This is a genomic window from Ensifer sp. 2TAB8, from assembly GCF_052115125.1.
Classification (GTDB): domain Bacteria; phylum Pseudomonadota; class Alphaproteobacteria; order Rhizobiales; family Rhizobiaceae; genus Ensifer.
Genome location: NZ_JBFRGB010000016.1, coordinates 1 through 57671, shown reverse-complemented (window position 1 = coordinate 57671; position 57671 = coordinate 1). Strand labels below are relative to the sequence as shown.

The 57671-nt window shown below is 62.1% G+C and carries 34 protein-coding genes and 1 pseudogene (1 of these 35 running past the window's edge); 19 read left to right on the top strand and 16 right to left on the bottom strand.

Going from position 1 to position 57671, the window contains the following annotated elements:
• From AB4Z53_RS23670 to AB4Z53_RS23620, 11 genes are all read left to right on the top strand, one after another.
• Positions 1–254: the end of an amidase gene (locus AB4Z53_RS23670; protein ID WP_441597933.1), read on the top strand. It extends 1111 nt beyond the left edge of the window; only the last 254 of its 1365 coding nucleotides appear in the window; its start codon lies beyond the left edge, outside the window; its stop codon occupies positions 252–254.
• A 295-nt stretch (positions 255–549) separates the two neighbouring features.
• Positions 550–1521, top strand: coding sequence for a helix-turn-helix domain-containing protein (locus AB4Z53_RS23665; protein ID WP_441597932.1), 972 nt, complete (start codon positions 550–552; stop codon positions 1519–1521).
• 201 nt (positions 1522–1722) lie between these two features.
• A complete protein-coding gene (locus AB4Z53_RS23660; RefSeq protein WP_441597931.1) occupies positions 1723–3762 on the top strand; it encodes a hydantoinase/oxoprolinase family protein in 2040 nt (679 codons plus the stop codon).
• Positions 3755–5710: a hydantoinase B/oxoprolinase family protein gene (locus tag AB4Z53_RS23655; RefSeq protein WP_441597930.1), complete on the top strand. Its 1956-nt coding sequence runs from the start codon at positions 3755–3757 to the stop codon at positions 5708–5710. The genes AB4Z53_RS23660 and AB4Z53_RS23655 overlap by 8 nt, the downstream gene beginning before the upstream one ends.
• Positions 5711–5764: 54 nt before the next feature.
• The gene (locus AB4Z53_RS23650; RefSeq protein ID WP_441597929.1) at positions 5765–6208 is read left to right on the top strand and encodes a GNAT family N-acetyltransferase; all 444 of its coding nucleotides are present in this window, start codon (positions 5765–5767) and stop codon (positions 6206–6208) included.
• Positions 6209–6229: 21 nt separating this feature from the next.
• Positions 6230–7576, top strand: a complete 1347-nt coding sequence (locus AB4Z53_RS23645; protein WP_441597928.1) for an aspartate aminotransferase family protein — start codon at positions 6230–6232, stop codon at positions 7574–7576.
• A gap of 724 nt (positions 7577–8300) precedes the next feature.
• A complete protein-coding gene (locus AB4Z53_RS23640; protein WP_441597927.1) occupies positions 8301–9293 on the top strand; it encodes an ABC transporter permease in 993 nt (330 codons plus the stop codon).
• Positions 9294–9370: 77 nt separating this feature from the next.
• Positions 9371–10372, top strand: coding sequence for a substrate-binding domain-containing protein (locus AB4Z53_RS23635; RefSeq protein ID WP_441597926.1), 1002 nt, complete (start codon positions 9371–9373; stop codon positions 10370–10372).
• An 87-nt stretch (positions 10373–10459) separates the two neighbouring features.
• Positions 10460–12034 (top strand): sugar ABC transporter ATP-binding protein, encoded by a 1575-nt coding sequence (locus AB4Z53_RS23630; RefSeq protein ID WP_441597925.1) that lies wholly within the window; start codon positions 10460–10462, stop codon positions 12032–12034.
• Positions 12031–13068: an ABC transporter permease gene (locus AB4Z53_RS23625; RefSeq protein ID WP_441597924.1), complete on the top strand. Its 1038-nt coding sequence runs from the start codon at positions 12031–12033 to the stop codon at positions 13066–13068. Before AB4Z53_RS23630 ends, AB4Z53_RS23625 begins: the two co-directional genes overlap by 4 nt.
• A gap of 81 nt (positions 13069–13149) precedes the next feature.
• Positions 13150–14097, top strand: a complete 948-nt coding sequence (locus AB4Z53_RS23620; RefSeq protein WP_441597923.1) for a carbohydrate kinase family protein — start codon at positions 13150–13152, stop codon at positions 14095–14097.
• A gap of 33 nt (positions 14098–14130) precedes the next feature.
• Here AB4Z53_RS23620 and AB4Z53_RS23615 read toward each other — a convergent pair whose 3' ends face one another.
• Entirely contained in the window at positions 14131–15120 is a 990-nt protein-coding gene (locus tag AB4Z53_RS23615; protein ID WP_223729149.1) for a sugar-binding transcriptional regulator, read from the bottom strand.
• Between the two features lie 379 nt (positions 15121–15499).
• On the opposite strand from AB4Z53_RS23615, the gene AB4Z53_RS23610 reads away from it, so the two are divergent.
• Complete coding sequence (locus AB4Z53_RS23610; RefSeq protein ID WP_441597922.1) at positions 15500–17548, top strand: bifunctional aldolase/short-chain dehydrogenase; 2049 nt, start codon at positions 15500–15502, stop codon at positions 17546–17548.
• An 80-nt stretch (positions 17549–17628) separates the two neighbouring features.
• Here AB4Z53_RS23610 and AB4Z53_RS23605 read toward each other — a convergent pair whose 3' ends face one another.
• The 7 genes and pseudogenes from AB4Z53_RS23605 to AB4Z53_RS23575 all read right to left on the bottom strand — a co-directional run.
• Positions 17629–18972, bottom strand: coding sequence for an ABC transporter ATP-binding protein (locus AB4Z53_RS23605; RefSeq protein ID WP_441597921.1), 1344 nt, complete (start codon positions 18970–18972; stop codon positions 17629–17631).
• Positions 18973–18986: 14 nt separating this feature from the next.
• Complete coding sequence (locus AB4Z53_RS23600) at positions 18987–20723, bottom strand: ABC transporter permease (protein WP_441597920.1); 1737 nt, start codon at positions 20721–20723, stop codon at positions 18987–18989.
• A 422-nt stretch (positions 20724–21145) separates the two neighbouring features.
• Positions 21146–22471 (bottom strand): HlyD family type I secretion periplasmic adaptor subunit, encoded by a 1326-nt coding sequence (locus AB4Z53_RS23595; RefSeq protein ID WP_441597919.1) that lies wholly within the window; start codon positions 22469–22471, stop codon positions 21146–21148.
• 64 nt (positions 22472–22535) lie between these two features.
• Positions 22536–25469 carry a calcium-binding protein gene (locus tag AB4Z53_RS23590; RefSeq protein ID WP_441597918.1) on the bottom strand — a complete coding sequence of 978 codons (2934 nt, stop codon included), beginning with the start codon at positions 25467–25469 and terminating at the stop codon, positions 22536–22538.
• Positions 25470–25508: 39 nt separating this feature from the next.
• The gene (locus tag AB4Z53_RS23585; protein ID WP_441597917.1) at positions 25509–27260 is read right to left on the bottom strand and encodes a type I secretion system permease/ATPase; all 1752 of its coding nucleotides are present in this window, start codon (positions 27258–27260) and stop codon (positions 25509–25511) included.
• Positions 27261–27348: 88 nt separating this feature from the next.
• Entirely contained in the window at positions 27349–28008 is a 660-nt protein-coding gene (locus AB4Z53_RS23580) for a M10 family metallopeptidase C-terminal domain-containing protein (RefSeq protein ID WP_441598023.1), read from the bottom strand.
• A gap of 127 nt (positions 28009–28135) precedes the next feature.
• Positions 28136–36946: pseudogene (locus tag AB4Z53_RS23575) on the bottom strand (peroxidase family protein); the annotation flags it as partial.
• A 320-nt stretch (positions 36947–37266) separates the two neighbouring features.
• Here AB4Z53_RS23575 and AB4Z53_RS23570 point away from each other — a divergent pair.
• Complete coding sequence (locus AB4Z53_RS23570) at positions 37267–38769, top strand: sensor histidine kinase (RefSeq protein WP_441597916.1); 1503 nt, start codon at positions 37267–37269, stop codon at positions 38767–38769.
• Positions 38770–38821: 52 nt separating this feature from the next.
• On the opposite strand, the gene AB4Z53_RS23565 is transcribed toward AB4Z53_RS23570, so the two are convergent.
• Positions 38822–39502, bottom strand: coding sequence for a response regulator transcription factor (locus AB4Z53_RS23565; RefSeq protein ID WP_113541245.1), 681 nt, complete (start codon positions 39500–39502; stop codon positions 38822–38824).
• Between the two features lie 332 nt (positions 39503–39834).
• Between AB4Z53_RS23565 and AB4Z53_RS23560 the strand changes: the two genes are divergently transcribed.
• Entirely contained in the window at positions 39835–40329 is a 495-nt protein-coding gene (locus tag AB4Z53_RS23560) for a hypothetical protein (protein ID WP_113541246.1), read from the top strand.
• 76 nt (positions 40330–40405) lie between these two features.
• On the opposite strand, the gene AB4Z53_RS23555 is transcribed toward AB4Z53_RS23560, so the two are convergent.
• Positions 40406–41263, bottom strand: a complete 858-nt coding sequence (locus AB4Z53_RS23555) for a phosphotransferase family protein (protein ID WP_441598022.1) — start codon at positions 41261–41263, stop codon at positions 40406–40408.
• 379 nt (positions 41264–41642) lie between these two features.
• Between AB4Z53_RS23555 and AB4Z53_RS23550 the strand changes: the two genes are divergently transcribed.
• Both AB4Z53_RS23550 and AB4Z53_RS23545 read left to right on the top strand, forming a co-directional pair.
• Positions 41643–41846, top strand: a complete 204-nt coding sequence (locus tag AB4Z53_RS23550; protein WP_113541248.1) for a cold-shock protein — start codon at positions 41643–41645, stop codon at positions 41844–41846.
• A gap of 87 nt (positions 41847–41933) precedes the next feature.
• Positions 41934–43139: an MFS transporter gene (locus AB4Z53_RS23545; RefSeq protein WP_441597915.1), complete on the top strand. Its 1206-nt coding sequence runs from the start codon at positions 41934–41936 to the stop codon at positions 43137–43139.
• Between the two features lie 259 nt (positions 43140–43398).
• On the opposite strand, the gene dtd is transcribed toward AB4Z53_RS23545, so the two are convergent.
• Entirely contained in the window at positions 43399–43842 is a 444-nt protein-coding gene (gene dtd / locus AB4Z53_RS23540) for a D-aminoacyl-tRNA deacylase (RefSeq protein ID WP_113541250.1), read from the bottom strand.
• An 888-nt stretch (positions 43843–44730) separates the two neighbouring features.
• Here dtd and AB4Z53_RS23535 point away from each other — a divergent pair.
• Positions 44731–46290 carry an ABC transporter substrate-binding protein gene (locus AB4Z53_RS23535; RefSeq protein WP_441597914.1) on the top strand — a complete coding sequence of 520 codons (1560 nt, stop codon included), beginning with the start codon at positions 44731–44733 and terminating at the stop codon, positions 46288–46290.
• Positions 46291–46580: 290 nt separating this feature from the next.
• Here AB4Z53_RS23535 and AB4Z53_RS23530 read toward each other — a convergent pair whose 3' ends face one another.
• A complete protein-coding gene (locus AB4Z53_RS23530) occupies positions 46581–47897 on the bottom strand; it encodes an epoxide hydrolase family protein (RefSeq protein WP_441597913.1) in 1317 nt (438 codons plus the stop codon).
• A gap of 132 nt (positions 47898–48029) precedes the next feature.
• Positions 48030–48470 carry a VOC family protein gene (locus tag AB4Z53_RS23525; protein ID WP_441597912.1) on the bottom strand — a complete coding sequence of 147 codons (441 nt, stop codon included), beginning with the start codon at positions 48468–48470 and terminating at the stop codon, positions 48030–48032.
• A gap of 289 nt (positions 48471–48759) precedes the next feature.
• Here AB4Z53_RS23525 and AB4Z53_RS23520 point away from each other — a divergent pair, with 289 nt between their 5' ends.
• Positions 48760–49710, top strand: a complete 951-nt coding sequence (locus AB4Z53_RS23520) for an alpha/beta fold hydrolase (RefSeq protein ID WP_441597911.1) — start codon at positions 48760–48762, stop codon at positions 49708–49710.
• Here the strand turns inward: AB4Z53_RS23520 and AB4Z53_RS23515 are convergent.
• The gene (locus AB4Z53_RS23515) at positions 49707–50615 is read right to left on the bottom strand and encodes a LysR substrate-binding domain-containing protein (RefSeq protein ID WP_113541257.1); all 909 of its coding nucleotides are present in this window, start codon (positions 50613–50615) and stop codon (positions 49707–49709) included. The two genes, AB4Z53_RS23520 and AB4Z53_RS23515, sit on opposite strands and share 4 nt — an antisense overlap.
• An 81-nt stretch (positions 50616–50696) precedes the next feature.
• Positions 50697–51614 carry a LysR family transcriptional regulator gene (locus AB4Z53_RS23510; RefSeq protein ID WP_441597910.1) on the bottom strand — a complete coding sequence of 306 codons (918 nt, stop codon included), beginning with the start codon at positions 51612–51614 and terminating at the stop codon, positions 50697–50699.
• A 143-nt stretch (positions 51615–51757) separates the two neighbouring features.
• On the opposite strand from AB4Z53_RS23510, the gene AB4Z53_RS23505 reads away from it, so the two are divergent.
• On the top strand, positions 51758–52729 hold the full coding sequence (locus AB4Z53_RS23505) for an EamA/RhaT family transporter (RefSeq protein ID WP_441598021.1): 972 nt from the start codon (positions 51758–51760) through the stop codon (positions 52727–52729).
• Positions 52730–52853: 124 nt separating this feature from the next.
• Here the strand turns inward: AB4Z53_RS23505 and AB4Z53_RS23500 are convergent, their stop codons facing one another.
• Positions 52854–57656, bottom strand: coding sequence for a putative Ig domain-containing protein (locus AB4Z53_RS23500; RefSeq protein ID WP_441597909.1), 4803 nt, complete (start codon positions 57654–57656; stop codon positions 52854–52856).
• Positions 57657–57671: the final 15 nt, after the last annotated feature.

The following is a 57671-nucleotide window of genomic DNA, read 5'->3' as shown; positions in this document are numbered from 1 at the left end:
ATCCGACGGTTGCGCACGTTGCGCCCCCAACGGCGCCGCTCGAAGCGGATGACGCCTTGTTTGTCGAGACCAACGCCAGGACGCTGCGCAACACATTGATCGGCAATTTCCTCGATTGGTGTGGCGTGTCGCTGCCCTGTGGCACCGGCGAAGCGGGTATGCCGGTTGGCCTTCTGCTCTCGGCTCTGCCGCACCACGATACGCATCTTCTATCCGTGGCGCTGGCTGCGGAAGAGGTGGTGTGTGCGGGCTGATACCGGTGGACTGGCGGGCTTTTGCACTACGCCCACCGACAAGAGCGAGCGCACTTTGCGACTAGCCGGGCCACCGAAGCCGTAGTTAACTGACCCTACAGCGCAACGCGCCTTATGAGATGGGCAAAGGTCGCTGTAGCATTTTGCAGGAGATCCTCGCGAAAGCCTCACGCGCAAGACACGAAAGATGTCGCGAAACGAAGGCCGGTGGGATCGGAGAACGACCGAGATCGGCAGCGCTTGGCACAAAGGGAACAGCCGCGCGACGGGCCGTTGGACTTGATGGGAGCTTCGCATGGACGTGAGTTATTCCACGGCAGGCACCGCTGCGTTCGAACGCAAGCGTTATTGGGACGAGGCCGTGTCGAGCACCTATTTCCCGCTCGACCTGCGTTTCCAGAACGCGCAGGAGTTCTCCGGCGAGCTTAACGTCTGGGATCTCGGTGCCGTCTCGCTGTCGCGGCTGGAATCTGATGGTCTGCTTTATCGCCGACAAAAACGGCATCTTCTGCACGAGCGTGAGGAGAGCTACCTGATCACGGTGCCGGAGAAGGCGGAGATCAGTTTCGAGCAGAGCGGCAAGGCCGTGACCTGCAAACCCGGCGCCTTCCTGGTCGAGCGCAGCCATCTGCCCTATGAATTCAGCTATAGTGCGAAGAACACCCTTTGGGTGCTGAAAGTGCCGATCGTCGCGCTGCGCCCCCGCGTGGGCCTGCCTGAGCGCATTGCCTCGCTGAGCTTCGATTCCACCCGCGGCACCGGTGCCCTCTTCGTCGACATGATCCGCCTGATTGCGCCGCGGCTCGTCGAAATGGACGCATCGGCTCGCGACATGACCGGCAAGCACCTCGTCGACATCCTGGCGATGTCGCTGACATCGGACGAGCGCATGCTGATGTCCGATGCGACATCGGTTCAGCTCGGCCACCTTCACCGTGTCGAAGGCTTCGTGCGGGCCAATCTCGCCAGGGCTGATCTTGGACCACAGACCATTGCCGAGGCGTGCGGTATCTCGGTGCGCTATCTGCACCAGCTCATGAAGCAGCAGGGGACCTCCGTCTGCCATTGGATCCGGCTGCAGCGGCTGTTGCGTTGCGACGAAATGCTTCGGGATCCCGCCTGCCGCAAGCTGGTTTCAGAGATTGCCTATGCATTGGGCTTCGGCGACCACGCCCAACTCAGCCGCCATTACAAGGCGCATTTCGGTCTCAGCCCGACCGAGGCACGCGAGCGATACCTGATGGCGCGCACCGTCGCGACAGGGTGATCAGGACAGCAAATCCAGCCAAAGTGCGCCGCGGTCTCGCGCCTGGAATTGCGTGAAAACAAAGAGATAGAGCGTTTCCAAGAACTTCTTCCTGAACGGAAACGCTCGCAACGACCACCAACACTGCAGCGCTTGCCGCGGCCGCTTTCGGCCGACGGCGAAGCCTTGCCCGATTTCTACTTTCGAGACAGGAGACGGAACTTGCAGAACCTTCGTGTAGCGGTCGATGTCGGCGGCACCTTCACCGACATTTGCATCATGGACGAGACGACGGGTCTCATCCGGGTAGAGAAGACTTCATCCTCGGTCGATCCCATCGATGGCATCATGTCGGGTGTGGAAAAGGCTGGCATTGATCTCAAGAAGGTGGCGCTGTTTTCGCACGGCACCACCGTTGCCACGAACGCCCTGATCACGCGGCGGCTGCCGCGCACGGCCATGGTCTCGACGAGAGGCTTCCGCGACGTCATCGAGATCCGGCGCGCCAACAAGGAAGACCTCTGGGATACCTACAAGGATGTCGTTCCACCCTATGTGCCCAGGCGCGACAGGCTCGTTGTTTCGGAGCGCGTCGATGCGCAGGGGGAGGTCGTGACGCCGCTCGACGAGGAGGAAGCCCGCGAGGTCGCCCGTATCCTCAAGCGCCGCAACGTCGCCGCCGTCGCGGTCTGCTTCATGAACGCCTTCATGAATGGCGAGAACGAGCGGCGGATGAAGGAGATCCTGATCGAGGTGATGCCCGGCGTGCCGGTCTCGACCTCGTCGGAAGTGCTGCCGGAGATCTTCGAGCACGAGCGCTTTTCGACCACCGTGGCCAATGCGGCACTGAGCCCGGTGGTCGTCGACTATACCTCCAGGCTCGGCAAGCGCCTTGCCGCGGACGGCTACCAGCGCGACCTCCTGCTGCTCCATACCGGCGGTGGCGTGATGACGCCGAAGAGTGTGGAGGACTTCGCCGCCCGGCTCGCCGGATCCGGTATCGCTGCCGGCGCGATTGCCAGCAAATACATCGCCGAACTCTGCGGCTTCAAGAACTCGATCGGTCTCGACATGGGTGGCACGTCGACCGATGTGTCGCTTGCCTATGATGGCCAGTCGCGGGTGACGAAAGACTGGTTCATCGAATTCGGCTACCCGATCCGCTTCTCTTCGATCGAGGTGCTGACGATTGGTGCTGGCGGCGGATCGCTTGCCTGGACGGATGAGGCGGGTTCGTTGCGCAACGGCCCCCAATCGGCCGGCGCAAACCCGGGTCCGGCTTGTTATGGCAAGGGCAACAAACAGCCGACCAACACCGATGCCAATGTCGTCCTCGGTCGCCTGGGCACCAGTCTGGCCGGGGGCAAGATCACGCTTGATGCGGGGCTGGCAGAGGTTGCTGTCAAGGAGGGCGTGGCCGAGCCCTTCGGTCTCGGTGTGCACGAAGCCGCGGACGCGATCATCCGTGTCGCCAATGCCAACATGTCCGATGCCGTGCGGCTAATCTCCATCAGCCGCGGCTATGACCCGCGCGACTTTGCGCTCGTCGCCTTCGGTGGCGCAGGCGCGCTTCACGGGGCGGCGATTGCGCGCGAGCTCTCGATCCCCGCCGTTATCGTGCCGCCCAATCCCGGTGTGACCTCGGCGCTCGGCTGCCTGCTCGTCGACATGCAGCACGACTTCTCGGAGAGCTACCTGAAGGCGGCGGCCGATGCCGATCCTGCGGCGATCGAGGCAGCCTTTCTCCGCCTCGAAAAGGAGGCGCTCGATCGGCTTGCCCATGAGGGCGTCGCTGAAAAGGATGTCGTGCTCCAGCGCAGCATCGACATGATGTATCTCGGCCAATGGCGGTCGCTCGCGGTTTCCGCCTCTTCGGGCATGACGGAGATAGCGACGCTCGTCGAAGCCTTCCATCGCGAACACGAACGCGAATACAACTTCCGCCGCGACGAAACGCCGGTCAGCCTCTTCCGCATCAATCTGAAGGCGATCGGCTTGGTGCCGAAGGCGACGCTCGCACGCCACGAGCCGACGGGCATCGTGCCCGAGCCGAAGACGCGGCGCATGGTCTGGTTCGATGGCGAACGTGGCCTGGATACACCGGTCTACGAGCGCGAAACCCTGCCGGCCGGGCTTGTTCTCGCCGGGCCCGCCATCGTCGAACAGCTCGATTCCACGGTCGTCATTCCACCGGACACACGCGCCGAAGTCGACCAGTTCCACAACATCATCATCCGTATCGAAGGTGAGAAGAATGTCTGAACTGCAGAGCCTTGACCCCGTAACCTTCGAGGTGCTGAAGAATTCCTTCATCACCAGCGTCGACCAGATGGCAGAGCAGATATTGAGGACCTGCTATTCCTTCGTCATCTACAACCGCGATTTCTCCAGCGCGCTGCACGATGCCGAGGGCAATTCGGCTGCACAGGGAAACCAGGACATCGCGGTGCATGTCGGCACGCTACATTTCACCTGCAAGGACGTCATCCGCGCCTTCGACGGCGACATGCATCCGGGCGACGTCTATGCCATCAATGATCCTTACGCCGGCGGCACGCATTTCAACGACGTGCGTCTGATCCGTCCGATTTTCGTCGACGGCCGTATCATCGCCTTCAGCCAGTCTAACGGCCACTGGTCGGACCTCGGTGGCAGCGTGCCGGGCTCCTTCGACGTGGCAGCGAAGGAAATGTTCAAGGAAGGCATGCGCATCACGCCTATCCGCCTCTTTGATCGCGGCCGGTTCTGCAAGGACGTCGCCAACCTCATCGCTTCGAACACGCGCGATCCGGCCTCGATCATCGGCGACATTCACGCCCAGGCGCAGGCGACGCAGGTCTGCGAACGCGAAATCCTTCGTCTGGTCGGCAAATACGGTGAAGGCACCGTGAAGCAGGGCCTCGGTGCCGTGCAGGACTATGTCGAACGCGCCATGCGCCAGCGCATCGCAGCGCTGCCCGACGGGACCTGGGAAACGCAGGACTTCATCGACCGCGATCCGGCCGGCAGCGAGGGCATGATCCCGATCAAGGTCAAGCTGACGATCAAGGGCGACCGGGCGATCTACGATTTCACCGGCAGCCACCCGACGATCGGGTCCATCTACAATTCGGCCTTCGGCGCCACCTTCTCGGCGGTCGCTGCGGGCATGAAGACGTTCTTCCCGGACCTTCCGCTCAACAGCGGCTTTTATCGCGTCTTTGAGATCATCGCCCCGGAAGGTTCTATCGTCGATGCGAAATGGCCGGTGGCGGTCACCGGCTTCCTGATGCCCTTCGAGAAGATCATGAACGCGATCTACGAGATCTGGTCGAAGATCATTCCGGAGCGGGCCATCGCCTGCGCCTTCAACCTCGAATATCTCCTGACCGGTGGGCGCGATGCCCGGGCGAAAGAAAAGCCGATCTTCATGTTTTATGACTGGCTGCCCGGTGGTTGGGGCGGGCGCAACGGCAAGGACGGCTGCAATGTCACCACCGCCTGCTTCGGCACGGGACTGATGGCCCAGCCGGTGGAAGGACAGGAAAGGGCGAACCCGATCCTGACGACCGAGTTCGAGGTGCTCAAGGATTCTGCCGGACCAGGCAAATGGCGGGGCGGAGCCGGGGTGCTGAAGACTTCGCGCATGCTCGAGGCGGAGAGCACGGTGATCTCCTATATCTGCGACCGCGAGAGGGCGATCGTCTGGGGTATCGAGGGCGGCCTGCCGTCGATACCGCACGGGCTGACGCTGACGCGCGCGGCGAGCGGAAAAAAGGAGTGGCTCGGCGCGACCTTCTCGGATGTGGCGATCGAACCAGGCGATGTCTTCTCCCGTCCGACCGCCGGCGGCGGTGGTTTCGGTGATCCGCTGGAACGCGATCCGAAGCGCGTGCTGGAGGATGTCATCGACAACTATGTCTCGGTCGAACGCGCAGCCAAGGACTACGGCGTCGTCATTCAGCCGATCGATCCGGAAATCTGCACCTATGAGATCGACAAGGATGCGACCGTTGCCTTGCGTCGGCAGATCCGCGCCGAACGCAACGATTGGCTGGCGGCTGATCCGGAGGATGTCTCCAGGCGGTTCAAGGCCGGCGACATCGATGCATTGGACGCCGTGCGTCGCTACGCGGTCATCCTCGACTGGGACAGCGGCGATCTGCTGCCGGTCTCCACCGATCAGTTCCGGGAGATGTATCGCAAGCGTTCGGCGGCTGCCTGGCAATAGTGTCGAAAATGGCTGGCGGGTGGGCGGTTCGCCCACCCAGGGTCGGGGGTAACAATGGGTGATATCACGATCGTCGCCGCAGCTGAGGGCGACAGGTCCGCGTGGAACGAGCTCCACGCGGGGTTTGCCAGCTACTATGGCGTCGAGCAGACCGACGAAATGCGTGATCGGGTCTGGGGCTGGATCTGCGACGGCCGGCTTGAATGCCGGCTTGCGCTCGATGGCACTGGCCGCCCGGTCGGCCTGACACATTTTCGCGAATACATCCGGCCGTTATTCGCCGCGCGCGGCGGCTTTCTCGACGATCTCTTCGTTGTACCCGAGGCCCGTGGTAGCGGTGCAGCCCCTGCACTGATCCGCGCCGTCGCCGAGATCGGGCGGGACCGCGGCTGGAACGTCGTCCGCTGGATCACACGCGACAACAATTATCGTGCACGAACGCTTTATGATCGTGTCGCGTCACGCACCGATTGGATTACCTATGATATCACGCTTTGAAATTGCAGCAGGGAGACGCCAATGACCGCACAGCCAAATTCCACCGAAGCGCGGGACATGGCGTATCACCTCCATTCCTACACCAATCCCCGACGCCTGGAACGCGAAGGGCCGATGGTGATCGAGCGGGGGGAGGGCATCCATGTCTTCGACAACAGCGGCAAGCGCTACATCGAGGGCATGGCAGGGCTCTGGAGCGTCGCCGTCGGCTTCGGCGAGAAACGCCTGGTCGAGGCTGCGCGCAAGCAGCTGAGCCAATTGCCCTACTACCACACCTTCTCGCAGAAGTCGCACGGGCCCGTTGCCGATCTGGCGGAGAAGCTGGTATCGCTGGCGCCCGTACCGATGTCTAAGGTCTATTTCGCCAATTCCGGGTCGGAGGCGAACGACACGGCGATCAAGCTCGTGTGGTACCGTTCGAACGCGCTCGGCAGACCTGAGAAGAAGAAGATCATCTCACGAATCAAGGGCTATCACGGCGTGACGGCGCTGAGCGCCAGTCTGACGGGTCTGCCAAACAATCATCGTTCCTTCGATTTACCGTTCCCGAATATCCTGCACACTACCTGCCCGGACTATCGAACGGGAGCGGAACCGGGCCAGGACGAGCTTGCCTTCTCGCGCTGCTGCGCCGAGGAGCTGGAGGCGATGATTCTTGAGGAGGGACCGGAAACGATCGCCGCCTTCATCGGCGAACCAGTGATGGGCGCCGGCGGCGTCATCGTACCGCCGGAAGGCTATTGGGCCGCCATCCAGGAAGTGCTCGACCGCCACGACATTCTGCTCATCGCCGACGAAGTGATCTGCGGGTTCGGCCGGACCGGCAACATGTTCGGCTCGGAAACCTATGGGCTGCGCCCCGATATCATGACGGTCTCCAAGCAGCTCTCCTCGTCTTACCAGCCGATCTCGGCGCTGATGATCAACGAGCGCGTCTTTGAGCCGATCGCTTGCGAGGCAGACCGGATCGGCGTGCTCGGCCACGGTTACACGGCAAGCGGCCATCCCGTCGCCGCCGCCGTTTCGCTGGAGAACCTGGCGATCATCGAGGAGCGCGATCTCGTCGGAAACGTGCGCCGGCTGGCACCACATTTTCTCGAGCGCCTCAACGCACTGGAGCGGCATCCCCTTGCCGTCGAAGCACGCGGTGTCGGGCTGATCGGGGCCCTGGAACTGGAGGCCGCCGACGGCGCGCCGACGGGAACGATGGGCGCCAGGGCGGCGGCCCTGTTGCAGAAGAACGGCCTGATTTCACGCAACATCGGCGACGCGATTGCCTTCTGCCCGCCGATGATCATCACCAGGACGGAGGTCGACGAGATGTTCGATATCGTCGAGCGGAGCCTCAAGGAACTGGCGGGATCTTAGGGCGCAATCAAAGCCGCGTCCGTCACCGGGCGGGCGCGGCAGTTCATTCGGTTCTCACGCCGTTCTCGCCTGGCAAAGGACATGAGGAGGTCGGCCTAAGCCATTGTACATGGTTCCTTTTCTGGATTGATTTTGACATCCTTCCACTCACGTGAACCTGTCGTCGTGACGCGCCGGTGCTTCTTCGCTCTTATGGAGATTGCGAACGCACTGTACCGGAGAGGCGGCACGTAGCCGTGTGCGCCCCAGATCGGGTGCGCCGGCGCTGCTGCCGGATTGGCGCTCAGAACGAGCTGCCCGCATCCCCTTTTCGCAGATCATCCCATGCGGCGTGAATAAGCGACGTTCCGACTTGGCGCCGACGAGTCTCAGCTGTCAGGGCGACATTCAATTCGCTTGAAATTCGCGTCTTTAGGCTTCGTTGATGCTGCTTGGTATGCCGGCCCCGGAACGTCTCGTGGAGCCGACTGTGTAACGGTTCGACACCGTAGCCAAGCCATAAGGCCAGACGGTCCAGAAGAAGCTGTTTCCCGCCATTCTCCCCCAAGTCTCACGCTGCGATCGGGGAACGTGAAGAAGGCTGTTGACAAAACACACCTATCGCTGGCAAATGTCAAATGTGCGTAACGAACGCCACTTAAGCCGGTTGCTTCAGGGGAGACAGGAGCAAAAATCGCCGGCCTAGGGAGCGGTTTCAAGCTGCGCAGACACCAGGGTGGGAGGAATGATCTTGGCTTTTCAGGTGGATCGACAGCTGGGCTTTCTGGCGACCGTCAACGTCGCCGCCGTCGTGGCCGGCGCGGTGCTCGTCGGCGCCAGCTTCGTCGAGCTCTATAACTTCCAGTCGATGGCCTCGCAGGTTCCCGAGCTCGGCTTCCTCGCCCTCGGGGTGATGCTCGCCATGATGTCCGGCAATGGTGGCATTGACCTCTCCGGCATCGCTCTGGCGAACCTTTCCGGTGTTGCAGCCTACTTCTTCCTGCGTGATGCGATCTCCGCCGACGATGCGCCGCTCCTCTTCACGTGGAGCTTCATCGGCGCGGCACTTGCGATCGGCCTTGTCGGCGGCATGCTGAACGGCTTGCTGATCGCCCGGCTCGGATTGACGCCGATCATTGCGACGCTCGGCACCCAGTTGCTCTTCACGGGGCTTGCCGTCGTCCTCACAAATGGTTCGGCGCTCAGCCTCGGCTATGTCGAGCCGCTCGATGATTTCGGCAATGCCTCGATCCTCAGTATTCCGCAATGCTTTGCGCTCTTCCTTGTCGTCGCGCTCGGCATTGGGGTGGTGCTGCGCTTCACGCCCTTCGGACAGCGCCTGCTTCTGCTCGGCAACAATGCCAAGGCGGCACGCTACGCCGGCATTCGCGAAAAGCGGATTCTGTTCGTGACCTACACGGTGTGCGGCCTGCTGGCGTCGGTGGCCGGGATCGTGATCGCCGCACGCACGTCGAGCATGAAATGGGATTACGGCAGTTCGTACGTCCTCATCGCGATCCTCATTGCGGTCATGGCGGGCGTTCGCCCGGAGGGCGGCTACGGACGGGTCATCTGCGTAGTGCTCTCGGCAACTTCGCTGCAGATGCTATCGAGCCTCTTCAACTTCATGAACATCTCCAATTTCTTTCGGGATCTCGCCTGGGGTGTTCTCCTGCTCATCTTCATCGCGATCTCAGGCTTCGATTTCAAAGCCTGGCTGAGATTCGCCCGCACCTAACCCTCTTCCTCATCAACGCCGGCGCGGGCCTTCGCACGCCAGCGGCTCTTTTCCCCGAAGGCACAATGGGAGGAACTATGTCTGATTTTCGTAAGCTTGCCGCCTGCACCGTGGCGCTCAGCACCATCTGGGGTGCGGCGATCGCTTCGGCCGATGAAAAGCCGTCCATCGTCACGGTCGTCAAGGTCACCGGCGAGAACTGGTTCACGCGCATGAACGAAGGCGTGACGGCCTATGGCAACGACAACGATACGGTCGCCACCAGCCAGATTGGCCCCGGCAAGGCCGACGCTGCCCAGCAGGCACGTCTGATCGAGGATCTGGTCGCCAAGAAGGTCAGCGCCATCGCCGTCGTGCCGATGGACGCGGCGTCGCTCGAAGGCGTGCTGAAGCGTGCCGCCCAACGCGGCATCAAGGTCGTGACCCACGAAGCCGATAGCATGAAGAACACCCTCGTCGACATCGAAGCATTCGAAAACAAGGCTTTCGGAGCGCGGTTCAACGAGAAGATCGCCGAATGCATGGGCAAGTCCGGGAAGTGGACGTCTTTCGTCGGCTCGCTCGGCAGCCTGACGCACGTCCAGTGGGCTGACGGCGGCGCCGAGAACGCCAAGAAGTACCCGGAAATGGAACTCGTCTCGGAGAAGAACGAGTCCTTCAATGACGCCAATCGCGCCTACGAGAAGGCGCGCGAAATTCTGCGCAAGTACCCCGACATCAAGGGCTTCCAGGGCGGGTCGGCGATCGACGTCATCGGCATCGGGCGCGCGGTCGAAGAGGCCGGCCTCCAGGACAAGACCTGCGTGTTCGGCATCGGCTTGCCGAAGGACACCGCTTCCTATCTCGAATCCGGCGCCGTTGATGGCATCAGCTTCTGGGACCCGAAGGACGCCGGCTACGTCATGAACAAGGTGGCGGACATGGTCATCAAGGGTGAGGAGATCAAGGACGGCATGGACCTTGGCGTTCCCGGCTACGAAAAGGTGGCGGTCAAGAAGGGTGCTGGCGATGGCATCATCGTCGTCGGCGAAGCCTGGGTCGAYGTCGACAAGTCGAACTACGGCAAATATCCGTTCTGATCGGCTCAACCGGTCAATCCCATCGCGCCGGCTCCGGCGCGATGGACTCCTTTAGAGCGTCGATCCATGCAGCATCAGGACAAATCCATGCAGCCTCAGCCCAGTGCTAGCGAACCGCACCCGCGGCAGCAGTCCTTGCCTCCGTTTCTGGAGGTGCGCAACGTCGAGAAGCACTTCGGCGGGGTACGCGCGCTCAAGGGCGTGAGCTTCTCAATTGAAGCCGGCAACATCTATCACCTGATGGGCGAAAACGGCTGTGGGAAAAGCACGCTTATCAAGATCATTTCCGGGGCTCAGGCTGCGGACGCCGGCGACCTGTTGATCGACGGTGAGACGGTTGCCGATCTGACGCCCGTGGCGGCTCTGGCTGCTGGTATCGAGACGGTCTACCAGGACTTTTCGCTGCTCCCGAACCTTTCAGTTGCTGAGAATATCGGCCTGACACAGCAATTGGTGGCTTCCTCGGGCAAGCTCGCGCGCCGGCTCGACATACCGAAGATGCGCGCGACCGCCGAGCGCGCGCTTGCGGCTGTGGGATTGCCGACAAACCGCACCTTCCTTTCGACGCGAACGGACGAATTGCCAATGGCAACGCGTCAACTAATCGCGATCGCCCGCGCCATCGCATCCGACGCCCGTCTCGTCATCATGGACGAGCCGACCACGGCCCTCACCAAACACGAGGTCGACAACCTCATCGCCGTCGTCGACCGCCTGCGCTCCAAGGGCGTCGCGGTCTTGTTCGTCACCCACAAGCTCGATGAATGCAAATCGCTCGGTGGGCGCGCGATCATCATGCGCGACGGCCAGAAAGTTGCCGAATGTGATGTCGACACCCACTCGAAGGCAGATCTCGCGTTCTGGATGACCGGCAAGGTGCTTGACGACGCGCGCCAGCGCGCCGCGGTCACGCTCGGTGAAAAGCTGCTCGACATCGAAGGCTTGGCGCGATCCGGCTACTTCGAGGACGTGTCGTTTTCGCTGCGAAAGGGCGAGATCGTCGGTATTACCGGCCTGCTCGATTCCGGGCGCAACGAATTGGCCCTTGCGCTCGCTGGCGTGTCGTCAGCGGAAAGCGGCGGCGTCCGCCTGGAGGGCAAAGAGATCCGCCTTCTGAGACCCGCCGACGCCATCGCCTCGGGCATTGGTTACGTACCGGAGGACCGGCTCTCGGAAGGCTTGTTCCTGTCGCAATCGATCCGGGACAATATCGTGGTGCCGGTGCTCGACCGGCTCCGAAACGCCTTCGGGATCCTCGATGGTCAACGCAGCCGCAGGCTTGCCGAGCAAACGGTCGGCGATCTTCAGGTCGCTTCGGCTGGTGTCGACAAGCCGGTCCAGTCGCTTTCCGGCGGCAATCAGCAGCGTGTGCTTATCGGCCGCTGGCTGACGATCAATCCGAAACTTCTCATCCTTCACGGCCCGACCGTCGGCGTCGACGTCGGCTCCAAGGACACGATCTACCGCATCATTCAGCGACTTGCAGGCGAGGGCATGGGCGTCATCATCATCAGCGACGACCTGCCCGAACTTTTGCAGAACTGCGACCGCATCATGGTCATGCGCAAGGGCCGCGTCGTCAAAACCTTCACCGCCGAAGGCTTGGCGGAAGATGTCCTCTATCGCGCGCTCACCGACGATACAATCAAGAGGCTGCAATGACCGAAACCACCTTTTCCGCAGCTGAACCCCGATCGGGCAGTGCAGGGGCCATTGCCGGCGCCTGGACTTGGCTCGTGCGGCATCCGCCGGTGTTTACGTTGGTCCTCATCGTGGCAGTCGCGCTCACGGTTGGTGCGATCAATACGGACTTCTGGCAGACCTCGAATCTCTTCGACATCTTGCGTGCTTCGGTAGTTCGCGGTCTTTTCGCCCTCGGCGTGCTCGTCGTCCTTGCCTCGGGTGGCATCGATGTCTCGTTCACGGCGGTTGCCGCCTTCGTCATGTATGCCGTCACGATGCTGGTCGTGAACGTCGTGCCGGACATGCCGATCCTGGCGATCCTTGCGCTCGGCGCTGTCGGCGGCGCATGCTTTGGCGCACTGAACGGCGTCCTGGTTCATACGCTGAAAGCACCGTCGCTGATCGTGACGATCGGCACGCAATATGTGATCCGCAGTTTCCTGCTCACCTTTGTCGGCACAGCGTTGTTCATGAACATTCCGGCGGCAATGGACGCGTTCGGAAAGCTTGCGCTCGTCACGCATCATAGCGACAACGGTTCGACTTCGACCCTTCCGGCCTTCGTGCTCGTGCTGGCAGTGGCGTCCCTCGCCACCTGGTGGATCCTCGAACGAACCCTGATTGGCCGCGCTGTCTACGCCGTTGGCGGCAACGCCAATGTCGCCCAGCGCCTCGGCTACAATCTGCGTACGGTTCACATCTTCGTCTTCGGCTATGCCGGGCTTCTTGCCGGCATTGCCGGGATCATTCACGTCTCCAGCAATCGCCTCGCCAACCCGTTCGACCTCGCTGGCGCCGAGCTCGAGATTATCGCTGCCGTTGTTCTCGGCGGGGCGCGGATCACGGGCGGTTCAGGCAGTGTAGTCGGTACGCTCCTGGGTGTGATCCTGATTACACTCGTCAGCAACGTGCTCATCCTCGTCGGCATTCCGAGCACCTGGCAGTTCGTCATTGTCGGTATCTTCATCATTCTGGCCGGCGCCATCTTCTCGATCCGCGGCAAACAATCATGACGGCCCGGCCTGCGGTCGCCGGTAAGGCGGCTGGGGCCGACGTCGGTTGACTACTATGTTTCAAGAGAAAGGTTTGAGTGCATGGCGCACGATGTATCGGTAATCGGACTTTACATACTCGACATCCTTGGTCGCCCCGTCGACCGCATTCCTGCGGGTGGCAATGTCGAATTCATCGATGAAATCCGCCTGACCGTCGCCGGTACTGCCGGCGGCACCGTTGTGGACCTGGCGAAACTCGGCCTCGCCTGCCTGGCCGTCGGCGCTGTCGGCGACGACGAAAAAGCCGATTTCGTCATTTCGGCGCTTCAACGCTTCGGTGTCGATACGGCGGAAATGCAGCGGCTCCCGGGTGTTCCGACCTCCGCGACGATCCTTAATATTCGCCGCAACGGCGAAAGGCCGGCGCTTCACGTCCGCGGCGCATCGGGCCATTTCGAAATCGCGCCCGACGCGCTCGATCGCGTGACGATGGCGCCGATCGTTCACCTTGGCGGGACGGGCCTGCTCGATCGCCTCGACGGCGAGCCGAGCCGTGTGCTTCTCGAAGAAGCAAAGCGCAAGGGAAAGACCGTCACCTTCGACCTTCTCGGCGCCAGCGAGAAGACACTTTCCCTCATCCGTCCGCTCTTCCCCTACATCGACTATTTCATGCCCTCCGTAGAGGAAGCCATGTTGATTTCCGGGCGCAAGACGGCCGAGGATGCGGCACTGTTCTTCGCCGATCTCGGCGTTCAACACTGCGTCTTCACGCTGGGTGGCGACGGTGTCTACTTCATGGACCCCGCGAGAAAGAGCCTGAAGTTGCCGGCATTCGAGATTGATATCGTCGATACGACCGGCTGCGGCGACGCCTTCAATGCCGGCTTCATCGCCGGCCTGCACCACCGCATGGACACGGAAACCTCGCTCAAGTTCGCTCAGGCATCTGCGGCACTGGTGGCGACGGGTCTCGGGTCCGATGCCGGCATCACCTCCTTCGAGGCGACGCTGGAATTCATGAGAACGGCGCGCGTCAAGGCGAACTGAGGCCGATCCCTGAGGCGCTCCGTTCCGAGCGCCTCAAGCGCCCTCCGCCAGCAGCAGCTCGGCGGTTTCCGTGTCGGTGACGAGGTGCGTGGCATAGCCGCCTTTCATGGTCGCGCGGATAGCGGCGACCTTGTTGGCGCCGCCGGCAACGCAAAGCCGGCTCGGGATACGCACGAGTTCATCGAGCTCGATGCCGACCATGCGATCGTCGAGTTCGCCGTTTACCTGACGGCCCGCTTCATCGATGAAACGGCAGATCAGAACAGCGACAGCGCCGTGTGCCTGATAGGAATCGAAGTCCTCCTGGCTTGCCACATTCGCCGAACGGATCAGCGTGTCAGGCCCGATGTCGCCGACGCCGAAGACCAGGATATTGGTGGAATGGATGAGCTCGAATTGCTTGACGAGCACAGGTTCCGCAAGCAGCCAGCGCTTGAGTTCCGGCGTCGAGAGCAGGGCAGGTGCAAGCAGGTTGACGCACCGCGCATGAATCCGCTGCGACATCAGCGAGGTGCAGAATTCCGGCGAGAATTCGGGATTGGCGATCGAGCTGCCCGACACCTGGACGACCGTAAGACCGCCAAGGGGCTCTGCCAGCGAAATCTGGTCGGCGACGGCAAGCACGGTCCGCCCCCAGGCCACGCCGATCGTGTCGCCTTCCTTCACCATGTCGGCAAGCAGGCGCGCGCCTGCTTCGCCGAGCCTCGTGACCAGCGAGCTCGGCTCGCCGGCTGGAATGACCAGCGCACCTTCAAGCCCGAACGCCTCTTTGAGCTTTCGCGCAATTGCAACACGCCCGCCGATGTCGGTGTTGACGCGGATCGAAACGAGCCCCCGCTCACGCGCTTCTTGCAGGTAGTTGACGATGGTAGCGCGCGACATGCCGAGTATCTTGGCGATGTCGCTCTGGGTCAGTTGATCGACGTAATAGAGCCATGCGGCCCATACGACGCCGTCGTCGAACTCGGGCGGCAGCGATTTGCCTTCGCCGATCATCCAGCTTGCCCGTCCGCTATCCGTCATCCTTCACTCCGCCTGATATCGTTTGCGCCACCTCAAACCGGAAAAACCTCTGACGTCAAACAAATTCGAAAGGTCAATTGACATTTGACACTCTATGTTGTCATTTGTTTGTGTCACGTTGCAACGGACAATCGACATCGGATTCTCGCTTGGGCAGTCCGCCGCGAATGCGGACGTGTGCCTGAGAGGAGGCCGAGGCAAACGCAGGATCGGAACTGGCCTCCAGGCGCGGTCCGTGCCGGTTGCCGCCCCCAATGCTTCCCAAGCGCGCCTTCCCCTGTCAGCCGTGTGCGGTGCGGCAGGAGCGGTCGTGCCACACCCATTTTTGTCCGGAGCCTTAGCAGAGGATGTGCGAGCGCCGGCAGCAGAGGAGCCTTTCATGAAGTCGAGATGGTCCGAGACCGACTATGCCAATGTCGTCGATACCTATGTGCGCAACGGCATCAACCGCGACCTTGCGATCCGCACTTACACGACGCGCCTCCTCGGATCCGATGCCGAGCTGGTGCTGCATGGTGGCGGCAACACCTCGGTGAAGACCACGTACGTCGACCTCGACGGTTCCGAAATTCCGGTTCTTTGCGTCAAGGGAAGCGGTTGGGACATGGGCACGATCGAGCCGGCAGGTCTGCCGGCCGTCCGCCTGCAGCCGCTGCAGGCAATGGTCGGGTTCCCGACGCTCAGCGATGACGACATGGTCATGCTGCAGCGCCGATTGCTGCTTGATCCCGCCGCTCCCAACCCGTCGGTGGAGGCGATCCTGCATGCCAACCTGCCGTTCAAGCACATCGACCACACCCATGCCAACGCGATCGTCTCGTTGACGAACCAGCCGCATGGCGAGGAGATCGTCCGCGAACTCTTCCCCAATTCGATCATCATTCCCTATGTCATGCCGGGCTTCGACCTCGCCAAGGCTTGCGACGAGGCCTACCGCGCCGACCCGACTGCGGATGGCATGATCCTCTTGAAACACGGGATCTTTACCTGGTCTGAAGACCCGCGCGAATCCTACGAGAAGATGATCGCGGCGATCGACAAGGCCGAGCGCCGCATTGCAAAGGGTAATCCGCGGCCCTTCGTTCAAGTCAGGCAACCTTCAGGTCTCGCGACCGCTGCCGAAATCGCCCCCATCCTGCGTGGCGCAATTGCGATCGATACGGGTGTCGAAGGCTCCCCGAAGCGCTTCGTCTTGGAGCATCGTGCAGGCGATGCCGTGCTCGAATTCTGCAATGCCGAGAATGCCGCGGACATGGCGCGGCGGGGCAATGCGACGCCGGAACATGTCATTCACATCAAGCGCTTTGGCCTTGTTCTGCCTGCACCGTTGGCCGCCGACACGGCCGCCTGGGCGGAGAGCGTCCGTGCGGCGGTGGCAGACTATATCGCCGAGTACCGGTCCTACTTTGACCGCAACAATGCCCGCGTCGGCGGCAACAAGACGATGCTGGACCCCATGCCACGCGTTTTCTACGTATCCGGCATCGGTCTCTTTGCCGCCGGGCCGACCAAGAAGGCTGCGCGCGTGGGCGCCGACGTCGCCGAGGCGACGATCAACGTCATCCGCAATGCCGAAGGCATCGAAAGCTTCGAGGCGCTTTCAGAAGAGGATCTGTTCGATATCGAGTATTGGTCGCTCGAGCAGGTCAAACTGACGAAGCAGGTGGAGAAACCGCTCAGCCGGCAAGTTGCGGTGGTGACGGGTGGCGCGGGCGGACTGGGCCTCGCGATCGCCGAGGCGTTGCGTGCCGAAGGGGCTGAGATCGCACTGTTCGATCTCGCCGAAGCAGCGGTGAAGAAGGAAGCTGCCCGTCTTGGCGGACTTGGCCTGGCCTGCGACGTGACCAAACCGGAAGCAGTCGCAGCCGCCCTTGCCGGAGTTGCCGAACACTTCGGTGGCGTCGACATCGTCATTTCCAATGCCGGTGCCGCCTTCCAGGGCGCTATCAGCGAGGTGCCCGACGAGATTTTCCAGAAGGCCTTCGCGCTGAACTTCTGGGGACATCACTACATCGCGCGCACTGCGACAAAGATCATGAAGGCGCAACGCACCGGCGGTGCGCTGGTGTTCAACGTGTCCAAGCAAGCCGTCAACCCGGGGCCCGATTTCGGTCCCTACGGCACCTCGAAAGCTGCACTTATGGCGCTGATGCGGCAATACGCGGTCGAGCATGGCGCTGACGGGATCACGTCGAACGCCGTCAATGCCGATCGCATCCGCACCGGCCTCATGACTGACCAGATGGTGGAGGAGCGCAGCCGCGCCCGTGGCATTTCCCCGGATGCCTATATGCGCGGCAACCTCGTCCATCGCGAGGTTGCCGCCAAGGATGTCGCCGACGCGTTCGTGCATCTCGCCAAGGCGCGCACCAGCACAGGCGCGGTCATCACCGTCGACGGCGGCAATGTCGCGGCCATGATGCGATAGAGTAAACACGGGCGCTGCGAAACGCGGCGCCCGTGCCACTCGGTTGCCAAGTCGCTGTATGGAAACGTCGGGGGCTACCGTCAGCTTGGGTTCTCCAGATTGAATTGCCGCAACTCTTCGTCGTAGCCGAAGAGTTCGGCGTAGCGGCCCCATGAAATGACCGCACGCACCGTGTGTTCGGCGTTTTCCTCCGACATGTAGTCTTCGAGTTCCTCTGAAAAGCGCGTGAACGGTGCGCGGTGGCTCGGGCGCTCGTCGAGCACCCGCCGGATGAGGGCGGCGAGCGGCACATAAGCGAGAAGATGTTCAGCGAACAGGCGCTTGCGGGTATCGACTTCGGCGCCGGCGAAGTTTTGCCCAGCCTCCGTCAGCTTCACGTCTCCCTCTTCCAGCTCGGCAAATCGCATCAGTTGCAGCGTTTCGAGGATCGAAAACAGTTCGCCCGCCTCCATCTGAAGCGTGGACGCGAGATCGGGGAGATCGGCTCTGCCGTCGTATGGCGGCAGGGCGAGCGCTTCCAACAGACCGGCAAGACGGTTGGTCGACAGGCGCGGCAGCGCCATGGCGATACCAACGCCGGCGAAGCCGCTTGCGGCATGTTTCTCCATCTTTTCCTTCGGCGCACGCTGCGTCATCCGGGCATAGATGTCGTCGACCAATTGCCGGAAGGCTGGATCGAGCCGGTTACGCGGGTGGACGAGGTCGACCTTGATCTCGGCAGCGACGCGCCCCGGATTGGAGGAGAAGATCAGGATGCGATCACACATGAGTACGGCCTCCTCGATGTTGTGCGTCACCATCAGGATCGACCTGATCGGTAGCCGCCCCTCGATCCAGAGGTCAATGAGGTCGGTGCGGAGCGTTTCGGCGGTCAGGACATCCAGCGCCGAGAAGGGCTCGTCCATGAGCATGAGGCGTGGATGCACGACGAGCGCCCGGGCAAAGCCGGCGCGTTGGCGCATACCGCCGGACAACTCCTTGGGATAGGCACTTTCGAAGCCGTCGAGGCCGATCAGGTCGATGGCATCGATCGCGCGGCGGCGCCGTTCGGCCGCAGGAACGCCAAGCGCCTCGAGCCCGAGCTCGACATTCTCGAGCACGCTCAGCCAGGGGAAGAGTGCGAAACTCTGGAACACCATTGCGACGCCTTCGCAGGGGCCGGTAACGGGCAGGCCGCGCCACATTACCGTGCCGGTGGTTGGCGCGATCAATCCGGAAACGATACGCAACAGCGTCGACTTTCCGGAGCCTGAACGCCCAAGCAGTCCGACGATTTCACCTTCACCGATCGAGAGCGCGACGTCGTCGAGCGCGACAAGGTCGGGACTGTCGCTCTTGTGATAGATCTGGCGCACGCCTTCCAGTTCGACGAGCTTTTCGCTGGTGAGGTGGGTGCGGGGTTTTGTGATTTCGACCGAAGCCATGTGGGAAACCTCTCTCAGTCGAGACGCAGGTGGCGGCCGGCAAAGGCGTAGAGCGGACGCCAGAGCAGACGGTTGAACAGGATGACGAACAACGACATGACGGCAATGCCGAGCACGATGCGGGGATAGTCGCCCGCCTTGGTCGCTTCGGCGATGTAGGCGCCAAGGCCATGTGCCGTGAGCGTGGTATCACCCCAGCCAACGACCTCGGCGACGATCGACGCGTTCCAGGAACCGCCGCTCGCGGTGATCGCACCGGTCACGTAATAGGGGAAGATCCCCGGCAGGATGACCTTGCGCCACCAGTTCCAGCCATGGATGCGGAAGGTTGCCGCCGCCTCCTTGAGATCGTTCGGAAAGGCGCTCGCTCCGGCAATCACGTTGAAGAGGATGTACCACTGTGCGCCGAGCACCATGAGCGGCGACAGCCAGATGTCCGGGTTCAGCCCCAGGTGGACGATCCCGACGACGGCGAACGGAAAGACGATGTTGGCCGGGAACGCGGCCAGGAACTGTGCAAGTGGCTGGACGCGCTCGGCCACCCGCGGCCTCAGCCCGACCCAGACCCCGATCGGGACCCAGATCAGTGTGGCAAGCGCCATCAGGACGATGACGCGCAGCATGGTCAGAAGTCCGAGCCCCAGCACCAATGCAACATCGCGGAAGGCAAGCTCGGTTCCGATGAAGCGGGCAATCAGCCAGAATGCATAAGCCGAAACGAGTGCGACGAGCGCAAGCCAGACGCGATCCCCGAAAGCCGTCGCCTTGGCCCCGTGGAGTTGGGGCGGCAGGACGGAGGGGATTGCAAGGCGCTGCTGCGGCAGGCGGGCGAAGAGCATTCCGACAGGCGCARGCAGAATTTGAAACAACTGCGTTCTGCGAACCACATCCAACAGCCATGAGCGGGGCGCCGTTCCGCTTGCTGAAAGTTCGACGCGAAACTTGTCGCTCCACGCCACAAGTGGTCTGAACAGGAATTGATCGTAGATGAGGATCACCGCGAGCATGGTCGTCACCGCCCAGCCGACGGCGGCAAGGTCTTGTTGTGCGATGGCGAGCGCGACATAGGAGCCTATGCCCGGCAGGGTGACGGTCGTGTTGCCGACTGAAATTGCTTCCGACGCGACGACGAAGAACCACCCGCCCGACATCGACATCATCGTGTTCCAGACAAGGCCCGGCATCGAAAACGGGACCTCAAGACGCCAGAAGCGCTGCCATGCAGAAAGACGAAAGCTGCGTGCTGCCTCATCGAGGTTGCCCGGGACGGTCTTCAGCGACTGGTAGAAGCTGAAGGTCATGTTCCAGGCCTGGCTGGTGAAGATGGCGAAGATTGCTGCTAGCTCCACACCGAATACGTTCCCGGGGAAAAGGGACATGAACCCTAGAACGGTGAAAGACAGAAATCCCAGCACGGGCACCGACTGGAGGATGTCGAGGAGCGGGATCAGCACCAGCTCGGCACGGCGGCTCTTGGCCGCGAGCGCCCCGTAGACGAAGGTGAAGGCCAGTGAGGCGGTGATCGCCGCCAGCATGCGCATGGTGGTGCGCAAAGCGTATTCCGGCAGCATGGCCGGATCGAGGGAAACGGGCGAGGCCGCAAGGGAAGAGAGCGGCGCGAGCGTCTCGTGTCCACCGCGAATGATGAGAATAAGGCTGCCGAAGAGCAGGCCGAATGCAAACGCATCCCATAGATTGGGTGCATAGCGATACCGGCGAACGGCTTCCATGGCGGGATGATGCATGGTCATTTTGACAGCTCGTCCTATCGAATGAGAACAAGTCCATGCGTGGTGGCGCCGTGTCCTGACGTCACCGTTCTATTCGGTCCTCGCGGTCGGCAAACCGAGGGGGCGGGCTGGTGAATGCGGAAGGTTTGGGACCGCATGGCTCACCTTTCAATCCCGAGCCTGCCTGCTGGGACCGGTGAACCGGACGCGAAAGGTCAGGTCCGCAGGAGCGCGGGCAGGCTGTTTCTAGGTCGACTGCTGGAACCGTTCATCTCGGCAACAATCCTTGCGTGCTTTCTGAACTTCTTGCCGATTGTGCGCCGCACGCAGCCATAGTCAAGTTGTTAAATTGWCGCGAAAAATGGCCGCACGATGCCGCCGGGCAGGCGAAGGGCGAAGGGCGAGGGGTGGGCACCGTTTCAGGTGTCGCCGGCTTTGTCTGTTCATTCTTCTCTGAATGCGCGCATCATCTGGTCTGTGAATGGTTTGCTGATATAGGAGATAGCGGTTCGTTCGTCGGTCTGGACGAAGACTTCGACGGGCATGCCTGGCATGAGCTTGCGGTTGCCGAGCCTTTCGATCGGGTCGGTGATTTCGACGGTTGCGAGGTAGTAGGGTTGTCCGGTTGCCCGGTCGATGGCGGTTGCGGCGGCGACGACGTCGATCCGGCCGTCGAGTTCCGGGGTGGTGCGCTGGTTGAAGGCGGTGAAGCGCATGCGGCTGGCCTGGCCGGGAGCGATGCGGTCGATGTCGGCCGGCGGGATGCGGATCTCGACGGTGAGGTCGTCGTCCTCGGGCACGATCGACATCACGCTGGCGCCGGGGGCGATGATGCCGCCGATGGTGTGGACCTGCAGGTCGTAGACGAGGCCGTCGACGGGGGCGCGCACGTCCATGCGCGACAGCCGGTCGCGGGCGGCGACCTCGCGTTCGCTGAGTTCGGCGATCTTGGCCTCGATGCCGACGATCTGGGTCTGGGTTTCCTTGCGGGTGTTCTGGTCGATCGCCATCAATTTGATGCGCAGCTCGCTGATCTGGCCGACCGCCTCGGCGATGCGGGCGACGAGTTCGCCCTTGGAGCCGTCGATGCGGGCCATCTGGCGCAGGAGATCGCGGTGTTCGGAGACCGGCACCAGGTCGCTCTTCAGCAAGGTCTCGAGCTTGGCGATCTCCTTTTCGACGATCAGCCGTTCCGTGTCGCTCGAGCCGGTCTGGGCCTTGAGGCCGCGGATCTGCTCCTCGAGCTGGGTGATCTGCAGGCGCATCTGCTCTTCCTGGCTGGTGATCATCCGGCGGTTGGCCTCAAACAGCTTGAGCTCGCTGACCTTCAGTACCTCGCTGACATCGAGGCCGTCGAAGGAGACGGCGGCCTCGCCGTCGCGCTCGGCCTTCAGCCGGGCGCGCATGGCGTAGAACTGCTGCAACTGGCCGCGCACGATCGCCAGCTCCACCCGGGTCTGGGTCTCGTCGAGGCGGATGAGGACGTCGCCCTTGCGGACGTGGTCGCCGTTGCGCACCGCAATGTCGGAGACGATGCCGCCGTCGCGGTGCTGGATGAGCTTGACCTGCTGCGAGATGGCGACCTGGCCCTGGGTGATGACGGCGCCGGAAAGCCGGGCATGGGCGGCCCAGCCGCCGACGCCGAACAGCAGCGTGGCGGCAAGGGCGGCGGAGACGACGACGCGCGAGGTGATGCCGAACTGGTTGCCGTCCCTTGCGATCGTGCCGTCGGCCCTGGCGATCGTCTTGTCGTTCTGTCTGGTGGTCATGGCCTTCTCCCGGGTAACGCGTGACAGCTGTGGTTTGATGCGGGTGGTGTCGCCTGGCGATGGATCAGGCGTCTCTCTGCTCTGCGGCGGTCTCGAAGGCCGCGAGGATGAAGTCCTGTTCGGTCAGCGCGTGGCGGCCGGCGATCAGGAATTCGAGGTCCTCGTCGCGCTCGAGATCGATGACGGCGCGCACGACCGTGCGCTCGCTGTCGCTGAAGGTCTCGTGGTAGAAGGTGATGCGGTTGACCGGCGCCGGGCTGCCGTCGTCGACAAACGGCGCAAAGGCAAGGCCGCCGAGGGCTTCGGCGATCTTCGACAGGTCGATGCGGTCGCCGACCTCAAAGTCGCGGATCTCGTCGCGGCCCTCCCCGCCATTGGCAAGGGCGGCAAGGCTGCGGAAGACGAAGATATCGGCGCCGGCACCCCCGGCCAGGAAGTTGACGGCATCGCTGGCGACGATGATGTCGTTGCCCTTGCCGCCGACCGCCGTCTCGACCGATCTCAAGCTGTCGTTGCCGATCTCGGCGCCCGCGGCGATGCCGCGATCGAGATCGATCACCACGGCCTGCGTCGCCGCCGATGCGTCGTAGCCATCGACGCCGGCGCCGCCGTCGATCGTATCGTCGCCGTCGCTGGTGCCGGGCAGAAGGACGACGACGAAGGTGTCGTTGCCGTCTTCGCCCTTCAACTCGTCGTCGCCGGCGCCGCCGACAAGCACGTCATCGCCGTCGCGGCCGCGCAGCCGGTCGTTGCCGTGGCCGCCGAACAGCATGTCGTCGCCGCGGCTGCCGGAGATCCGGTCGCTGCCGCGCCCGCCGACGATGATCTCGAAGTCGTCGATGCGATCCTCGCCGATCTCCTCGCCTGTGGCGATGCCGGCCTCCATGTCGGCGAGAACCGCCTGCACCAGCGCGGACAGGTCGAGCGTGTCGATGCCATCGCCACCGCTATAGCTGTCGTTGCCGTCATGGTCGGCGTCGCCGCTGCCATCAAAGGCGACAACCACGATGGTATCGTTGCCGCCGCCGCCGGAGACGACGTCGTCGCCATTGCCGCCGATCAGCGTGTTGCAGCCGTCGTCGCCGGTGATGATGTCGTTGCCGGAACCGGCGATCACGTTCTCGATGTTGGCAAGGGTGTCGGAACCGATCTCCGCACCGGTGGCGGTGCCCGCCTCGAGATCGATGATCACCGTCTCGCGGGCGCTGCCGGCATCGAGCGTGTCGTTGCCGGTCCCGCCGTCGTAGTGGTCGTCGCCATCGCCGTCGCCGTCATCACCCTGAGACGACGGTGCCTGCACGGCAACAATGATCGTGTCGTCGCCGGCGCCGGCGCTGACCACATCGTCGCCGTTGCCGCCGACGAACGTATTGTCGGCGTCGTTGCCCTTGAGCTGGTCGTCCCCCGCGCCGGCAATCACGCTTTCGATGCTGTCGATGGTATCGGAGCCGATCTCCGCCCCGGTGGCGGTTCCGGCTTCAAGGTCGACGACGATGGTCTCGCGTGCACTGCCGGCATCGAGCGTGTCGTGGCCCTCGCCACCGGAATAGTGGTCATTGCCGTCGCTGCCCGGCGGCAAGGCGCTGCGGGCCTCCTCGGCGCTGAGGCCGGTGACGATGATGTCGTCTCCGGCGCCGGCAAGCACGGTGTCTTGGCCGGAGCCGCCGGTCAGCCGGTCGCTGCCGGCGCCGCCATCGAGCAGGTCGTTGCCGGCATCGCCATCGAGAACGTCGCGGCCTTCCTCGCCGAACAGGCGATCGTCGCCGCCGCCGCCGGAGAGATAGTCGTCGCCGGCCTCGCCAAGCAGGATGTCGTCGCCCTCCTCGCCATAGAGGTGGTCGTCCCCCGTCCCACCGAACAGGATGTCGTTGCCGCGCCCGCCATGGAGACGGTCGTTGCCGGCCTCACCGTAAAGCGTGTCGTTGCCGTCGCCGCCGATGAGCGTATCGTCGCCGCTGCCCCCCAGAATGATGTCGTCGGCTTCGCGGCCATAGACGATGTCGTCACCGCCAAGGGCCGCGATGATGTCCTTTTGCGGCGTGCCGCGCATCACGTCGTCGCCCTCGGTGCCCCGGATCTCGTTTGCCGGCCAGTCCATCAGCGTCATCAGCGCGCCATTGACGGAACGACCGGTGCCATCGAAGACCGAATAGGTGAAGGTGACCTCACCGAGATCGCCGCGTTCCGGCGTGTAGAGCCACATGCCCTCGCCATAGGCGCGCACCGAACCACTGGAGACCGTCAGGTTGGCGATCGACAGCCTGTCGCCGTCCGGATCGACGGTATTGGCGAGCAGGTCGTCCAACAGGATGACGGCCGAGAGGTTCATCAACCCGTTGGCGAGCACATTGCGCCCGGTGACGACAGGCAGCCGGTTGCTGCGGGCACTGCCGTCGTCATCATCGTCGTCGCCCCCGCCGGGACCACCCGGGCCACCGGGGCCGCCCGGACCACCATCGTCGTCGTCGTCATCATCATCATCATCGTTGCCGTCGCTTCTGCCGGACGGCGGGCTGCCGAAGGACGCAAGCCCGGGGAAGTCGAAGCCCTGCAGGCCGTTGTCGTTGGCCGGCCGCGTGCCGGTCTTGAACGGCCGCTCGTCGATGAGATCGGTGTTGGGCGCACCGTCGTCGAAGGCAAGCCGCACCGAGGAGCGCAGGCGGCCGAGCTTTGCCGGCATGACCTCGTCGGGAAACGCCAGGTCGGCCAGCAGCCCCTGGATGTAGGCGGCGGCATCCTCGATCGCCTCGAGCGCACCGGACATGTCGAGCGCTTCGCTCGGCGGCTCGGAACCGACGGGCTCGGGATCCGGGTCGTGGTTTGCCGGTTCGCTTTCGCCGTCCTTGCTGCCGAGCACCGAGCCGAGCGCGCCGAGGAACAGCGCCGACAGCACCAGCCGCCCGCGCTTGCGCTCAGGCTTGTCGGCGATCGCGTACCGGTTCATCGGTGCGATCGCCTGCTGGCTGTCGGGTCGCTTCAGGATGAGCTTCTCGTCCATGACATCCTCCTCGGCTCGGGGCCGAACCTCTCGGGTCTTTCACTCCGCCGCAGCCGACACCCGTTGCGGCGGCTGCCCGCCGGCGTCGGCGCGCCGCGTCTTCTCGACCACCAGTGGCCGGGTCTTTTGCTGCGGCAGGATCTCCTCCTTCGGACCGAAGGCGACCAGCCGGCCGGCCTGCACCAGGCCGATCATGTCGACCGTCTGCAAGGCGCTCGGGCGGTGGGCGACGATGACGACGATGCCGCCGCGCTCGCGCACCTTGAGGATCGCCCGGTTGAGCGCTTCCTCGCCTTCGGCATCCAGGTTGGAGTTGGGCTCGTCGAGCACCACGAGAAAGGGGTCCCCATACAGTGCGCGGGCCAGCGCGATGCGCTGCCTCTGGCCCGCGGACAGGGCGGTTCCATGGGGACCAAGTTCGGTCTGATAGCCGTTCGGCAGATGCACGATCATCTCGTGAATGCCGGCGGCCTTGGCGGCGCGGATGATCGCCCGCGCGTTCGGCGCCTCGGCGAAGCGCGAGATGTTGTCGGACACGGTGCCATCCATCAGCGCCACGTCCTGCGGCAGGTAGCCGACATGCTGGTTGAACAGCACTTCCGGCCACTGGTTGAGATCGGCGCCGTCGATGCGCACCGCCCCGCGTAAGACCGGCCAGATGCCGAGCATGGTGCGGGCGAGCGTCGTCTTGCCGCCGCCCGACGGGCCGATCAGCCCGAGCGCCTGGCCGGCCTTCAGTTCCAGGCTCACCTCGCTCAGAAGCACMGCRCCKGTCGAAGGCGCGACCGTCGTCACCTTGTCGAGGCTGAGGCTTAGCTGCGGCGCCGGCAGGTCGAGATTGCCGCTGCGTTCGTCGAGCACGCCGAGTGTCTCGTTGAGGCGGTGATAGCTGCGGCGGGCGGCAACGACGCCCTTCCACTGCGCGATCGCCAGGTCGACCGGCGCCAGCGCCCGCGCCGTCACGATCGATGAGGCGATGATCGAACCGGCCGACATCTGGCCGCGGATCGCCAGATAGGCGCCGAGCCCGAGGATCGCCGATTGCAGGATCATGCGCAGCACCTTCGACAACCCCGACAGCGTGCCGCCGACATCCGAGGTCTTGGTCTGGCAGTCGAGGTGGCGGCGGTTGGCCGTCTCGAAGCGGGCCACTGCCCGGCCGGTCATGCCCATGGCGTGCAGCACGTCGCTGTTGCGGGCATTGCTCTCGGCAATCGAGCTGCGCGCCACCGACGCCTTGATCATCGGGCTGGAATGACGCCGCGTCATCACCTCGGCAATCACCGTCAGCAGCGCCAGCACCAGGGCGCCGCCAAGCGTGAGGTAGCCGAGCATCGGGTGCAGCAGCCAGACGAAGGCGAGGTAGATCGGAATCCAGGGCAGGTCGAACAGCGCCACGGGTCCCTGGCCGGCGAGAAAGCCGCGCAGCGTGTCGACGTCGCGGCCGCGTTCCGTCGCCTCCGCCGTCGAATAGCCGAACCGCGGCATCTCGATCACCACCTTGTGGGCGAGCGGCGCCAGTTCCGCGTCGAGACGGGCGCCGAGGCGCACCAGGATCTGCGAGCGGATGACGTCGAACAGGCCCTGGAACAGGTAAAGCCCGATCGCCAGCACCGACAGCGCCACCAGGGTGGAGATGCTGCCGCTGGTCAGCGCCCGGTCGTAGATCTGCAGCATGTAGAAGGCGCCGGTCAGCGCCAGGATGTTGATGATGCCCGATAGGCCGAAGAGATAGATCAGGATACCGCGCATGCCGCCGATCTTGTGTTGCGGCTCTTTCTTCTTGCTCATGATGAGATCCCCTTTTGCCCGCCCGCCCAGTTGYCCGCCCAGCAGACGTCCCGGCCGACATCGGCCGGCCGGGACCTGTGCGTCATGTTCACGAGACGCCGTTGAAGTCGGCGACCTTGAGGTTGTGGGTGCCGTCGAGCGTCAGTGCGAACTCGGCATCCGGGTCGGCATCGACGCTGCCGCGGATCACCGTCACGTCGGCGCCGTCGCGGGTCTCGTGCGTCACCACGATCTGGCCGGCACCCGTGAGCGTCGTGCCGCTGGAAAGCGTGAAGCCCTGCTTGCCCGCCTGTCCGCCGTTGGCATCGATCGCCGAGAAGTCGATCCGGTCGCCCGGCGAGAAGCCGTAGATCGTGTCGCCGTCGGCCGCCGCCACCGAGGTGAAGCGGAAGACGTCGTCGCCAAGCCCGCCGTCCATGATGTTGACGGCCGTCGAGGCGGTGATCTCGTCGTGGCCCGAACCGGCGATGATGTTCTCGAAGCCGTAGATCGTGTCGTTGCCGACCTCGGCCCCCACCACCTGGCCGCGGCCCATGAAGCCGTTGCCGAGATCCACCTTGAGGTTGCCGGTGGCCACCGAATAGTCGAGCGTGTCGACGCCATCGCCGCCCCAGTAGCTGTCCGAGCCGTCGTTGAGCGTGGCCAGCACGATGTCGTCGCCGTCGCCGGCCCAGACCTTGTCGGCCCCGGCACCGCCTTCGATCCCCGCCAAGCAGGATGTCGGAACCCGCACCCCCCAACAGCACATCCGACGCACCAGTCCCGACAACCGTCCGAGCCGCAACCGGCAACGGCAAACCAGAACCATCATCATCATCATCGCCCGAGCCAGCGCCGTCGTCGTCATCGTCGCCACCGCCGCCGACCGGATCCTCATCGTCGTCGCCGTCGTCGCCGCCGCCAACCGGATCGCCATCGTCCTCGTCTTCGTCATCGAGCCCATTGGTCTCGAAGATGCGCTCCGGAAGATCGGTCATGCCGGTGTTGCGTGCGATGATGTCGGCAAAGTCCTGACCGTCGATGATGTTTTCATAGAAGTCGAAGTTGTCGAACCGGCTGCTGTAGTAGAAGCGATCGGCTTCCTGCAGGCGGTCGAACTGTTCGTGCAGAACGATCCAGAAGGTTTGGCCGACCATGCCACCGTTGACGTGTTTCTCGGCAAGACCGCCGACCCAGAGATCGACCCGGTCGATGCCCTTGACCACTCCGGTTCCGTTGGCCTGGATCGCGACCTGGATGCCCGGGTTGATCGCCTGGAACGCGGCGATGTCCTGAGACTGCAGCACGAGATCCGGATAGGCCTGCTTGAACTGGTTGATGACGGTGTTGCTGAGCCCGTTGCGGACCTGGAAATCGTCCCAGGAGGCATAGGGCGAGAGGTTGCCGGCATAGCTCAGGGCTTCCCTGACATAGGGATCCTGGGATGCTGCCAGATCCATGCGGATCTGGTTCAACGTGCCAAGCCCGACATCCCAACCGCGAGCCACGTTGAACGAGAACAGGTCGGCGCTGATGCGGACGAGATCGTTGCGCACGGCATCGACGATGTTGAAGTCCACTTCTTCGGCGGCCTGGGCGATGGTACCACCGAGAATGGCGTTGACGCCGAGTTGTTCGTAGCCGGGTTGCGGGACGTATCCAGGAGGCAGCGGGGCCGTGAAGGCGCCGGCTTCGTTCGTCGGGTTCAGGAACGCATCGAACAGGGCCACCTGCTTCGGCTGCCCATCCGGGCCTATGACCGTCATGGTCTGACCGATCAGCGAATGTCCGACGCGATAGACCGCAGCCGCGAACTCATGCGAGATGCCAGCCGACGCGTCGGGATTGTACTCCTCGAAGCCATGGGTGCCGAGGCCGCGAATACCGCCGATCAGCATTTCCGCGAACTCGTCGAAGACTACGCGCTGATATTCCGCCTCGTTGATCATCTTTGCGGCCTGGTAGAGCTCTTCGGCCGTTCCATCGAAGCCGGCGGCTTCCAGACCTTCCACATGGAAATTGTGGTTGCGGGCCCAGATCGTGTGCATCGAGGTCAGTGCGAAGTTCTCGTTGCCGCGACCGTCGCCGACCACATAGTGATCGAGCGCGCTGATGAAGGGGTTGGCGTCGAGAAGCAACGCATGTGTGCTGCCCATGAAGTTGGACGTCATGGCCGGCAGCATTGCCTGGTTGATCACACCATTGGTCACCAGACCCGCGTAGTAGCTCTGGAAGCTCACCTGGCCACCGGGCAGCGAGGGCGAGTGGAAGACGGTGTTGTTTTCCCAGTGGTGCAGGATCAGTTCGCGCAGCGTCGGCAAGAGCTTGAAGTTGCCGTTCGACGGATCGTTCGCACCTGCCAGGAGATGTGCGCCGAGCCCGCCGGAACCATCGCCTTCGCGAAGGAACTGCCCGACCAGCTCGTTCGAGCCATAGGCCTGGTTCTGGTCGACGAACGCGGAGGTCTTGTTGAGATGTTGCGGGACGCCGTTGTCATAGGAAACGACTGTGCCCCGGGTCAGGTCCGCCGGATTGCCCGATCCCGGAGCACCGCCGCCCGCCGCACCGATCTGGATCGTGCCATTGCCGCCCTTGCCGAGGAAATCGAGGCCATGGTCGAAGTACTGACCGAAGGCCATGAAGAAGATGTTGGCATCCTTTTCATTCTTCGGCAGGTCGGCCTCCTGGCTGCCCAGGATATTGCTGATGTTGCGCGGATCGAGCCCGGCAAAGATCGGGTTGATGTGATTGTTCCCTGTGGCCGCGTCATAGGCGCCGTAGTGCGAATTGGTGATCCGGATGAACGGCGTATCCGCTGAACCCCATTCCGGATTGTCTTCGTTGTTGCCATGTCCGGAGAGCGTGCGAACGCCGGTGAAACCTTCGCCGTCATCATTCTCGTCGAAGGCCCGCAGCCCGTTGACGAGGTTCTTCAGACCCGCAAGGTCATTCGCGGTGTATTCGAAGTGGCCCGAGACGCCCTCATCGTTGCCTTGCGACGGAGGGGTGTTCTGGAATTGCGGCGGGACCGCACCGGTGAAGGTGATCGAATGGGTGCCGTTCGAAAACGTCTTCGTGCCGTTCGCATTGGTGGTCATCGTGTAGTCGGAAATGTTGGTTCCCGGCGCCACCTGCACCACGTCCTGCGGCCGCAGGTTACCGACGATCGTGTCGTTGCCGCCATTGGAGCGGAAGAAGATGCGGTGCGCCGACTGCAGCGCGGTGAAGTCCACCGTGTCGTTGCCCTCATCACCGTTGATCGTGATCGTATTGACGCTGAGGCCGGTCGACGAGAAATCGCCAATCGTCAGAACCGTGTCGGCGCCGGCGCCCGTGTTGACGACGATTTCTTCGATGTCGGCGAGTTCGGCCATGACCGAGGCGAAGTTCGTGCCACCGCGGGTGACGACGATTTCCGTCGCCGCATTGAGGTTGTTGAGATTGTTGCCAGCGACGGCTCCCCATTCGGCGCGGGTGTAGATGCGGAAGACTTCAGCGGTAGCATCGCCGTTGATCACGACCGTATCGCCGTTGGCGTCTTCGCTTTCGCCGTTGATGAAGTCGCGACCCTCGCCGACGTCGACGGTGATCGTGTCATCCCCGGCACCGGCATTGATCGTATCGTTGCCGCCCTGGCCGTTGATCTGATCGGCGAAGACCGACCCGGTCAAAGTGTTGCCTGTGCCACTGCCATTGATGGCGGCGGGAGCCGGCGTGTCGGCGAGGATAAAATCGGCGATGCTGATGTCGTTGGGATCGACGGCATCGACGAGGATCGTGCCGATCGTCGCCGTGCCGGTCGCGTCGCGGATGGTCAGCAACGTATCATCCGTTCCGGGAACGACCACGCGTGTTTCGAGCACGCGCGTCGCAAAGTTCGCTGCGGTGATACCCAGGCCGCTCAGATCGATGAGGTCCTGGCCCCCGGCCGCGTTGGCGTCGAAGCTGTTGATCGTGTCGTTGCCGAAGTTGATCGTGTCATAGGCATAGACGTCGTTGCCGCTGTTGTCGTTGAAGGTGTCGTCGCCGGCACCGCCGCGCAACTTGTCGTCGCCGTCATCGCCGTCGATCGTGTCGTTGCCGTCGCCGCCGGAAAGCGTGTCCGCCCCGTTGTTGCCAAGCATCACGTTGGCAAGGGCGTTGCCGACACCGGTCATCGCGCCGGCACCGGTCTTGGAGAGATTTTCGACATTGGTGCCCAGCGTGTAGTTGCCAAGTGTCGTCTGAACCGTGTCCGTACCGGCGGATCCGGGTGACGTTTCGTCGACCACATCGCCAATATTGTCGACGACATAGGTGTCGTTCCCGGCGCCGCCGCTCATCGTGTCGGCACCGGCGCCGCCGTTCAGCGTGTTGTTGCCGGCGTTGCCCACGATGATGTTGTTCAGGTCGTTGCCGGTACCATTGATATTGCCGGTGCCAGTCAGGTTGAGGTTTTCGACATTGGCCGCCAGCGTAAAGGTGGCGGAACTGTTGACCGTGTCCGTGCCGCCGTTGGCTGCTTCGACGACCGTGTCGCCGGTCCCGACGACATAGGTATCGTTCCCGGCACCGCCCGTAAGGATATTTGCGCCGGCATTGCCGGTGATGGTGTCGTCGAAGGCGCTGCCGATGACGTTTTCGATGTCGATCAACGTATCGTCGCCATCGGCGCCACTGGCCGTTCCGGTCGCCAGGTTGACGTTTACCGAACCATTGGCGCCAGCATAGGACGCCGTATCCGAGTCGCCCGTTCCACCATGCAGGCGATCGTTGCCCAACCCACCGACAAGGACGTCGTCTTCGTCCTGGCCGAAGAGCGAGTCGTCGCCAGCTCCGCCAACGAGCGTATCGTTGCCATCGTCGCCATATTGAACGTCGTCACCAGCCGTGGCGAAGACCGTCAGGTTGTCGCCGAGATTGCTGCCGGTCCGGATGGTGAAGGTTTCGTCGTAGGTGTTGAGGAAATCGTCTGTCGAGCGGACGATCAGCGTATAGGTGGTGTTGGCCGCCATGGCGCCGACACGACTGACAACGCCCGCCGGGGAAACGGCAAAGCCGGCGCTGCTTCCGGGCTGTAGCGAGTAGGTCCAGGCCGTGCTGTCGTCGTCGACCGTCGCAAGATTCGCAATCGCCCCGATCGGCAAGTCGGTGTTGTTCGGATTGATGGCGTTCCAGCGAATATCCGTCGGCGCTTCATTGGCCAGATAGATACGCGTGCCGTCCGCGAATTCCGCCCATTCGACGTTGCGCAGCCTGTCGATGCCGTCGGAGACGAGATTGCGCCCCGTCAGCGGGTCGACGACGTTGCTGACGTTGATATGCGAGATCGTGGTGGTTCCGTCGGCATTGCGCGTAACCGTGTAGTTCGCGTCGCCGTTGGCGTCGAGGAACGCGTCGTTGTAGTAGGCGGTGTCGACGTCACCAATGCCGTCGTCTTCGACGATCTCGCGAACGATGTGCAATTGCGTCGGTACGATCGTGCGGGAGATCATCAGGTCGAAGAGCGACTTGCCGACCCAGCTCGGATGAGCGGCGTCAGCGACCGTGAACACATGCTTCAGGCTGTCGACCGTGGAGATTTCGTTGGTCGCGATGTTCTCCGCTCCCGGCGCAGTAATGCGGATGCGAACGTTGAGCCAGGCGTCGCCGTCCAGGAAGTCGTCGCCACCGTTGCCGCGAAGATGGTCGGAACCGCCACCGCCGAGCAGTATGTTTCCGCCGGTGAAGGCCGCAATTGCCTCCAGCTGGGCCTCGGTCGCGCCGCCCGGCGCGTTGGCGATGAGATTGCCAAGCAGGGTGCGCAACCCCTCTATCCGGTTGACGCCAGCCTGCGACAGCTCATCGTTGAAGAAGATACCCTCCGTCGTCGCCGCCGTGTCGCCGGGCAGAATATCGCCCGCGACGCGATCGTCACCCAGCAGGGTGTCGTGGTGGTCCCATCCGGACAAGGCCTCGACCTTGTCAAAGCGGTTGCGCAGGATGTCTGCCGCCTCCGTGGTGAAGATCGGGATGCGCATGTCGGCATAGCCGTTCAGCGCCATGCCCTTGAAAATCGCCCAGTCGAAACCGAACATGCCTTCGTTGCGCATGACGCTTTCGCCCTGAACCATGATGTCGTCGCCGGATTCTGCGTCGAAGTCATGTTCCTCGTTGCCGGCGAACATGACGTCGTGGCCCTTGATCGCGGAGTTGAAGAACAGTTCGGAGTTGTCGCCGGCGGTGGTATCGAAGCCGCCCCCAGCTTCGATCCAGTCGTTTCCTTCATTGCCGAGCAGGAAGTCGACGCCGTCACCACCGAGGATGAAGTCGTCACCGGCACCGCCGAAGACTTCGGTGTCGTCGACGCCGACGAAGATGACGTCCTTGCCATCGCCACCCATCAGGATGTCGATGCCGTTGGAGTTGGCGATCACGTCGTTGCCTTCTTCGCCCTTGATGAAGTCGCCGGTGTCGCCGCTGTCGGTCAAAATGTCATCGCCGCCGCCGCCGTTGACGAGGTCGACGCCGGCACCGCTTTCGATGCGGTCGTCGCCGTCGTCGCCCCAGATGGCGTCGTCGCCGAAGTCGGTGATGATCGTGTCGTTGCCGTTCGTGCCGCCGACGACGATATGTTCGCCACCGGTAAAGCGCAGATAGTTGGTTTCGATGGCGGCCGTGCGGGGATCGTCACGCACCACCTTGCCCATCCCGATCGCTTCGAGCGCCGGGTCATTGCCCTCCGGATCCGGTTCGCCCTGATTGGCCTGATTGACCTCGAGCACGAAATCGTACTTGGCAAAGGAGTCGACGCCGATGTGGCGGGCGATGATGTCGTCGGCCGTGCCTCGAATGCCGTCGGCGCCTGGCTGTGCCAGCTCCGTATTGGCGAGGATCATCTTCGAGAAGGAGTTCTGCTCCAGCTGATTGAGGAAGTTTTGGCCCTGCGTGCGGCTCAGGTAGTAGAAGCGGTCACCGTCCTGCAGATTCTCCAGCTGGGCTTCGAAGATCGCATTGAAGGTCGAACCAAGCATGCCACCGAAGGGCATCTTCTTTTCGGCCAGACCGCCGATCCACAGGTCGATTTCGTTCAGGCCGCTGTTGCCCGCAGTCCATTCGCCCGTGCTGTTCAGGAACTCGAGGCGATCCGAGGGCACGATGATCGTGCGCGTCCCACCCGGTGCGCCGGCATCCGCGACGACCTGATTTTCACCGAAGACGATTGCCATTGCGGCGGCGCGCTTGCCTGCAAGCGTTTCCTCCCCGTCCACCAGTTCATGCAGGCCGTAGGCGGCGATGAAGTTCACCACCGAGATCGGGTTCTTGAGGTTGGCAGCAAAGTCTGCCCAGCTGTCATAGGGCGTGAGGAAGGTAGAGCCACTTGCCGCGTAGAGCTGGGCGCGCGCATCGTTCAGCGAGGGGACGCCGGTGTCTCGACCGCGGGCGATGTTGATCGTCGCCAGGTCGAGCGGAAGACCGAGCAGATTGTTGCGCAGCGATCCGACGATGAATTCGTCGATTTCGTTACCGCGTTCGATGGTCATGCCGCGCACGATGGCCGCGGCGGCCGCATCCTGCGAAATCGCGCCGTCGAGATCGAACTCAACCGGATTGAGGAACGCTTCGATAAGCCCGATCTCCGGATTGATCGCAACGCCATTGCCATCGAGACGCGGCATGTTGTCGGACAACATGGAGTGGCCGAAGCGATAGACCGTGTTGGCGAACTCGGCGAAGATTGCCGGATTGATGTCTGTCACGCTGTTGAAGACGAAGGGATCGATCGCCGGCTGGATCTTGCGGGCGAATTCTTCGAACACCAGGTGCTGGTACTGCATTTCGGTGGCGAAGCGGGCCGCCTGAAAAATGCGCTCGCCATCCCATGCGAGGGACTCGAGAAGCTCTGCCCGTTCGACCGGGTCGGCCGGGAAGGTAACAGGAAGCGCGTCCAACTGCTCCTGGGTTAGATCGACGACCAGCCACTCATTGATGAAGTCCAGATCCCGGCTTTCAAGGATCGTCATCTTCTGCATGTCGGTCTGACGATTGTGCTCGGAATGGAAAATATGGTGCACGGCCGTGAGGCCGATGTTCTCGTTGCCGCGTCCGTCGCCGGTGATGAAGTGGCGATCGAGCAGTTCGTTGTCATAGGCAAGATTGCGGCCAGTCTGCGAATTGACCGGAACGTCATTTCCCGTCAGGCCATCGTCATCCTGGCCGGCGTTGACCGTGTCAGGCACGAGATTGCCCTGCGCATCAAAGACCGGCACGGCATTGTGGGCGATGTCGTCCAGGAAGGCATGGCCAATACGGATCGCGCCGGCCGTAAAAGTGTTGACTGGCGCTGCCGGATTGCCCTGAACGACGATGTCGTCAGCGGTATTGGGAGCTCCGTCGGGGCCAAGTCCCGTGACCAGCAGCGGAAAACCGTTCGGGCCGCGAATGAACTCGCCATAGGCGTCCGTCCGGATCAGCGGAATGTTGAAAATGTCGGCATCCGTCAGCTGGATGCCAAGCACATTTGCCGCTTGCGCCTTGATATCGGCCCAGGTCGGCAAGCCATTTGCCGAGCCGTCAAGCAGGCGGCCAGTCGCAACGGGAACACCGCCGACGGTCGCATATTCGCGCAGGAAGAACTGATGCGACGCATGTGACGTATAGGTCTGGTTCTGATCGACGAACGGGGTCGTCGTATTGGTATGGGAGCTGCCGTCCGGCGTCGCCCGCGTCAGGACCATGAAGCGCAAATGGGCCGGCAGATCGTCGGCAGTGCCGAATTGGCCATCCGCCCCCATAACGAGGGGATCGTCGTTCTGCAGCGGCACATAGACGGTACCATTGTTTCCCTTGGTAATGAGATCGAGGCCATGGTCGAAGAACTGGCCGAAGAAGGTCATCCAGGCGTTAAAGGGTGCAGAAAGGCCTTCGTCCGGTGCCACGTTGGGAATGGACAGGTTGCCTTCATCGCCGATGACCAGCCCGAGTTCCGTTGCAAGGGCCTCCAATGCCGCGGACGGATCCTGAGCCACCAATTCCGCCGCGGCCAGCGCCTCCTCGGCGAGGGTGACGGCATTCGCAGCCTCCTGAATGGCATCAATGCTCGCAGGATTGCCCGGCGTGTAGCCGGCGACCGCCAGATCAAGCGCATCGTTCGCGTCGCTGAGTGCATCTTGCGCAGCGACCACGGCGGCGTCCGCCTGCTGTTGGGTGACACGAGCGGCAAGCAAGCGCTGCATATCACCTTGCGGATCTTCCGAACCGGCAAAGGTCAGGGCGGCAATAACGGCCGCCGGATTGTTGATCGACATGTCGACGATGAGGTTGGAGATGATGCGGGGGTCGGCATCAGCAACGTTACCCGGAGTGCCGTAGTTTGTGTTCGTGACGGGCAACGGCACGCCAGGCATGGGCGGCCCGAAAGACATCGTGTCTCCGTCCCCGTCGTCGCGATAGTCTGCGTCCAGGAGCCGCGGCATCGCCTGGTCGGCCGACCCCCAGGTTTCACGGCCGGGCACGATGTTGTTGTAGGTGCCGTCGACGGTGCGAAGACCGTTCGGGACATGCGGATCTGGAATGGCAAGCTGCGCACCGGGCGTCCCGGCAGAGACGACGTTGCCGTCCGCGTCAACATAGATCTGCCTGAGGTCCTGTGCGTTGGCGCCGGAATGCGCGGTGGAATTTCCTTCTGCGATCTTGATCTGGCGCAGAATGAACATCAGGTCCTGAAGATTGAGCTTGAACGCGGCCATTTTCCCTCCGTCGAGACAAAGCGATCCCGTCGGAAGGCCACAGGCCGTTCCGCTGAAACGAGGTCGCGTTACTGGTACTGGTCGCTATTAGCGCACCGTGGTGTCGATCTGCGTAGAGAACAAAGTCGTGTGAATTTCGCGACCAAGGACGAACCTTGCCGATGACCTTGGTCCCAGCTGTCTTCAGACCTAGGTCCGAGTTTCCTTGTGGCCATTGGTCCCGACGGGGATACTGTGCTGCAACGTATATATGACCGGTGGAGCAGGCCTGCCATTGACGCACGCCTTGTTAAGGGGTGAAAAATATAATCGCCTGAGCAATGAACCGGGAAACAGTCATGGACCCTGGCCAAAACGACTTTCCATCCGCCAAACAGTTCTTTCCTCTGAGCTTGCGTCGACCCGTCGCCGTCAGAAGCTTGCTTCGGTCCTTTCGCCGCCTGCGCCTGGAAACCCAGTTCATCATCATCGCGACGTTCATTGTACTGACCCTGATGATCGCCCTTGCTGTCCTGACCACGAACCGGCTGGAGAAAACAGTCCTGAACAGCGTTGGCTCGTTGGGAGCGGGCTATCTGGAAGCCTTCGTTGCGCCGTTGATTTCGCAGGAGGACATCGAACGCGGCGCCCTGCCCCCGAGCGTCGAGGAGAAGCTCCAGGCCCTGCTTGGGACCAGTGCCCTCGGACAGCACGTGCTGGAATTGAAGATCTGGCAGCCCGACGGCAACATTCTGTATTCGACCTCCGGTCAAAGCGTCACCGAAAAGGTCGTCTTCGACGAATTGAAACGCGCGCTTGCGGGCGAGATCGTCGTGGGGCGGGATGAAGAAGAACATGAAAACACGAGCGGCGAACAGCACGGCATGTCCATCGAGGTCTACGCGCCGCTCGTCCGCGACAGAGCAGGCAAAGTCGTCCTCGTCGGCGAATTCTACGAGCGGCCGGACGCATTGTTGGCGGAACTGTCGGGCGCCTGGCGTTCGACAATCAATACCGTCTTGCTCCTCACCGTCCCCATGCTTGCACTGCTCTTTCTGATCGTTCGCAGCGGCAGTCGTCTCATCGATCAACAGCATGGCGCCATCAGACGCAGTCTCTCGCGGGCAGTCGAGCTTTCGAACCAGAACCGGCGTTTACGTTCGGCGGCCGATTCCGCCAGGCTCGAAGCTGGGAAGCTCAACGAGATGATCCTCAATCAGATCGGCAGCGACCTGCACGACGGCCCCGTGCAACTGTTGACACTGCTCAAGCTCAGACTGAGTGATATTGCCGACCCCGGCGCCACCGATCAATCTCGCGAACTGGCGAGCAGACAGGATGTTGGCAAGCTCGTCGCGACCGTCACCACCGTGCTCGAAGATCTTCGCAACATATCGTCGGACCTTGTGCTGCCGGAACTGGACGAGATGCGGCTCGGCGACGCTATACAGCTGGCAGTCTCGCGCCATATGGATCTGACGGGACGCGATGTCGATGTTGTCGGCGAGATCGAATCCCGCAGACCCGATGGGCATCTGAACATCTGTGTCTACCGCTTCATCCAGGAAGCATTGATGAACAGTGAACGCCACGCACCTGGCAACCGCCAGCATGTGCGCTTCGCCCTGAAGCGTAACCGGCTGTTCGTGAGAGTAGCCGATGTCGGAGTGCGACCAAGCGAACAGGCGCAGCAAAGAACGACCCGTTCGGGCATCGGCACGCTGACCCAAAGACGCCGGATCCGCGCCTTCGGTGGCCGGATGCGCACGATCCGCCGCCACAATGGAACTGTCGTGACTGCCGTTTTGCCGCTTGACCATAGCGCAGGCGCTCTCAACGGCTAGGAAGGACGCGCGCGGCCGGATCGAAACATGGTTTGAATGCGGAAAAGAGCCGCTAGTTGACGCGTCCGGGTGCAACACGGTCGGCACTGCCGTCCGCCAACACACCCAATCGCTGAGCCGCGAGCACGACCTCGAGCCGATTCCTGGCGTCAAGCTTCTGCATCAGCACGGTCATGTAATGCTTGACCGTCTTTTCGCTGATATCAAGACAGGTCGCGATCTCACGATTGGTGCTGCCCCTCATCAGATGACGGACGATCTGCTCCTCGCGCAAACTGAGGCGCTGCTGTATCTGTTTCAGCCGGCGCATTTCTATCGACTTCATGGCCATGATGACCTTCGTGGCGAACCCGGCAGAGATAAACACTTCGCCGTCGTGAACGGTGCGGATCGCCTGGTGAAGGTCGGTGGCGCTGCTGCCCTTGAGCACGTAGCCGGCCACGCCGTAATTCAGAACCTGGATCGCCGTCTCGATGCTCGAGTTCGCGGTGAAGACGATAACGCGCGTCTCCTGGTATTTCTGCGCAATCAACTCTATTGCCGCAACCGCATCGCCAGGCATGCTTAAATCGAGCACGAGAACCTGCGGCGAATATTCTTCGACTATTTTCAATGCGTCGACTGCATTCTCGCCTTTGGCGACGATATCGAGGTCGCTTCTTCCGGCGTACAAACTGACCAACCCTTCCAGCAGGATCGGATGGTCGTCGACAAAAGCAACTGAAATACACATAATTGCAGTCTCCATCTGTAATAATTTTTACGATATTCAGATGTATTTTCGAAATTTTATTTCATAGCTTCATTAATTAATACATTATCCATGGATATATCAGCTTATACTCGGAATTCCATTCCAGTCTTGGCGTCGAATTGCGAATGCTACTGAACTCAGTTCCTTCCCTCTGTACTGGTGCAAAATCAAATCGGGATATCGTTCCGTAGAGGATAGTAGTCCAACAGGTTTTCATTTTAAAGTGACCGCTTAAACATAGGTTAATTTTGAAAGCCTGCAGCAGTCTCGACGAACTCTAAGGCAGCGGTATCGTCACAGGGGATCTTTTCATGTTCTTGACACGCATCGAGCTAGACGATGCCATCCAACGGTGGCGCGACATCCTCTTGACGTCATTGCCGCAGGATAGGCTGAGTGGCTACGTCGCACTTCGCAAGCATGATCTGACCATCGAGCTTCACAACATGGAAGAGGAGAGTGATCTTCTCGTCTTCGTGACGGATGGTGAAATGTTGATCGACAGGTTCCGGTTGGCCTATCCATTCATCGTTACATATGGAGGATGTCCCGGTTACCCACTGGAATACCTGGTTTGGCTTTCATTCCAAATGCAGGCCAACTTCGATAGGCTGGGCGCGCTTGAGATGAGCGCGGCTCATGCGGGCGAAGACGACGAACCGGAAAGCATGGAGGCGGTGGCGCTGGGCTTTTCGCGACAAGCCGACCTCCAAGACTTCATGGCACGGTTTGACGGCAAGGATTTGAGCCGGGATTCGCTGTTTGGCTACGAGGCATATGTGTCTGAGGTGGCACAATTCGGATAATCGCCGAATGAGTGGATCGGCATGTTCCTGGCACCCATCACGCTAGACAGGACCACTTCCCATTCCGTTCGGCAGATCAGCCCCCAAAAGCGCACACACCGGCATCGAGCGCTTCGGGATCGCGATTCTCGATGCCGTGCAGAATGTCGAGAAGCGGAAACGTCATCCGGTAGAAGCGCATGCGATCCCTTGCCGCGCTGCCGAGCGAAAAGTGCTTGAGCACCAAATCGACGAACCGCCCCCCGAACCCTGCCTCGAGGCTGGCGAAGTCGTAAGCAGGATCGCCAGGGCCGCAACCCGAAAAATCGATGACGCCCGAAAGTCGGCCAAGGTCGACGAGTATATTTCCACTCCCGAAATCCCCGTGAATCAGGCAACGCGGAAGCGTGTCACAGATGGCGAGGAAATCGGAAAAGCTCTCGCGTATGGCGGTGACGGTTCCAGGCGCGAGCAGCGGGAAGGCCAGAGTTTCGCACTGCGCCAGAAGTCTGCCCCATTCGGACGAAGACGCCCCGGCCGGCTGGGCCGCCACACGATCTGTCGGAACCGAATGCAGGGCATGCAGAAAGGCGGCAACGTCCGCTGCGAAGACCCGCTGCTGCCCTTCGCTCAGACCACTCAGGTTCGTCAACGGCTTGCCGGCGATTTTGGTGTGGAGCGAAACGAGCTGGCCGTCGACGCGGCGCACATCGAGATCGGGAACCGGCACGGGAAGGAGCGGCCGCACGGCAGAAAGAACTGCCGCCTCCTGCAGGAGGTCGCGTTCGGCGCCCGTGTGGCGCGGCATACGAAGGACCGTCCCGCCAATATCATAGGCGATAGAGTTCTGACCCGATCCAATTGGGACAGCCTTAACTTTGGATGGTAGGCCGAGTTCTCGCACAATCTGCTTCACCGCCGGCCCGGCGCGAATGGCCTCAGCCTCCCCGGGCATGGATGCGGACGCGACTGGCGCACCAGCTTGATCTTCCGTTGCTTTCATCGATCTCTTTATCACTGTGGACGCCTTGGCATCGCTGTCGTGGAAGGAAGGCCGCTGGCGTTCTTGGCATATATTTGGTTATCGTCTCGCCGGCGGACCAGCCGCGAAACGAACGTGCCTTCAACAATTTCCGGGTCGAGCAGGCATCCAGCAATGTGCAAGGTCAAGGGAGACACCTGCCCTGCCCGGCAGGAACACGTCATTCCCCCGAAAAATCCGGTGCGGCATACAACGGATCGTTTACATGAAGTGCGAATAAGCGGTTGCCCGTCCATCGGACGATGCTTAAGCTCCTGCGGCGGCAGTACGCCGCTTCGATCACGAGGACACTATGGCAAGCGGAACGGTTAAATTCTTCAATCAAGACAAGGGTTTTGGCTTCATCACCCCCGATAATGGCGGACCGGACGTTTTTGTCCATGTGTCGGCGGTACAGTCCGGCGGTCCGCTGCGGGATGGTGCGAAGGTTACCTACGACCTCGGCCAGGATCGCAAGACCGGCAAATCGAAGGCGGAAAACGTCCGCCCGGTCTGAGGAAACGCCTCAATCCAATCACTGCCGACGAGGCCTGCGGACACCGCTAGCCTCGTCTCAGCGTTTCCCAAAGGCCAAGTAAAAACCATGACCGCCGTCACCACCATGACGCGCGCCAAGACGCATCTTGCCGTGCTCGTCGTACTGGGTCTCACCCATCTCCTCAACGATCTCATGCAGTCGCTGATCCCGGCGGCCTACCCGATCCTGAAGGAAGCCTACGCCCTGGATTTCGTGCAGATCGGCATGATCACCATGACCTTCCAGATCGCCGGATCGCTGCTGCAACCGGCAATCGGCATGGTGACGGACAAACATCCGGCGCCCTATTCGCCGGTCGTGGGGATGATGTTTACGCTCTCGGGGTTGGTTAGCCTCGCTCTCGCCCACAGCTATGCGGTGATCCTCGTCTCGGTCGCCCTGATCGGGATCGGATCATCCATTTTTCATCCGGAAGCGACGCGCATGGCGCGTTATGCCGCCGGCGGCCGGCAGGGATTGGCACAGGGACTGTTTCAGGTCGGCGGCCAGGCGGGCGGCGCGCTCGGCCCGGTCTTTGCGGCACTGATCATTGTTCCCTGGGGACAGCCGAGCCTTGCCTGGTTTGCCGTTCTGGCGTTGCTGGCCATGGCGCTTCTGGTGTGGATCGGCAGCAAGCAGCGGGAAATCAGCGCTGCATTCGCGGCACTGCGGGCAGATGGCAAAAAGTCGGGCGGCGCGGCCCGTCATGCACCAAGGACGATCGGCGTGGGCCTGGTCGTCTTGACGTTGCTGATGTTCACCAAGAACGCTTATGGCGAGAGCTTCCGCTCATTCTACACCTTCTATCTCATGGAGAAATTCGGTCTCTCCATCCCCTCCGCCCAGATGATGCTGTTCATCTTCCTGCTGGCTTCGGCGGCAGGGGCGCTGATTGGCGGCATTATCGGGGATCGTATCGGACGCTACCGGATCATCTGGATTTCCGTCCTTGGGCCGCTTCCGCTAACGCTGATCCTGCCGCATGCCGACCTGTTCTGGACCGGGGTGCTGACGGTCATGATCAACCTGATCATGGCGAGCGCCTTCGCATCGATCCTGATCTACGCCATCGAACTGCTACCACACCGCATCGGGCTCATCGGCGGATTGTTCTATGGCCTGAATTTCGGCCTCGGCGGCATTGCCGCAGCGCTTCTCGGAATACTCGCCGACAGCTATGGCGTCGAAACGGTCTACTACTTCTGCTCCTTTCTCCCGCTTGCGGGGCTCCTTGCGTGGTTCCTTCCCAAGATTGAAGAAGGCCACTCTTGAGGGCAGCGTAAGAACATCCAGCGCCGGCTGCGCTCGCCACCGGAGTGCCGCTGGTCAACGTCGACGAGAGCGTGCCTTGCGGCGTTGGAGCAGCCGCGATGTTCGGCAATCTGCTCGCGCTCGTCGCCCGAGGAAGGATCGCACCGCCTCTGACCCAGCAATCCCAGGCGACACGCAGCCGAGATTTCACCGGATAGCGGCCAAACGTGTCGTGCAAGTGGGTCTTGAGAGGAGACAAACCGTCGCGGCTTGATGCCGGTTAACCGGCAGCCGTATCCAGCCAGATCGTTACTGGACCGTCATTGGCCAATTCCACCCGCATGTCGGCGCCGAAGACGCCGTTCGCAACGGTAACGCCAAGGGCGGTGACATTGGCAGAGAAATTCTCATAGAGGCGCTTGCCCTCTTCCGGCGGCGCCGCCGTAGAAAAGCCTGGTCGGTTGCCTTTCGTCTCGGCTGCCAATGTGAACTGGCTGACGATGAGAGCCGAGCCGCCTACATCGACAACCGAACGGTTCATGCGGTCCGCGTCGTCTCTGAAGATGCGCAGGTTGACGATCTTGCGCGCCAGCCATTCGCTCTCCTTTTCAGAGTCGCCTTTCATCGCACACACAAAGATCAACAGACCATTGCCGATTTCCCCCGTCACCCCACCGTCGACGGTGACACGCGCAGATGAAACGCGCTGGATAAGTGCTCTCATGGCAACGAATCTCCCTGTGATTTTCCGCCTTTATCGGCGCCGGGACCGTCGTGATCAAGCTCTGCCAAGGCACCCCGCGCCAAGATCGGGAGGTTGAGGTCATAGTCGAATGCCGCGAACGGGGTAGACGTGCGCTCCCGCCCGCCAATGGCAGACAAGGAAATACAGCCATACGGCCGGGAAGAGGTGAAGGCTGAGGCCTGACGACGGGCGAAGAATACCTGACCCCAGGCCACCAAATAATTGTCAACAAAGATGACAATTATAGTATTCACAATTGTCGACAATTACGTTGACAAGCCCTCTCAATGTGCGATGGTGCGGATCAGCAAGGCACGAGCTAGGGAGGAGCAGTGTTGATGCAAGGTCCTTGGAAGACCGTCGAGACAGCGTATCCGCTGGACTTTTTGCGACGGGCGTACACGCCGACACACGCCGTTGAACCGGCCAGTGTGACATCTTCTCACCCGATCGCCATTTTCCGCGTCCCCATCGAACGCAGCGTTCCGCAACCAGACCCGTGAGGGTTGGCGCAGGATAAGCCTCCGTTCGAGGTGACGCCTGTGCCAAGCCCCCACTGGCAGCCGATTGCCAACGGCTTTGGCGCTTCCAGCTGCACCGCCAAAATTTAACAGCGATACGGATTTCAAGGGTGAAGCCTTGATTACCCCCTGCTCGATGAACTCGACCGCCAGAAGCGGTGGTCGAAACGGCGGCGCTCGCGCTGGTTAAAGCTTATCCGGATTCCGCTGGACATCGCCGGCCGACGGCGATGTCCAGCGAGATCGCGCAGGTCGTGTGCGCGGCTGCATCAAGCCGCGCCACTGGCCGCGCCGCAGAAGATTCCCGTCCAGGGGATAAGTGACTTCAACAAAGGAGAACAGCAGAATGCTCAAGAAATTGATCCTCGCAGCCGCCATGTCGACTGCGCTTTCCGCGGCTGCTCACGCGGAGACGCTCAAATGGGGCTCGTCGCGCGATATCTACTCGCTCGACCCCTATTCCTATGGCGACAGCTACACGCTGTCTTTCCTCAATCACGTCTATGAGGGGCTCGTCCGCTTTGACGCCGACCTGAAGATCGAGCCGGCCCTGGCGACCTCCTGGGAGACGGTATCGGACACGGTCTGGCGGTTTCATCTGCGCGAGGGCGTCAAGTTCCATAATGGCGCCGAATTCACGGCGGACGACGTGATCGCCTCGCTCACGCGGGTCAGCGATCCGGCATCTCCGCTGCGTGGCAACCTTCCCGCCTACAAGTCGGCAAAGAAGGTCGACGACCACACGGTCGATATCGAACTGACCGGCCCCTACCCGCTGCTCTTGAACGACCTGACGAATATCCACATTTTCGACGCCACGTGGCTCGCCGATAACAATTCGCTGCAGCCGACCGACGTTGGCAAGAAGATCGAAGGCTACGCCACCTACCACACCAACGGCACGGGCCCGTTCGAGCTCGAGAGCCGCACGCCCGACAGCAAGACTGTTCTCGTCAAGAACACCGAATGGTGGGACCCGGCAAAATCCAACATCGATCGCATCGAGTTCACGCCAATCGTCTCGGCCGCGACACGCGTGGCGGCCCTGTTGTCTGGCGAGATCAACTTCACCGAGAATGCGCCGGCGCAGGATCTTCCGCGCCTGGTCGCGCAGCCGGACCTGAAGGTGATGGAGCGCACCGATCTGCGCACCATCATGATGGGCTTCAACCGCAAGCCGAAACTGGCTGACGGCGTCGACAACAAGTTCAACGACCTGCGTGTCCGCCAGGCTGTGGCCCATGCGCTCGACAAGGACCTCATCCAGAAGCGGGTGATGCGCGGCAAGTCGCGGATGGCGGGCGCGATCATTGCGCCGGAAATCCCGGGATATGTCGAAGCACTGGACAAGGTCGTGCCATACGATCCTGAATTGTCGAAGAAGCTGCTCGCCGAGGCCGGCGCAAGCGATCTCCCCTTCACCCTCGTCTGCACGAACGAGGCCTATGTCAACGAGGAGGAGCTTTGCCAGAGCATCGTCAACATGCTGAGCCGCGCAGGCTTCAAGCCGCAGCTCGACATTGGCCCGACGGCCGCACAGGCGCCCAAGCGCACGGGTGGCCTGGCTGACGTCTACATCATCGGCTGGGCGAACGAGCCGATGCTCGACAGTTACTCGATCCTGCTCCAGATGATCGAAACGAGGAGCGACAAGGCGGGTGTCTTCAACTGGGGTGGCTGGAGCTATCCGGAGATCGACAAGCTGGTCATCCAGGCATCGACCGAAATGGATCGAACGAAACGGCTCGAACTGCAGACCAAGGCACTGCAGATGGTCAAGGACGAAGTCATCATGTTGCCGTTGCACCAGCAGCCAATGGCCTGGGTGATGAGCAACAAGATCGATCGGGTCGCTCAGCTGGCGGACAACAAGCCGCGCCATTGGCTGACCCATTTCGCGGAGTAACTCTCCTGTACGGAGCCGGAACGCCTGTCGTTCCGGCTCCGTACATCCTTCTAAAAATTCCGCCGCATTTCCCCGAATGCCTTGCAGCCGACACCAGCGCACAACCGCCCGATCGTAGTGCCGACACCCGACCAGCTGCACAACGGACTTTAGAGTCCGGGCTGGCCCAGAACCGCGCATCACGCGCTCGGGCGAAGCCGGCAAGATGAGGATGTCGCACCATCGATCCAGCAATGTCCTCGTCTGTCGGCGCTACTTGGTCTTGCTCATTCTGGACGACAACACGTCTTCTACAGGCGCATGGCCTTGAAGCCTGCCCTGATCTCCTCGCTGAAGAGTTGCGGTTCTTCCCATGCGGCAAAGTGCCCGCCTTTCGAGGCGCGGTTATAGTAGACGAGCTCCGGATAGGCCTGTGACAGCCATTTCCGCGGTGGACGGTAGACCTCGCCCGGAAAGACGGTGACGGCCACCGGCACCTTGGCCGGCGTGAGCTTTGCACCTGCTTTGAGGTTTTCCCAATAGATACGTCCGCTCGAGGGGCCGGTGTTGGTCAGCCAATACAAGGTAATGTTGTCGAGGATGGCATCCTTGCCGAGTGCCCGCTCCGGATCGCCACGCGTGAACACCCAATCCGCGATCTTGTCGTAGAGCCAGGCCGCGAGCCCCACCGGAGAATCTGCGACGCCGTACCCGATCGTTTCCGGCCGCGTGCTGAGGATCGAGGCGTAGCCGAAACCGTTGTTCAGGAAGTCCCTGGTCTCGTCGAAAACCTTCCTCTCGTCGGCAGACATGGTTTCGGGAGCCGGGCTGCCGTCCTTCAACGCTTTCGCAGCGTCGGCTGGAAGCGTCGTCGAACGCTCCACCCTGTTGACATGGATGCCGAGCAGTCCGTCGGGTGCCTGACGCGCCAGGGTATCGCTGATGATCGCGCCCCAATCGCCACCTTGCGAGACATAACGGCTATAGCCGAGCCGCTTCATGAGGACGTCCCAGGCGATTGCGATCCGCCGCGCATCCCAGCCAGTCGCGGTCGGCTTTTGCGAGAAGCCGAAGCCGGGGATTGAAGGGATCACGAGATGGAAGGCGTCTTCGGCCTTGCCGCCATGCGCAGTCGGGGCCGTCAACGGGTCGATGACGTCAAGTAGTTCGAAGATCGAACCCGGCCACCCGTGGGTCATGATCAGCGGAAGAGCGTTCTCGTGGCGGGAGCGCACGTGGATGAAATGAATGTCGAGCCTGTCGATCCTCGTCAGGAACTGCGGAAACGCGTTCAGCTTCCGCTCTGCCCGGCGCCAATCATAGGAGGACTGCCAGTACTGCGCGAGTTCACGAAGCTTCTGCTGCTGGACGCCCTGGGACCGATCCGCGACGGTCGCGCTATCCGGCCAGCGTGTTGCGGCCAGGCGCCGCCTGAGATCGACGAGGGAACTTTCGGGAATGTCGGCCATGAATGGTTGGATGGCATCGCCCTTCGCCGTTTTGTTCACGATGTCGGCTGCGATGCCGGTTGCGGGCAACACCGCGGCGGCTACACCGATCGCGGCGCCGCCAAACAGAAACGAGCGCCGTGTGACTGGCCCTTTGCCAGCCTTGTTTTCCAGGTACATTTCTGAAACTCCTGTCCGCTAATCCAGAAAGCGCATTGGAGAGATCCGCGCAGAGCTCCTGTTCAAAAGATACGCTGACTCAGGTCGGGTGGGAGCTCGCCGAACGCGGCGGCTCCCGCGCTCCATTGATCATCAGGCCTCGTCGGGGCCTTTGCGGTAGACGAGAAACTTGTTGCCTTCGGGGTCTCGGAAATAGGCACAATAGGGGTCGCCGCCGTCCGGGCCTCTCGGGCCGGGAGCTCCTTCGTCGGAACCTCCTGCTTCCAATGCCGTGGCATGAGCCTGGTCGACCTGGGCGCGAGAGCGCGCTTCAAAGGCGACCATGGTGCCATTGCCGGCAACGGCCGTCTCTCCGTTAAAGGGCTTCGTCACACCGAATTCGAGGGTTCGGTGGCCGTAGTAGACGGCGCGCCCGGGCTGGACGAGCACGCGGCCGATGCCGAAGACGGCAAGGAGCTTGTCATAATAGGCCGCTGCGGCATCGAGATCGTTCGTGCCAACGGTCGAATGGCCGGCAAGCGCTCTTACCTTTTCCAGAGTCTCTTTCTGCGGGGAGGCAGTGATGTCGTTCATTTTCCTCAATCCTTTCGTCGCGAGCGACTGTCTTGTCTCGTTGCTTCGTTCGGGATCGTCGGTTGAACACCGGCGCTCCATGAATGACGGGAATCTACGGATGGCGTCCGCTGTCCGGAACTGAGCAAATCTGAGAGCCATCCTCTCGCTTGAATGCACAGCGTCCACTCGAAGCGCATCCGCCCGCGTTCAAGAGGGTGCCTCTCAAAAACTCCATCTGCCGACCGACTGCTCGATGCCCGATGCTCTGGTCACACTCACCAATCGGAGACAGGAAGGACCTAAAGACATGGCATTACTCAAGACCTTCGTCGCAACAGCCTCTGTTGTGATGGCGTCGACCGCAACAGGACACGCCGAGACTGCCGGCTCCGCGACGGCCCCGAGGATCGACTTCATCACGATCGACGAGAACATAACGCTCCGTCGGATGGTTTCCCGTGTTGCCGATCCCAACGGCACGGTTCTCTTCCTGCACGGGTTTCCGGAGACGCTGGCCGTCTGGACGAAGATCGTGGAAACTCTGGGCGCACAGTCCGAAGTGCATGCGTTCGATTGGCCTGGCTACGGCCAGTCGTCGCGTCCTTCCCCGGAGCAGTTCTCCTATTCTCCAAAGGACTATGCCAAGGTTCTGAAGGCCTATATCGACAGATCGGGCGTCGACCGGTCAAATTTGGTCATCTACGCCTCGGACATCGGCAGCCTCCCTGCCCTCCTTCTCGCCCTCGACGAACCGACGGTCGCGAAGAAGATCATCGTCGGTGACTTTGCGCCGTTCAACAGGCCGCATTGGATGTACGAGAGCCTGCAAAATCTGAAGGCTGAACCGACGGCAACACCGACACGGGCCTATATGAACAAGACAAGCGACGAGATCTTGGAGAACGTGCATCGGCGCGGCCTTGCACCGGAAAACCAGTTCGACCTGTCCTCCGGAGTGCAATCGGACATGAAGGAATCCTGGACGCGCGACGGCGTGACGACCGCCGACGCCTTCGCATCCTATTACGCCCACTTCACGCGGGATCAAGATTATCTCGAGGCCAATCTGTTTCGGCTCCGGACCCCGATCAAGGTGATCTGGGGCGAAAAGGACATCTACATCAAGCCGGAGATGGGCAAGGAGTTCGCCGATCGGACCCGTTCGCAGTTCGCCGTTCTCAAGGGTATCGGCCACTTCCCGCACCTTCAGGATCCGGCACGAACCATAGACGAAATTCGCCAGGCCCTCGCCGACTAGGCCTTTAAGGTATTGCATTGCCCGAAGACGGTGCGAAGACGAGGCAGGGCCCAGTCAATGAAGGAGCGCACCTTCAACGTGAGCATTCCCTGGCCGGAATAGACGATGTGGATCGGTCTCGGCGTACCGTCGAAACGCTCCAGAACCTGCACGAGGGCACCCGATACCAGCTCGTCCGGGACCTGGTAGTCGAACAAGCGGGCAATACCCGCTCCTCCGACCGCCGCGGCCACGCAATTGGCCGCGGTATTCACCTCAAGACGATTGCGAGGAACGGCTTCCACCGGGCGGCCGTCGACCTCGAACGTCCAGAAGAACGTCCGCTTGTTGAAGAGTATTCCGTCATGGCCTTCAAGATCGCCCGGATGCGCCGGTATACCCCGGCGCTCAAGGTATGCCGGGCTGGCGCAGGTCAGCAGGCGAAACTCTCCCGCCTTGACCGCATAGAGCGAACTGTCCGCGAGGTCGCCGAGACGAATGGCGATATCGACCTGTTCTTCGACAAGATGCACCGTTCTGTCGAGCGAAAGGAGCTTCAGCGAGACCTCCGGGTGCCTTTCCATGTAGCCAAGCGCGATCGGCATGATGTAGCGGGCGCCGAACTCCACCGGCATGGTGATCGTCAGCGTGCCGCGCGGTGTCTGGTATTCGCCCGAGGCCCGGCGCTCCGCCTCCTCCAGATCGCCCATGATCTTTCGGGCCGCCTCGACATATTCCCTGCCCGCATCGGTGAGTTGAAGGTTGCGGCTGGTGCGCACAATGAGGCTCGCCCCCAGGTGCCGTTCGAGTTCGGCAACCTTGCGACTGACGCTCGGCAGCGGGGCGTTCAGTTTCCTGCTCCCTGCTGAGATACTGCCGGCATCGACGACTGCGAGCAGCATTTTCATTGCTTCGAGGCGATCCATGATGCCCTCGCCAACTTGACCGCTGATTGTTTCGCGCCGCGACGCCCCCTTCACCCTGCCGAAGGGCAAAGCACTCATGCGTCACTTCACCTGCAATTGTTCCGAATTCCGACCGGAAAGTGCGCGCTGGCCTTGCTTCACGATCGTCTCGAGGAAATCGCCGACAACACGAATGCGCTTGGTGTCGCGGACCCCTTCATGAACGACAAGCCAGATGGCTTCCTCCTGCCTGCAAAGGTCGGGTTTGACCCGGACAAGCTGTTCCTCCGTGTCCGCAAGGATACACGGCAACACGCCGAGGCCGTTGCCCGCCTTCGTCGCCAGCACCTGCGCCTGCATCGTGTCGACCGTCAGGTTGGCGATGCCGCTTTCGACCCACGAGCGCAGGGTCTTGGGCAGGACAAGGAACGACAGGGGATCGCCCCAGGTAATCAGCCTATGGCCGGAGATCGGCAAATGATCTTCCCGGACGGGGTGGCTCTCAAGATAGGCTCTCGACGCGTAGAGGCCGAACGCAATCGTGCCAATCCGGCGCACCACATAGTTGCCCTGTTCAGGGCGGCAGAGCCGAAGGCCGATATCCGTCTCTCGCTGCGGAATCTGGGCGAAGGACGTGGCGTTGACCGAAACGCCCAACGAAAGATCGGGATAGGCTTCCTGCAAAGCAGGCAGGTTTGGCATGAGCAGATGATGTGCGAGCGTGTCGACGGTGATAATCCGAACCGTCCCCGAGACACGACCGTCCTGACCACAGAAGCTGCCTTCAAGTTCGCGCATGGCGGTTTCAATCGCCGTTGCTTTTTCGACCATCGCCCTGCCTGCGTCAGTGAGTTCATAGCCGGCCGGCCGGCGCTCAAACAGGCGCGTCTTCAGTGCATATTCGAGCGTCTCTATCCGGCGCGCCACCGTCGAAGCACTGGCCTTCACCTCACGCGCAGCGCCGGTGAGGCCGCCCTGGCGTGTCACTGCAAGGAAGTAGCGGACATCGTTCCAGTTCATGTTTCTATTTTTCGAAAACCCTCTTGCGAACTTATGCGTCGAAGTGCGCGAAGGGAAGGATTATCCCTTCAAGGATCGTGGAAACGGAGCTTGGCAACGAGAAATAGGCAAAGCTCGATCAGAACTCTGAGGCTATGCTCATGATGAACAGGCAGTATTCGGTCGGCGTATTTGCGGCGCTCTTTGCAGCCTTTGCCTTCTCCCTCAATTTCGTCGTGCCGTTCATAATCGGCGACTTCTCCACGTTCGACTTCGCTCTTATCCGGCACATCGTCTCGGCGATGGTTGGCATCGTCATTCTGTTTTCAGAACGGAAGACGGCGTTACACCACCTGACGTTTCGAAACGCCCTGACTGCGACCGATTTGGCCTTCATCGGCTATGTCGGCTACTTCCTGACGGTAACGGGAGCTGCAATCTTCGCCGGCCCGGTCATTGCACCTGCCTTCCTTGGCCTGGTGCCGATCGTGCTTGCCGTCATCGGAAACCGGGGGCAGCAGTCGCTGCCATGGCGCTTCTTGATGGCACCGCTCGCACTGGTGGCGATCGGCCTCGTTCTGGTCAACGGCACCGCATTCACCGCAGATAGTCTCGGTTCCGTCCGCTCGCTTTGGATTGGTATTCCGCTTGCTCTGGCCGCGGTCGGTCTGTGGGTGTGGTTCGCGATCGCCAATCAGGCGGCGCTGGCAATCCGCCCGGACATGCCCTCGGGCATATGGTCCGCACTGATCCTGATGGGCGGCGGTGTTCAGATGCTCGCTTTCTACCCGATCGGTGCGGCAACTGACCTTTTTCAGCTTCCGAAGCTCGGTTTCGGCTGGGAGGCTGCTGGCTCCCTCTATCTGTGGGGAACTTCGCTGGCACTGATGGCGACAGTGTGCGGGGTGTGGGCTTGGAATGTCGCGTCGCGGACCCTGCCCGTCGCGCTTGCGGCGCAGTTGATCGTCTCGGAAACGGCCTTCGGTGTGATTGGTGGACTTGTTGTCCATGCGCGTTGGCCGACGACGGTGGAGGCGGCCGGCGTCGCAGCGCTCCTCGCTGGCGTCGTCCTTGCCATCCGCGTGTTCTACGGCCAGCAGGCCCAAATGAACGGAGCTATTCCACAGCCGTCTTGACGTTGGCGGCGGTGAACCCAGGCGTCCGCAGCCAGTGATCCCCCGCCAATTCAGGCGTGTCGTTACCGCTCGATCCGGGAACATGCTGGCCACCTTGTCGAGCGGCGGCGCAGCCAAACATCAATCAGAAACGCACATGTGCGCCGGCCTTCACTCCCACTGCCTGCTCGCCCTCGCTTTCGATCCCATAGAGCAATGAAAAGTCGAAATCCCAGTTGAGGTCGTTGGAGAGGTTCAGCCCGGCGCTGACTGTTCCGAACGCCCCGCTGTTGTCCCGCGCTGCAAATCCGGCCGTACCGCCGAAGCGGGGCGTCAGCAGCAAGCCGTTTTCGAGACGGTAAACCCGTTCCAGATCCGCCCCGATGCTGAGCCGCAGCTGATCCTCGGTGAACCCTTTCAGTTCGACTGTGCTACCGTCGTCGCTCGATACGCTATAGTCGTCGACGCTTTCCTTGAGGAACACCGCACGCAGTGCAGGTGTCAGTACGGTCGCGTCCCCGAGTTGCCACTGACCCTGTAGCTTCGTGTCCCACATGAGCCTGCGCGTATCGAACGAACCGTCGAAATACTTCGTGCCGACGTCATTCCAGGAACCGCCGTAAAGCAGGCTGGTATCCAGGAACACGCCGGAGCCAAGCTCGAAAGAGGCATAGGGGCCAGCCAGCCAGCCGTTGCCGGTCAGTTCGGCATCGGCATCGGTCGGATCGGTCATGCGGTCGAAATGGAACGACAGGCCGATGAGCGCCTTCTCCGACAGCAGGTAATCGGCGCCGGCAGAAATCAGGCCGAAGGTCCCCCAGCGTCCGTCATTTTCATCACCTTGGTGCACCGTTACAGCGCCATCGATCCAGACATTGAACGGCGACACTGCCGCCACGCCTTCGCCCCCGTCTTCCATTTCCTCTGTGGAACGAAGCTGAGCCAGACTGGTGGAAAGACCGAGCGTTATTCCATTCTCAGAGGGCGACATGCTGGTCGAGATCGGATCGTTGCCCGCGCGACCCATCTTGCGGCGCTCGATCAGGCCCGGCACTTCAATCGTTCTCGACAGGAGATTTTGCCGTGTTCGGACGAAGTCTCGCACCAGCCCGTCGATCTCTGCTGCAACCTTTTCGCCATTGTGCACGATCGCGTAGCTGACAGTGCCTGTATCGGATGCGCCGAGCGCACTTTCCAACCTGTACCCGATGACCGCCGTCCCGAAGAAGCCGGGATTGGGCGTGAACTTCAGATAGTAGCCAACCGGAACGAACGCTCCACTTGTCGCAAGCTCGCCTTCGATGATCTCCGCCTTACCGGCATTGGGGGGGCTTACAAAGGCAATCTCGGCGCCAGTAAATGGTCCACCCGTGGCACCCTCGTTCAGGTAGACGTTGCGTGGAGTGTCACCTTCCTCCAGCGTGTAGGATCGGCTTACGACCGTGACACCCCGCGCCTTGACCGCCAGCCGATAGCTCGCCTCACCGATATTGCCGGTGGCATCACGTGCCGCGACCGTGAAGCTATAAGTCCCGACGTCGACATCAGCATCCAGCGGGCCGCTTAATTCGCCCGTGGATACGTTCAGGATCATGCCCTTTGGCAGTTTTCCGCGCGACAGGCTGTAAAGAATGCCGCCCTGGCCACCCTTGGCGGTCACCGTTGTCAGATAGGCTTCTCCCACCATTGCGTCAGGCAGATCGCCGCCCGCTGGCGAGAATGTGAGCTTGGATGCCGCGACGGTGATCCGCACGGTCGCCGACGCCGAGGTGCCGGTCACGTTCGTGGCCGTGTAGGTAAAGCTGTCAGCACCCGAATAGCCTGGATCCGGCGTGTAGCTGATCGATGTGCCGGAGGCGGTCGCTGAACCATGCGACGGGGCGGCTGCGACCGCGACGCTGTCTGCCGCACCGCCGGAGAGCGAAAGCGTGACCGGATTGGCGGTCGAGTTTGCAGCAACCGTTGCGGAGACGTCGCCGGCGGCAGGAAGCTGCCGGCCGATGGCGATCGTATAGGAAGCCGAGCCGCTCGCCCCGTTTGCATCTGTCGCCAAGATCGTGAAGCCGTGGATGCCCTCCGCCGTCGGCATTCCCACGATCGCGCCGGTCGATGCGTCGAGATGCGGGCCCGCCGGGAGCGCACCGGTGGAAACGGCGTAGCGGTACGGTGCCATACCATTCGCCGCGCTGATCGACTGGTTATAGGCCCTCCCGACCGCTCCCGCCTCGAGCCCACCTGTGGCTGGCGTGAAGGCGAACGTGGGCGCGCTGACCATGACGGCAACCGTCGCCGGCGCCGAGGTGCCAGTCACGTTCGTGGCCGTGTAAGTGAAGCTATCTGCACCAGAGTAACCGGGATCCGGCGTGTAGCTGATCGACGTGCCGGAAGCGGTCGCAGAACCATGCGATGGGGCGGCTGCGACCGCGGCACTGTCTGCCGCACCGCCGGAGAGCGAAAGCGTGATCGGATTGGCGGTCGAGTTTGCCGCGACCGTTGCAGAGACGTCGCCAGCGGCAGGAAGCTGCCGGCCGATGGCGACCGTATAGGAAGCCGAGCCGCTCGCCCCGTTTGCATCGGTTACCGTGACCGCAAAACCATGGCTACCCTCCGCCGTTGGCGTTCCCGTGATCGCGCCGGTCGATGCGTCAAGACGCAAGCCCGCCGGGAGCGCACCGGTGGAAACGGCGTAGCGGTACGGTGCCATACCATTCGCCGCGCTGATCGGCTGGCTATAGGCCCTCCCGACCGCTCCCCCCTCGAGCGCACCGGCGGCGGGCGTGAAGGCAAACGTGGGCGCGCTGACCGTGACGGTAACCGTCGCCGGCGGCGAGGTCCCTGTCACGTTCATGGCCGTGTAAGTGAAGCTATCTGCACCGGAGTAACCAGGTTCCGGCGTGTAGCTGATTGACGTGCCGGAAGCGGTCGTCGAGCCATGCGACGGGGCGGCTGCGACCGCGACGCTGTCTACGGCACCGCCGGAGAGCGAAAGCGTGACCGGATTGGCTGCCGAGTTTGCAGCAACCGTTGCGGAGACGTCGCCGGCGGCAGGAAGCTGCCGGCCGATGGCGATCGTATAGGAAGCCGAGCCGCTCGCCCCGTTTGCATCTGTCGCCACGATCGTGAAGCCGTGGATGCCCTCCGCCGTCGGCATTCCCACGATCGCGCCGGTCGATGCGTCGAGATGCAGGCCCGCCGGGAGCGCCCCGGTGGAAACGGCGTAGCGGTACGGTGCCATACCATTCGCCGCGCTGATCGGCTGGCTATAGGCCCTGCCGACCGCTCCCCCCTCGAGCGCACCGGCGGCGGGCGTGAAGGCGAACGTGGGCGCGCTGACCGTGACGGTAACCGTCGCCGGCGCCGAAGTGCCAGTCACGTTCATGGCCGTGTAAGTGAAGCTATCTGCACCGGAGTAACCAGGTTCCGGCGTGTAGCTGATCGACGTGCCGGAAGCGGTCGCCGAACCATGCGACGGGGCGGATACGACCGCGACACTGTCTGCCGCACCGCCGGAGAGCGAAAGCGTGACCGGATTGGCGGTCGAGTTTGCCGCGACCGTTGCAGAGACGTCGCCGGCGGCAGGAAGCTGCGGATTGATCTCAAAGGACTGGGTAACCGTTGGCGCGGCGAGATAGGCCTCATTGCCGGGTTGGTCGACAGTGATCGTGCAGGTACCGACGGCAACCGATGTCAGGGTCGCGCCGGTAATGGTGCATACGCCCGGCGTAATCGAGGTGAACACGGGCGACAGGCCGGAACTGGTCGTCGCCGTCAATGTAGAGCTAGTCCCTGCGGTCTGCGAACCGGGGTTGGCAAAGGTGATGAACTGCGTCGCAACCGGCGTTACCGCGTTGGACGCGGCGGAGGGCGCACTCATACCAACCGCGTTATTGGCAGTGACGGTGAAGGTGTAGGTAGCACCATTGCTCAATGCGGTTGCGATGATGGGGCTGGACGACGCGGTGAACGTTGCGCCACCCGGATTGACCGTCACCGTGTAATCTCTGACAGCGGCCCCGCCGTCCGATGCGGGTGCCGTGAACGTGATCGTGGCCTGTGTGTCACCAGCTGTCGCACCGCCGATGAGCGGAGGGCCGGGCATCACCGGATTGACCGCGAAGGATTGGCTGACCTGGGCAGCCGGAAGATGGGCCGCGTCGCCCGCCTGAAGGGCATTGATCGTGCAGATACCAGCAGAAACGAAGGTCAATTCGCCGCTGCTCGTGACCGTGCAGACGCCTTCCGTGCTGGACGTGAAGGTCGGAGACAATCCCGAATCCGACGTCGCTGTCAGAATCGGCGCGGTGCCAAAGTTCTGTGCCCCGGGATTGATGAAGGTAATGGCCTGGGCCGCCACCGGCGTGATGGAATTGGACGCGGCCGATGTGCTGCCGGTTCCAGCCGCGTTGGTCGCCGTCACGCTGAAGGTGTAGGCAACGCCATTTGTCAGTCCCGCAACCGTGATGGGGCTTTGCGCACCAGTGCCGGTCGCTCCGTCCGGGTCTGCTGTGACCGTATAGGTTACCGGCGCGCCGCCGGACGATGCGGGCGGTACGAATGAGACTTCGGCCTGTTCGTCCCCCGCCGTTGCCGCGCCGATCGTCGGCGCGCCGGGCAAGGCCGGATTGACAGCGAACGACCGCGTGATCGTCTGTGCCGGGAAGTAAGCAGAATTGCCCTCTGCGTCCGCACTGATGGTGCAGGTGCCCGCAGAATGGAACGTCAATTCGCCAGGCGGCGTCACGGTGCAGACATCGGGCGTTGTCGAACTGAACACGACCGGGAGCCCGGAAGTGTTCATCGCCGACAATACAGGGGTCGTGCCGAAGGTCTGGGGACCAGGGCTGAAGCCGATCGTCTGGAAATTTCTCGGCACCACCGCCTGCGACGCCGAAGACGACGGACCAACACCCGCCGCGTTCTTTGCGGTCACGGTGAAGGTGTAGGACATGCCGCTCCACAGGCC

Bases quoted from the DNA above. Each gene is read 5' to 3' on its own strand.
- AB4Z53_RS23615 (WP_223729149.1), bottom strand. From the start codon at position 15,120: ATGACGGATAGCGGACGGGCAAGCTGGATGATCGGCGAAGGCAAATCG.
- AB4Z53_RS23605 (WP_441597921.1), bottom strand. From the start codon at position 18,972: ATGGCTTCGGTCGAAATCACAAAACCCCGCACCCACCTCACCAGCGAA.
- dtd (WP_113541250.1), bottom strand. From the start codon at position 43,842: ATGAGAGCACTTATCCAGCGCGTTTCATCTGCGCGTGTCACCGTCGAC.
- AB4Z53_RS23595 (WP_441597919.1), bottom strand. From the start codon at position 22,471: ATGACCACCAGACAGAACGACAAGACGATCGCCAGGGCCGACGGCACG.
- AB4Z53_RS23640 (WP_441597927.1), top strand. From the start codon at position 8,301: ATGATCTTGGCTTTTCAGGTGGATCGACAGCTGGGCTTTCTGGCGACC.
- AB4Z53_RS23560 (WP_113541246.1), top strand. From the start codon at position 39,835: ATGTTCTTGACACGCATCGAGCTAGACGATGCCATCCAACGGTGGCGC.
- AB4Z53_RS23665 (WP_441597932.1), top strand. From the start codon at position 550: ATGGACGTGAGTTATTCCACGGCAGGCACCGCTGCGTTCGAACGCAAG.
- AB4Z53_RS23555 (WP_441598022.1), bottom strand. From the start codon at position 41,263: ATGCCCGGGGAGGCTGAGGCCATTCGCGCCGGGCCGGCGGTGAAGCAG.
- AB4Z53_RS23535 (WP_441597914.1), top strand. From the start codon at position 44,731: ATGCTCAAGAAATTGATCCTCGCAGCCGCCATGTCGACTGCGCTTTCC.
- AB4Z53_RS23655 (WP_441597930.1), top strand. From the start codon at position 3,755: ATGTCTGAACTGCAGAGCCTTGACCCCGTAACCTTCGAGGTGCTGAAG.
- AB4Z53_RS23645 (WP_441597928.1), top strand. From the start codon at position 6,230: ATGACCGCACAGCCAAATTCCACCGAAGCGCGGGACATGGCGTATCAC.
- AB4Z53_RS23630 (WP_441597925.1), top strand. From the start codon at position 10,460: ATGCAGCCTCAGCCCAGTGCTAGCGAACCGCACCCGCGGCAGCAGTCC.
- AB4Z53_RS23520 (WP_441597911.1), top strand. From the start codon at position 48,760: ATGGCATTACTCAAGACCTTCGTCGCAACAGCCTCTGTTGTGATGGCG.
- AB4Z53_RS23580 (WP_441598023.1), bottom strand. From the start codon at position 28,008: ATGTGCTGTTGGGGGGTGCGGGTTCCGACATCCTGCTTGGCGGGGATC.
- AB4Z53_RS23500 (WP_441597909.1), bottom strand. From the start codon at position 57,656: ATGTCCTACACCTTCACCGTGACCGCAAAGAACGCGGCGGGTGTTGGT.
- AB4Z53_RS23610 (WP_441597922.1), top strand. From the start codon at position 15,500: ATGAAGTCGAGATGGTCCGAGACCGACTATGCCAATGTCGTCGATACC.
- AB4Z53_RS23625 (WP_441597924.1), top strand. From the start codon at position 12,031: ATGACCGAAACCACCTTTTCCGCAGCTGAACCCCGATCGGGCAGTGCA.
- AB4Z53_RS23565 (WP_113541245.1), bottom strand. From the start codon at position 39,502: ATGTGTATTTCAGTTGCTTTTGTCGACGACCATCCGATCCTGCTGGAA.
- AB4Z53_RS23620 (WP_441597923.1), top strand. From the start codon at position 13,150: ATGGCGCACGATGTATCGGTAATCGGACTTTACATACTCGACATCCTT.
- AB4Z53_RS23650 (WP_441597929.1), top strand. From the start codon at position 5,765: ATGGGTGATATCACGATCGTCGCCGCAGCTGAGGGCGACAGGTCCGCG.
- AB4Z53_RS23510 (WP_441597910.1), bottom strand. From the start codon at position 51,614: ATGAACTGGAACGATGTCCGCTACTTCCTTGCAGTGACACGCCAGGGC.
- AB4Z53_RS23550 (WP_113541248.1), top strand. From the start codon at position 41,643: ATGGCAAGCGGAACGGTTAAATTCTTCAATCAAGACAAGGGTTTTGGC.
- AB4Z53_RS23525 (WP_441597912.1), bottom strand. From the start codon at position 48,470: ATGAACGACATCACTGCCTCCCCGCAGAAAGAGACTCTGGAAAAGGTA.
- AB4Z53_RS23590 (WP_441597918.1), bottom strand. From the start codon at position 25,469: ATGGACGAGAAGCTCATCCTGAAGCGACCCGACAGCCAGCAGGCGATC.
- AB4Z53_RS23570 (WP_441597916.1), top strand. From the start codon at position 37,267: ATGAACCGGGAAACAGTCATGGACCCTGGCCAAAACGACTTTCCATCC.
- AB4Z53_RS23505 (WP_441598021.1), top strand. From the start codon at position 51,758: ATGAACAGGCAGTATTCGGTCGGCGTATTTGCGGCGCTCTTTGCAGCC.
- AB4Z53_RS23515 (WP_113541257.1), bottom strand. From the start codon at position 50,615: ATGGATCGCCTCGAAGCAATGAAAATGCTGCTCGCAGTCGTCGATGCC.
- AB4Z53_RS23545 (WP_441597915.1), top strand. From the start codon at position 41,934: ATGACCGCCGTCACCACCATGACGCGCGCCAAGACGCATCTTGCCGTG.
- AB4Z53_RS23530 (WP_441597913.1), bottom strand. From the start codon at position 47,897: ATGTACCTGGAAAACAAGGCTGGCAAAGGGCCAGTCACACGGCGCTCG.